Raw genomic sequence first — 57671 nt, forward strand, 5'->3', positions numbered from 1 at the left:
CAGTTCCAGTGTGGCTGATCATCCTCTCAGACCAGCTAGGGATCGTCGCCTTGGTGAGCCATTACCTCACCAACTAGCTAATCCCACCTAGGCGTATCCAATAGCGCAAGGCCCGAAGGTCCCCTGCTTTGCTCCAAAGAGAGTATGCGGTATTAGCCATCGTTTCCAATGGTTATCCCCCTCTACTGGGCAACTTCCTAGGCATTACTCACCCGTCCGCCGCTCGTCAGCAAAGAAAGCAAGCTTTCTTTCTGTTACCGCTCGACTTGCATGTGTTAGGCCTGCCGCCAGCGTTCAATCTGAGCCATGATCAAACTCTTCAATTTAAAGTTTTGATTCCCTTAAAAATAAGGGGAGGCTCAATGAATACTGAACATTACATAAGTAATGTTTGAATTGACTGTGCTCTTATTGGTTTCCACTTTTGAAAAAGTGAAACAAAACAGCTCAAGGCTGCTTCCCAATTCGAATGGTCACTTCGTTTCATTGAAACCATTTTACTTCCTAAGAAGTATGTTTTTGATTTTACTTTTTATAAAAAAGTGAAAACCAAAAGCTGATTATCATCAACGAGTGCCCACACAGATTGATAGGTTTATATTGTTAAAGAGCGTGCTTTGAAGTTCATCTCAAAGCGGACGGCCATTCTAGCGAGTTAAGTGTCAGTGTCAACCACTTTTTCAAAACTTTTTTAAGCACTTGGCTTAGCTAGGAGACCTTGCTAACTGGGCGCTTGGCTTGTTTGAAGCCATCCCGTGTCAGCGAGGGGCATTATAGAGATCGGCATGACGTTGGCAAGCATTAATTTAAATAAAATCGCAAATCATTTATCGTTCGTTCAAAATTAAAGCGAATCAGTGTTTAAATACACAAAAGGAGGCTTTAAAGCCTCCTTTTTCTCAAACTTAATTGAGTTTATTGTCTTGTCGCTATATGACCGTCATCGACAACTAGCTCTATCTCTTTCTCTGGATCTAAGTTACCAGCAAGTATTTCTTTAGCTAGCGGGTTCTCAACACTTTGTTGAATTGCACGCTTAAGAGGTCTCGCACCATAGACTGGATCAAATCCAACTTTGGCAATCAAATCCAAAGCCTCGTCCGAAACAGACATTTGATAACCACTTTCTTCCATTCGACTAGACAGACGTTTCAACTGAATAGCAGCGATAGCCTTAATATTCTCTTGAGCCAACGGATGGAAAACAACACTTTCATCAATGCGGTTTAAAAACTCTGGTCTGAAGTGTCGACTGACAATTTCCATTACTTGGGTTTTCATGCTGTCGTAGTCTAACGACATGAAGTTTTCTTGAATCGTTTCTGAGCCCAAGTTAGACGTCATAATCACAACCGTATTTCGGAAATCAACGGTGCGGCCTTGGCCATCGGTCAGACGTCCATCGTCTAATACTTGCAATAGAATATTGAAAACATCTGGGTGCGCTTTTTCAACTTCATCAAGCAAGATAACTGAATACGGCTTGCGACGGACTGCTTCTGTTAGATAACCACCTTCTTCATAACCAACGTAGCCAGGAGGAGCACCAACTAAACGAGCAACAGAGTGTTTCTCCATAAACTCAGACATATCGATACGAACCATTGCATCTTCACTATCAAACATAAAGCTCGCGAGTGTTTTACAAAGTTCTGTTTTACCGACACCCGTTGGACCTAAGAATAGGAATGAACCAATTGGTTTATTTGGATCAGCCAGCATCGCTCGGCTACGACGAATCGCGTCAGAAACAACTTCAACCGCTTCAGCTTGACCAATAACTCGGTCATGCATCACTTCTTCCATACGAAGGAGTTTTTCTTTCTCAGCTTCAAGCATTTTGGTAACGGGGATACCAGTTTGCTTTGAAAGGACTTCTGCTATTTCCGCGTCCGTCACTTTATTCTTAAGTAACGTCATTTCCTGCATTTCAGCTTGAGTCGCAAGATCAAGTTGCTTCTCTAGCTCAGGAATACGACCGTACTGAAGTTCTGACATACGGTTTAAGTCACCAGCACGACGTGCGATGTTTAAATCCATACGAGCATTTTCAAGTTCAGTCTTGATGTGTTGTGTGCCAGACAGTGCTGCTTTTTCGGTATTCCAAACTTCTTGCAGTTCAGCAAACTCTCTTTCTTTAGAAGAAAGCTCGTCGTTAAGAATATTTAAACGCTTCGCGCTGGCATCATCATGCTCGTTGATCAATGCCTGTTGCTCGATTTTCAACTGAATTATCTTACGCTCAAGCTTATCCAGAGACTCTGGCTTAGAGTCAATTTGCATACGAATGCTTGACGCTGCCTCATCAATCAAGTCGATCGCTTTATCTGGCAGTTGTCTATCTGATACATAACGATGCGAAAGACTTGCCGCTGCGACAATGGCAGGATCAGTAATTTCTACGTGGTGATGCAATTCGTAACGCTCTTTTAGACCACGTAAGATTGCAACTGTATCTTCAACTGATGGTTCATCTACAATCACTTTCTGGAAACGGCGTTCAAGTGCTGGATCTTTCTCAATATACTGGCGGTATTCATCTAAAGTGGTTGCGCCAACACAATGAAGTTCACCACGCGCTAGCGCAGGCTTCAACATGTTGCCAGCGTCCATTGAACCTTCACCTTTACCTGCACCAACCATAGTGTGGATCTCATCGATGAAGAGAATAATGTTACCTTCTTCTTTCGACAGCTCATTTAGAACAGACTTCAAACGCTCTTCAAACTCACCGCGGAATTTTGCACCTGCAACCAAAGCCCCCATATCTAAAGAGAGCACTCGGCGGCCACGGAGACCTTCCGGTACTTCGTTGTTGACGATACGTTGTGCAAGGCCTTCAACGATTGCAGTTTTACCTACCCCCGGCTCACCGATAATGACTGGGTTATTCTTAGTACGACGCTGCAAGACTTGGATAGTACGACGAATCTCGTCATCACGGCCAATAACAGGGTCAAGCTTGTCTTGCTCCGCGCGTTCAGTCAAATCTATGGTGAACTTTTCGAGTGCTTGGCGTAAATCTTCTGCATTGGGATCATTGACCGCCTGTCCACCACGAACTTGGTCAATAGCTCCAGAAACATTTTCTTCAGTGAGGCCAAGCTCTTTTAAAAGTTTACCTAGTGGGCCTTTATCTTGGAGTGAGGCTAACAAAAAGACTTCGGATGAAATGTAGCTGTCTTTACGTTTTTGCGCCACTTTATCGCAGAGATTAAATAGCGACCCCATAGCACTAGAAAGCTGCACGTCACCACCAATGCCTGTTACTTTTGGCATTGAATCTAGCATCTCTGCTAGCTTAGAACGTAGATGAGTTACATCGACGTCTAACATTGTCATTAAAGGGCGAATTGGGCTTCCATCTTGGTCAAGAAGTGACACCATAAGATGAGCGGGTTCTATATATTGATGGTCACGTCCTAATGCTAATGATTGAGCATCAGAAATAGCAATCTGAAACTTGCTGGTAAACCTATCGAGACGCATGAAAATCTCCTAGCGAATAAAGTTAAATCTGTTTACCGTGTAAGATGGGCACATAATACCCATTTTTCAAGTTATAAATGGTATCCTGTTTAGTTATCAATAGACGAAAAGTGATTAATTTATTAGCTAATCCAGATAAGGGTCGCTTGTCTTCCTGTCACGCCATCGCGACGATAAGAAAAGAATTTTGTTGGCTGTTTAAAGGTACATAAATTGCTGGAATAGACTTGCTCTACACCAACTGAGAGAAGCCTCTGGCTAGCTAACCATTGCATGTCGGCCAACCATTTACCTTGCTTACTCGTTGCAAAAAAGCCTTTGCTAGCGAAACTATCATGACTAAGAAATTGGTCTCGCACATCGTCGCCGACTTCAAAAGCATTAACACCAATAGCAGGCCCTAGCCAAGCTAAAAGATCTCCACTCATCTTTGTAACTGCATTTTCGAGAATGCCATCCACTAGCCCTCTCCAACCAGCATGAACTGCCGCTACCTGCGTTCCTTGAGTATTCGTTAACAAAACAGGCAGGCAATCTGCAGTCATCACCGAACAAACAACACCGCTTTGAAAAGTGATTGAACCGTCAGCGTCTAAGGTTTTATCTGTAGGTTCGTTTAAATCGACAATATGTGTTGAATGGGTTTGATTAAGCCATACTGGGGTAGCAGGTAAATCGGCAGCATCTACCAACCAGTTTCTATTCTTAGCTACGATATCAGGATCGTCACCAACATGTTGCCCCAAATTTAACCCTTGGTAAGGAGCATGAGAAAAGCCTCCTATACGAGTTGTAGACATAGCTTTAATGTTTTTTGGTGCAGGCCAGTTGGGAACAATCACATCCATTAATAATCTTCCGAATGGTTGAGTTTGGTGTCTTCACGTAAAGCTTCACTCATATTGACCATATCTTCAGGAACTGGTGCATGGAACTCCATTAGCTCGCCAGAAATAGGATGTTCAAACCTCAGCATTGCTGCATGTAAAGCTTGACGATCAAATTGACGAATTTTTTCTGCCAGCTCTTCCGATGCACCTTTAGGGATTCTTGCTCGACCACCATATGCTGTATCCCCCAATAAAGGAAGTTGAAGATAAGACATATGAACACGAATTTGGTGAGTCCGCCCTGTTTCTAAGCGTAAACGAATTCGTGTGTGCTCGCGAAAGTGTTCTGCGACACGGTAATGCGTTACCGCAGGTTTTCCCGTTGGAGTCACTGCCATCAAAGTGCGTTTGGTCGAATGCCTTCCTATTGGGTGCTCAACCTTTCCACCAGCAGTCATCTTACCGATTGCTATCGCTTCATATTCGCGAGTAATATTGCGTTTCTGTAGCGCGCGAACCAGTCTAGTCTGAGCTGGTACGGTTTTAGCAACCACCATCAGCCCAGTGGTGTCTTTATCTAGACGATGTACTATCCCTGCCCTTGGAACTTCAGCGATATCTGGATAGTGATGAAGCAAAGCATTAAGTACGGTGCCATCAGGCGTACCTGCTCCCGGATGAACAACAAAATCTCTAGGCTTATTGATAACCAAAATGTCATCATCTTCGTAGACAATATCCAGTGGGATATCTTGTGGCTCCCACCGCTCTTCGGCTTCAATTTCGGCAAAAACAGTAATTTCTTCACCACCCATAACTTTAAATCGGGGCTTGGTAACGACTTCACCATTTACCTGAACTTTGCCTTGTAAAAGCCATTCTTTGATTCGCGAGCGTGAAAAGTCGCTAAATAGCTCGGCGACAGCTTGATCTAATCTTTGACCTAACTGGCTGTCTTTTACGGTGTTTGTTAATTCAATCTGCTGGCTCATATAGAACTTTTTTAAAAACTGTGAGACTAATGCTCAACACTGTGGAAAAATAGGCTAATTCATCATTGTATCTGTTACTGATATGAAAGTAACGAGAGCTAACGAAATATTTAAATTCAAGGAATCGACCTAACACATGAAAAAGCGTTCTCTACTCGGTTTAGTTACATTGTTAACGTTGTTTGGCTGCTCGAGCAGCAAAGAAGTCGTTCCTGACTTACCACCAGCACAGCTCTATGCTCAAGCAAAAACAGCATTGCAGGAAGGATACCTATCTGGCGCGATTACTAAACTAGAAGCAATGGACTCTCGTTATCCATTTGGTCCTTATTCTGACCAAGTGCAATTAGATCTTATTTACGCTTACTATCGCAACGACCAATTGCCGCTAGCTCTTGCGTCTATCGATCGTTTCATGCGACTCAATCCGACCAGCTCTAAATTGGATTGGGTGCTTTATATGCGCGGGCTAACCCATATGGCTCAAGATACTAACTTCCTTCAAGAAGCGTTACATATTAATAGAAGTGATCGCGATCCAACCCCCGCAGCTGAAGCCTTTGCTGATTTTAAAAAGCTGTTAGAACGCTATCCAAATAGCCCATATGCTGCAGATGCTGAAAAACGTATGTACTCACTAAAAAACCGCTTAGCAGACTACGACCTTTCTATTGCGAAATTTTACATCAAGCGTAAAGCTTGGATTGCTGCGATCAACCGAGCTCAAGAGCTACAAAAACGATATCCAGATACAAAAGCAGCGAGAGAGTCTTTGCAAGTGGAACTCGAAGCCTACAAAGTGCTTGGTCTACAGGGGCCAATAGCGAATACAGAAACGTTGATTAAGTTAAATCCAGAAAACTAAACCTACTACCATCGTATAAAGCACAAAACCCTCATCTTTTAACAAGACTGAGGGTTTTGTTATATTTGCAATGACGGTAGCTGAAGCCTTAACTAACTATATAAAATCAGGTGCTTATAAAAATATTTCAAGCTGTAAAAGCGCCCCCAAAATAAGTCAATTTTAGCGTACAACCTTCCTCCAATGTAACGACTTCAATGAGAATAACAAGCACTTTTAGTCTCAAAAACGGGAGTATTTGCTAAAAATCACGTTTAATTCTCCCAAAATTTTTACGCTTATATTTATGTGATATAGATCACATTTTATTATTATTAGATCAGTAATCTGAAGTTAACCCAATCGGGTAGCAACAGAGGAAAATTCTATGAAAGTAAGTATCACAGGCAAAAACATCGACATCACCTCTGCAATCCGCTCACATATAGAAAGCAAATTCAAAAAGCTAGAAAAATGGCAAGTAGACATTATTTCCTGCCAAGCAGTATTTAGTGAAGAACCAAACAAGCAAAAGAAATTTGAAGCGGTAATAAAAGTACCTAAAGGTCAGTTAGTAGCATCATCAATGCATGAAGATTTATATGCAGCGATTAACGACGTTGAACATAAACTAGAAAGGCAATTAAATAAGCTACGTCACAAACCCGCTGCTCGTCGAGCTGAGAAATTCGAAGTTGAAGAAACCGAATAGTTCCCAAGCTTAATTATTAATAGCGCCTATGGCGCTATTTTTTTGCTCCACGCAAAGCAATATTCCTTGACGCTGTTAACTCGCTTGCTTATTGTGTTTGAGTGTTTAATCACTATCAACGACTTTATGCTACTTTCTCAACTGTTCTTTTTTGACTTATTTTTCCCGCATTAGCTCTGGAGGCTAAGTTGTTCGCGTAAATAAGTTAAAACGAACAGAAAGCCTCCCAACTGGGAGGTTTTTTTATAAGGACACTATCATGACCGACAAACAATATTCGCTCGAAGAAATTCGCTTACGTTTGAATGAACTCGATGACCAAATGCTCTCATTGCTTTCTGAGCGTCGTAAGTTGAGTATTGATGTGGCCAAAAGTAAGGTGGAGACATCTAAACCAGTTAGGGATGCAGATAGAGAGCAACAATTGCTGGTTAAATTAATCAACAATGGCAAAGAAAAATACGACTTAGATGCTCAATACATTACCAAACTATTTCATACAATCATCGAAGATTCCGTTTTATTGCAACAGTCTTACCTGCAAAGTCTCGCCAACCCTCAAAGCAGAAAACCTCTAACAAGAGTCGCATTTTTAGGTGCCAGAGGATCATACTCGCATCTAGCAAGCAGAGAGTACTTTAGCCGGAAAGACTCCGAACTGATCGAGTTAAATTGTGACCAGTTTAAAGAGATAGTAACTACCGTTGAATCTGGTCATGCAGATTACGGTGTACTACCAATTGAGAATACAAGTTCTGGGTCCATCAACGAAGTCTATGATTTATTGCAACATACGACACTATACATCGTTGGCGAACTAACCCTGCCGATTGAACATTGTTTGGTAGCAACTAAAGATATTCGACTAGAAGATATCAAAACGCTTTATTCCCACCCTCAACCACACCAACAATGCAGTGAGTTTTTAAACGGACTAAAAGGGGTCAATTTAGAAATCTGCGCGAGTACTGCTGACGCGATGAAGAAAGTAAAAGAGCTGAATCGCGAAGATATAGCCGCTATCGGTAACGCATCTAGTGGTAAACTCTATGGCTTGCAATCTATTCAAGGGAATATCGCAAACCAAACAGAAAACCACACTCGTTTTATTGTTGTGGCTCGCAAACCAGTTGAAGTGTCTACGCAAATCCCAGCTAAAACCACACTTATCATGTCGACTGCTCAAGAGGCTGGCTCTCTAGTGCAAACGCTTCTGGTCTTACAAAAATATGGAATTAACATGACCAAGTTGGAATCTCGGCCAATTATGGGCAATCCTTGGGAAGAGATGTTCTATGTTGATTTGCAAGCTCATCTCAAATCAGAAGAAATGCAGCAAGCTATCTCTGAGCTTACAAAAATGACCAAGTTCCTAAAAGTACTAGGGTGCTATTCCATTGAGAATATTTCACATACTCAGGTTAAACTAGATTAAAAAGCTTTTATATGAAAACTGTAATTATCACCTCATTAAATCCAGCAAAAATTCGTGCTGTAGAAAGCGCTTTTAAAGAGGTGTTTCCGACTCAAGAGTTTCACTTTGAAGGTATCAACGTTGCTAGCGAAGTCCCAGATCAACCCATGACAGACGCTGAGACGAAACAAGGTGCTTTAAACCGTGTTCGTAACGCTAAAAAAGTTGCGAAGTCTTCTGACTATTATGTTGGTATTGAAGCAGGTATTGATAAAGGGGTAACTTTCGCGTGGATGATCATAGAGTCAGAGTCAGTTCGCGGTGAATCGCGATCAGCCAGTTTAATGCTACCACCTATGGTGTTAAAAAAACTGGAGAGTGCTAATGAACTTGGCGAAGTGATGGACGAAGTGTTTGGTACAGATAATATTAAACAAAAAGGTGGCGCAATTAGCTTATTAACGAACAACCTACTCACCAGAAGTTCCGTTTACCATCAAGCCCTGATCTTAGCGTTAATCCCTTTCTCTAACTCAGAGCACTTCCCAGCTAATTTATAATCTAACCTGATATTTGTGCCAGTCAAACAGGCTGGTACAACTCCCTTTTAAGGTTTTAACAATAAATCCGCTATACGCAGTTTATCTTGTTCTGACTTAGCTTTAAGTTCATTTGAACCTCGAGTTATCGTAGCGATACCAACTCCTAGCTCTTGGCTCATCTGTCTCTGGGACAAATCTCCTTTCAGTAATTCTGTCAGGATGTTTGCTCGAGCGATGAGCGCATCCCTTTCATCAGCTGTTAACATGGTAGCTAACAACAATTCGTGGTCATTGTTTTTAATAGCGCGATTTAACAATTCAATAAATTGATCCCAATCGCTGTACTCTGGGAGAAATGACATAGTTTGTATAGCTTGCTGAAGTGTAGCTTCATTGTAATTCGTTATCTTTCTCGCGCAACCGAAAGATACATACACAAAGTTGTGCAAGCCACACGCTCTAGTATTTTGCCAGCTTCTCTCGCTTTGTGAGGAATTGACCATCTACCCCCATCAGATCTCTATAATACGTTTCAAACATCAGGATATTTTGCACATAACCGCGAGTTTCGTTAAAAGGAATACTCTCAATGAACGCGTATACATCTAAGTTCTCATTTGAGCGTGTTCGCCATTGCTTCACTCGATGAGGCCCTGCATTATAGGCTGCAAACGCTAAAATACGATTGTCATCAAATCTTTCAAGCAAGCCATTTAGATAACTGCTGCCAATCTCTATATTTTTTCCAACCGAGTATAAATCTCTAGCACCGTTATAAGGGATTCGATACTTTCTAGCAGTATATTGAGCAGTTCGAGGCATAATTTGCATAATGCCTCTTGCACCAACCGGAGAACGAGCATTAGCGTCCATCGCACTTTCTTGGCGGGCCAAAGACATTAAAGTAATCGGATCAATACCGTGTTTTTCGGCGTAGTGATCAAACCACCACTGATGAGCGATAGGGAAGCGAAGTTGGACATTGTCCCAGAGCTTAGCCGAGATAGAAGCTTTCACCGTCAGATGATGCCAGTTTTTATCCGCAGCATAAGCCGCCAGCATTTTTTTCTCTTCTATGTTCGCGTGACGGAGCAACCAATTCCATTCCGTTTTTGCCGAAGAAATTTTTGAACGATCAATTAGCTCCTGAATTCTATACAGAGCTTTTTTGTGAGGCTCAAGAACAGTTTGGTCTAAGTTGAGGGACGTGGTTGGATATACGACAGGCACACCAATAAAACCAGCGGCAGCAACGCTGTAAAAATTTCGTTTTCCTAGAAGTTTTTCCAATCGTGCTTTGCCTTGTTCATGCATACCAAGTGCAATTTCACTACGACCTAGCCAATACTGCCAACGTAATGACTCTCTGGATTTTGGAGTTAACTGGGCAATCCACCTTTGAGTTCCTTGCCAGTCTGCTTGCTGAATGGCTAAACGAGTCCTGCGTTCAATTAACTTATCTTCAATGGACATCTCAACCACGTCATCACGCCAATTAGCGAGTGCTTTTGAATCCGTATTCATTAGGCGAATTGCGATAAACTCAGCTAATTTCTGCTTTTCTTTATTACCAAATTGATTCTTGGCCATCACTTGAGAAAAAACGACCTGTGCTTTCTCAACATCTTTTCGAGCCAGTTTTTTCAGTGCTGAAGTAATGAGAAGTCGATAAAACTCATCGTTTTTATATTTACTAGCAAATTTAGCTACCATCTCTGGTCTACTGTATAGCTGCGCTAATTCTGCAGCTTTGCTCTTGGCTTGACTCGATTTAAGCTGCCCTTTTAGATATTTCATCAAGCCATTATTTCTTTCATCGAAAGCTAAAAGCATACGACGAAGAACGTCCTCATCAGTTTTCAATCCAGCTTTATCCCAGGCAACAATCAGGTCATCGCATTGCTTGGAAATGCTATCGCCTGATAGCCAGAGTTTATTCATGCCTTCAAAGGCTTGCTCTTTCTTGCCAACTTTGTACAGAGCCGTGTAGTAATAACATTGGTAGGTTTCTCCTACTGGCTCAGACTTCTGAAACTCTAGTAGTTGTTTCCACTTTCTTTGATGAGCTAAAGTCTCTAGATAAGGAGCGCGAACATTGGATGAAAACGGATAGGAATAGTTGTCATGGATAAAATTATCAACTTGATCGGGGCTCTTAGCCTTTAAATTGATTAAAAATGCTCGATAGTCAGTGTAGGGAGTCAACGGATATTCGGATATTTTTGAACGTATGGACTGGTATTGAGAAACTTGCCTTCTATCCAATAACTTTTGTGCTCGATCATAGAGTGCTCGCTGTTCTTGAATGTTTGAAACAGGGCTAGCGACACTACTCCCTACAAAGAGAAAAGCACATACACTTGAACAGCTTATGAGCTGATATAGCTTGTCAAAACTCTTACTTACCATATTCCTCACTTCCATGTCGTGCGGATTTAAAATGTTAACACCTTGTTAAGGTTAGGTCAAAAAAACAACAGTTAGTTCAATTTAACAAAGTATTCACAATTAATAAATTCATGAAGAGCCCTGAGCAACTTATTGCTTTTCATTTAATGTCAGCTTGATACACAGATCGATAAAAGCGGTCTACTCGTGTAACAAAAGTATCCCGATTGGTATAAAATGTGGCTTTACGTGTTTTCAATTAGGATCTATCGGCAATGGCTGAATATGTTTATACCATGTCGCGGGTGAGCAAAATCGTCCCGCCCAAACGTCAAATTCTCAAAGACATCTCTCTTAGCTTTTTCCCAGGAGCAAAAATAGGCGTATTGGGCTTAAATGGTGCAGGTAAATCGACACTATTAAGAATCATGGCGGGTATCGATACGGATATTGATGGTGAAGCGCGCCCACAACCAGGATTAAACGTGGGTTACCTACCTCAAGAACCACAATTAGACGAATCCAAAACGGTTCGCGAAGTCGTAGAGGAAGCAGTATCTGATGTGGCAGACGCATTGAAAAGACTAGATGCGGTTTATGCTGCCTATGCAGAAGAAGGTGCCGACTTCGATGCTCTAGCAAAAGAGCAAGGCGAACTTGAAGCACTCATCCAAGCAAAAGATGGGCATAACCTTGAAAATGCACTAGAGCGTGCTGCTGATGCACTTCGTTTACCTGAGTGGGATGCGAAAATCGAACACCTTTCCGGTGGTGAACGACGTCGTGTAGCGATATGTCGACTACTTCTTGAAAAACCAGACATGCTACTACTCGACGAACCAACCAACCACCTTGACGCTGAATCTGTCGGCTGGCTTGAGCGCTTCTTAGTCGATTACAACGGGACTGTTGTTGCGATTACCCACGACCGTTATTTCCTAGATAACGCAGCAGGTTGGATTTTAGAACTTGACCGTGGTGAAGGTATCCCTTGGGAAGGTAACTATACTTCTTGGCTAGAGCAAAAAGACGCTCGATTGAAGCAAGAAGCCTCTCAAGAGAAAGCACGCCAGAAAACCATCGAGAAAGAACTTGAATGGGTTCGCCAAAATCCAAAAGGTCGCCAAGCGAAATCCAAAGCGCGTATGGCTCGCTTTGAAGAGCTTAACAATAGCGATCATCAAAAACGTAATGAAACTAATGAGCTATTCATTCCGCCAGGTGAGCGTCTAGGAGACAAAGTTGTCGAAGTAAGTAATCTAACCAAATCTTTTGGTGATCGTGTACTTATCGATAACTTGTCTTTCAGCGTACCTAAAGGAGCGATTGTTGGCATCATTGGTGCGAACGGCGCGGGTAAATCAACGCTATTCAAAATGCTCAGTGGTACTGAGCAACCAGACTCCGGTACGGTTGAGCTCGGAGATACTGTAAAACTGGCTTCTGTCGATCAGTTCCGCGATAGCATGGATGATAGCAAGACTGTCTTCCAAGAAATCTCAGAAGGTGCTGATATCATTAAGATCAACAACTTTGAGATCCCAGCTCGCGCTTATTGCTCGCGCTTCAATTTTAAAGGTGTCGATCAACAAAAAGTCATCGGTGAGCTTTCTGGAGGCGAGCGCAACCGTGTTCACCTAGCGAAGCTTCTTAAAGCTGGTGGTAACGTATTGCTTCTCGACGAACCGACAAACGACCTAGATGTAGAAACGCTTCGAGCTCTGGAAGAGGCACTACTTGAGTTCCCAGGATGTGCCATGGTTATCTCGCACGACCGTTGGTTCTTGGACAGGATCGCCACACATATCTTAGATTACCGTGATGAAGGGCAGGTGAACTTCTACGAAGGCAACTATACTGAGTACAGTGAGTGGCTAAAACAGACGTTAGGTGCGCAAGCAGCCGAACCTCATCGTATAAAATACAAGCGTATAGCTAAGTAAAATACGACTAAAGCCGCATTTAATGCGGCTTTTTATTAACGGTAGACTTGCGCGTATACACGGATGTGTAAGCCACCAATAGGAAAAACTAAGGAAGACATTTTACTATGGTTGAAAGACGCCGATTTTCACGCATTATCTACCAAGCTCCTGCAACTATTCGTCAAGGGGGCACCTTAGTCGAAGCCAATATACAAGATCTATCTTTACATGGTTTATTGCTGAGTACCGATGGCAACAATGCTGAGCTAAATAATGATATACTCGCCGATATCGAATTTACTCTCCCTAGCAGCGATATCGTTATTAACCTCGTCGCTAACTTAATCAGAATTGAGAAGAACATTATTCACGCGAGTATCGACCATATAGATATCGAAAGCATCGCGCATATCAAGCGTTTGGTTGAGTTAAATGTTGGGAACGACGATTTACTGCATCGTGAACTAGAGCACTTATCAGATTTAGGCGAGCATCTGTCGGACATGGGTGAACAACTTTAGAACAAAATAGCTCGTGACTATCATTTAAGTTACGAGCTAATTTGTATACTGGCTATTCTCGGTGAATTGAGTCATTGGCCTGCTTAAGTAGGCTTTGACTTTCGTTCATAAACTGTTGTGAGTAGTCTCCAAACCACCCCCTAACCTGCTTAAAGTTTTCGATAAAGCCATGCTTATCATCTTGCTCTAATAGATCGACCGCATCTCCCAACCTATCGCGAAAACGCTTAATCATCTCAACATTTTCTTTGGACGAGAAAATAATGTCGCCGTACAAATTAGAGTCTTGCGCAAACAGCCGGCCTACCATCGCCAACTCTAACCGATAGATTGGAGAGCTTAATTTGAGCAAGCTGCTTAAATCGGGATTTTCTTTACTTAGATGAACGCCGTAGGCGAAGGTTGTAAAGTGACGCAATGCTTGAATAAGCGTCATCCCTTTATCATGTTCAGTTGCATCAATATCGCGTAGTGTGGCTCCCCAAATCGCAAATTGCTCTAGAAGCCATTGATATTGCTCTGCCCCACGGCCATTACTGTATGCAATCACTTGTTTGGCAAAGTTAGCAGTATCTGGCCCAAACATTGGGTGCAACCCTACCACTGGTCCTTCGTGCACCTCTAACATTGCTTGAAGTGGTGAAGACTTAATTGAAGTCAGATCACAGAGAATGCAATCTTTTGGCAGATTATTAAGCTTATTGATAACACCAATTGTCAAGTGAATTGGAACCGTCACTACAACAAGTCCAGCCGTCGATAAAACTTGGTCTGCTTTGTGCCAATCTTGGCTGCCGATGACGTCTACTTTGTAGCCAGATAGGCTAAACATACGACCAAATAAGCTTCCAAGCTGACCGTGCCCACCTATGATAACGACAGAGCCAAGATCTGGCTTTAAACACTTAAAGCCAGAGTCTTTTTCACTTGCATATGATTCTCGCATGGTACGACGCAAAATATCTTCAATAAGCTGAGGGGGAACGCCCTTTCTCTCTGCTTCAAGTCTTCTAGAAGCAAGCATTGCGGCTTCTCTATCTGGGGCATAGATAGGTAAACCGTGTTCGCTTTTCACCTCACCTACTTTCTCTACAAGGGCTAAACGTTGCGAAAGCAAGTCCAATATCTGCTTATCGACTTCATCTATTTGATCACGCAATTCACTCAGTTCAACAGCCATTACATTACCTTTTTATTTGTTTAGGCGATTTTCTAAAAACGGAACTAACTCTTTATGTGCATGACGTAATAATGCCTCAGTTGTTTCCCAATTAATACATGCATCAGTGATTGAAACGCCGTAATCTAACTTATCAAGTGGTAGGTCTGAAGACTGATTACCTTCGTTAATATGGCTTTCAATCATCACACCAATGATTGATTTATTGCCTTCACGAATTTGATGAAGAACATCTTCCGCAACAAGCGGTTGACGGCGATAATCTTTACGCGAGTTTGCATGGCTGCAGTCCACCATCAGAGAGGCTTCCAAGCCGTGGCCTTGCATTTCTTGCTCACATTCCGTTACCGACACTGAGTCATAGTTGGTTTGTTTACCACCACGCAGAATAACATGGCCATCTTGATTGCCTTGAGTAGTCAGAAGGGCAACTTGACCTTCACGGTTGATACCCATAAAGCGATGACTAGACGCAGCAGCTTGCATTGCATTAATTGCAGTAGATAAGCTTCCATCAGTACCATTTTTAAAGCCGATCGGCATGGAAAGACCACTTGCCATCTCACGGTGAGTTTGTGATTCAGTGGTTCTCGCACCAATAGCCGCCCAGCTAAAAGTATCCGCTAAGTACTGTGGACTGATAGGGTCGAGCGCTTCAGTCGCTAGAGGAATATTCATATCGGCGAGTTCAACTAGTAGCTGGCGACCTACATGCAAACCATGTTCAATATCGAATGAGCCATCTAGAGTAGGATCGTTGATTAACCCTTTCCAACCAACTGTAGTACGTGGTTTCTCAAAGTAGACTCTCATTACAATGTAAAGCTGGTCACTCAACTCTTCAGCAAGCTTTTTCAAACGTTTCGCGTAATCTTTTGCCGCTTCGACATCATGAATTGAACAAGGGCCACACACCACTAGCAAACGGTGATCTTTTTTGTGAATGATATCTGCAATCGTTTGACGTGACTGCTGAATAAACTGGCGAGATTGCTCGCTTAAAGGAAGTTTCTGCTTCAACTCTTCAGGAGTGATTAGAACCTGTTCATCACTGATATTTATATTGCTTAATTCACTTTTTAACATATTTAAACCGTAAAAATTTTATTACACTCTCTTGAGCGCTCTGTGAAACCCGATAAAGAATAAGTTAACAGAATAAACGGCCAATGCAAAGTGTAAACAATAAAAAACATTAGTTGTAAACTTGAATTTACACCACTTAAGCTTGCTATACTATTGGAATCAATTAGTATCTTAGTCAAAGATGCTATCAATGAATATGCAATCATGGATTTCGGCAATGGTAAGGTAGATGGATGGAATTAATTTTGTCTTTGTTACAGCAAATGAGCGTCTACCTCGTTTTAGCGTATATGCTGAGTAAAACGCCTATATTTCTCCCCCTATTGAGTATCTCTCATCAATTTACCCACAAGCTCAGTGTTTACGTTCTTTTTTCCTTATTTTGTATTATGGGCACCTATTTTGGATTAGCTATCAATGATGCAATAGCCAATACTAGAGCCATTGGTGCAGTAATGGGCGGGTTATTTGGTGGCCCTGTGGTGGGTTTTTTTGTGGGTTTGACAGGAGGCTTGCATAGATATTCTTTAGGTGGTTTTACCGATCTTGCCTGTGCGATTTCAACGACGGTAGAAGGGTTAATTGGTGGGCTGCTCCATTCCTACCTAGTATATAAGGGAAAAAAAGTTCAACTATTTAACCCTGTGGTTGTGTTTTCAGTCACTTTTGTCGCTGAGATTATCCAAATGCTCATTATATTGTTGGTCGCCCAACCTTATGAAGAAGCACTCGCACTTGTTTCAACCATTGCAGCACCTATGATCATTGCAAACTCTGTTGGCGCCGCACTATTTATGAGTATTTTGCAGGATAAAAAGACCATTTTCGAAAAGTATTCAGCGACCTATTCTCGCCGAGCACTGAATATTGCTGAACGCTCTGTAGGGATACTCGCCTCTGGGTTTAATAGTCAAAATGCGGAGAAGATTGCACGTATTGTTTACGAAGAAACTAACGTTGGTGCAGTATCAATTACAGACACCGAAAAAATACTCGCGTTTGTCGGAATTGGTGATGACCACCACAAGCCCAATAACGTCATTTCTTCCCCCTTCACTCTCAAAGCGATAGAAAATAATGTTATTGTCTATCTCGATGGCAAGGAGAACAGCTACCAGTGCTCTATTTCTTCAGACTGCAAACTTAACTCCGCACTTATAATCCCTATTCATGCTGGCGAGCAAGTGATTGGGACAATCAAGCTCTATGAACCCAAAAGAAAGCTATTCTCGACAATCAACATGTCTATGGCCGAGGGCATTGCTCAACTGCTCTCAAGCCAAATTTTGTATGGCGATTATCAACAAAAGCAAATATTACTTTCCCAGTCTGAGATTAAGTTGCTACACGCTCAGGTCAATCCTCACTTTCTATTTAATGCACTGAACACCATCAACGCTATCATCCGCAAAGATCCCGACAAAGCCAGAGAGCTGATACAACATCTTTCGCAATTTTTTAGAAGTAACCTTAAACAGAATGTAGAAACCGTCACTCTAAGAGAAGAGCTAGAACATGTGAACTCTTATCTAACAATAGAAAAAGCGCGCTTTAGCGACCGGTTGGAAGTCGAGGTTGATATAGAGCATGACATTTTAGACAAAACATTGCCGAGTTTTACTCTACAACCATTAGTAGAAAATGCTATCAAACACGGTATTTCAGAGTTGCTAGAATCAGGGAAAGTACGCATTTTTAGCCAGACAGTCGATAGCGGCCAAATGATTATCGTGGAAGATAACGCTGGCACATATGTTCCACCTAAGAGTAAACACTCAGGCCTAGGCATGAATATTGTTGATAAGAGACTGATCAATATGTTTGGTGAGAAAGCTTGTTTACATGTCGACGTGAAAGAAAATGATTACACCAGAATGAGCTTTATCATTCCAAGCTAGAGAGAGAAAAAGTTTGTCCAGTTTTACCGCACTTGTTATTGACGATGAGCAATTTGCTCGGGAAGAGTTAACTGAGTTACTTAATGAAACAGGCCATATCACTGTGTTAGGCGATGCGAGCAACGCTATTCACGGGCTAAAAATGATTAACCAGCTTAAACCCGATGTCGTGTTTCTCGATATACAAATGCCAAAAATCACAGGTATTGAACTTCTTACTATGCTTGACCCTGAAACAATGCCAAATATCGTCTTTGTCACCGCTTACGATCAATACGCCATTCAAGCGTTTGAAGAGAACGCCTTTGACTACTTATTGAAGCCCGTTGATGCCGATAGATTAAATAAAACCATTATCAAGTTACTTAAAAGCGATCGTTCCACCAGCAGTGATTTATCAAATATTGCTCCCCCCAACCTAGAGCAAATACCTTGTACTGGGCTAAACCGTATCGTAATTATCGCTACCAGAGATGTAGAATACGCCTATAGTGACATCAGTGGCGTTCACATCCAAACTGAAGAACAAACCGCCACTAGCCAATTAACGTTAAAAGTATTAGAAGCACGCACACCATTACTTCGCTGCCATCGCCAGTACCTTATCAATACCAAAGCGATCAAAGAAATTAAGCTACTTGAAAACGGCTTAGCCGAAATTATCACTCAAAGCGACAATGTGGTTCCTGTAAGCCGTCGTTACCTTAAAACTCTAAAGGAATCATTAGGTCTTGGATAGTGTAACCTCAAAAGGTCAACACGCTCTAGTCACACAATCGCGCCATTGCATCAGAAGCCAGTTTCCACTGCTTGGACAAACGCAAGTCCGCTAAATCTATTTCCTGTTTCTTTAGTAAATTTTCCGCTTTAGGGAATTCACTAATTGGTAATCCATCCAATACTTTTATTTGCGAGTCTCGATTATTACACATCAAAACCATATCACAGCCTGCCTCCAGAGCTTGTTGGCACCTCTCTGCAGGTCCTCCCATGATTGACGCTCCTTCCATATTTAGATCGTCGGAAAAAACAACACCTTGAAACCCGAGCTTTTCGCGCAATATTTGCTTTAACCAATATGGTGAGCCGCTTGCAGGGTTATCGTCGTAATGCGGATAAACTACATGGGCAGGCATCATCGCATCTAACAAGCCGTGATCTATATGGGAGCGAAAAATAGCCATGTCTTGAACAAAGATATCTTCTCTAGGATCGTAAGGCGTCTCGGCATGCGAGTCGACTTCAACCCCGCCATGTCCAGGAAAATGCTTACCTGTTGTGATCATCCCAAGCTCTTTCATTCCTCGCATATAGGCTTGGCTTAACCTCAAGACATCTTCGATGTTGTCTGCAAAAGCTCGATTACCGATAGCCTTACTTTGGTGGCCTTTATCTAACACTGGAGCAAAGCTGATATCGATATCATGAGCCAAGACTTCTGCAGCCATCAGCCATCCGCCTAGATAGGCAAGCTCTTCACTATTCTTGTGATTGTTATACTCTTGTGCAGCAGGAATTCTTGAAAAGCCATCTCGAAATCTTTGTACCCGACCACCTTCTTGATCAGTACCAATCAAAATCGGTCTTTTCGCGGCTCTTCGTATCGACTTGTTTAAGGCAATCAGCTGCTGGCTATCAAAATAGTTACGACTAAAAAGAATCACCCCTCCAACCGTTGGGTGCTGTAAAATTTCTTTATCTTCTGCTGTAAGCTCATGCCCAGCAACATCTAGCCACAATGGTCCCATACCGCTCCCCTACTTGCGTGATTCTAATAGCAAAAACAAACGTTTTCTCAACGAGATTCTTAAGATAAAACAATCACTATTGCCATTCAATTTAACTGTTGGAATAGTTGACTTATCCCTTGAAAAACATTGAGGTCTACGTGGACAACAAAGAACTTTATATTGGTGTCATGTCTGGCACGAGTCTAGATGGTATCGATATAGCGCTATGTGAAATTGACCAAGACAACACTCAGTTGGTTTCTCGACACTCTTATCCTATGCCAGCAAATATCAAACAAAAGGTCCTCGATATGTGCTTGGGCCAATCAACAACTTTGGTCGATATCGGCACAGTCGATCACCAGCTCGGCCATGTCTACGCCGACGCAATCATTGCTGCTCTCAAAGAGTCCAATGTATCCGCAAAGGACATTCGAGCCATCGGAAATCACGGTCAAACCGTTTTTCATCAGCCAACTGGCGAATCTCCATTTACCCTACAGCTTGGTGATGCCAACATTATTGCAAGCAAAACAAACATTGACACTGTCGCTGACTTTCGGCGCAAAGATATAGCATTAGGCGGACAAGGTGCCCCTCTCGTCCCTGCTTTCCACAGCACCATTTTTCACCCTTCAGACTCTACCGTCGTTGTGTTAAACATTGGCGGTATTTCTAATATTTCAGTACTAAGACCGGGTTCTCCTGTCATCGGGTATGATACTGGCCCTGGAAATGTCTTGATGGATATTTGGTGTCACGATCAACTAAAAGGCAGCTATGACCACAATGCAAAATTTGCTAAGTCCGGTAGAGTGCAATCAGAACTGCTGACTTGTTTCCTCAAAGAAGATTACTTTGTCCTTCCCAACCCTAAAAGCACTGGGCGCGAGCTCTTTAATCAACAGTGGCTAAAAAGAAAGCTGATGAGCCTAGATGCAAAACCAGAAGATATCCAGTGCACCTTGTGCGAGTTGACCGCAGTGTCTATTTGCGATGAAGTAGAAAAATTTTCACAAGGGCCAGCACCAGAATTACTGGTTTGTGGTGGGGGGGCTAAAAACCCACTATTAATGGAAAGGTTACAGACACTCTTACCTAACTGGAAGGTACAACCAACGGAAAATAAAGGCATTGATGGTGACTTTATGGAAGCTATTGCGTTTGCTTGGCTTGCACAGCGTCGAATACATGGCTTACCAAGTAATCTACCAGAAGTCACTGGAGCCAGTGAACAAGTCTCACTCGGTGTCATTTACCCCGCAAACTAAGCCTAATTGATAGATTAATTACTCTATAGACTATACTTTAGGGTCAGAAGATATAAGGAAATATCTATGGCCCTAGTACGACTTTGCCTTATTTACACTCTCGCGTTTCCACTCTTTGCTTCGGAAGAAATTCGCTTTTTGGTTGTACCGAAAACTCTGGATAATCCTTTCTTTGAAGAGACCCAAAAGGGCTGTATTAGAGCCGCCGAAGAATTAAGAGTTAAGTGTATTTTTGATGGGCCTAGTGAAGCCGTCGCCCGCGACCAGAATACAGTGATATTGAGCTACTTAGATGAAGACCGATCCATCGACGGACTAGCTTTATCCGTCATTCATTCTCAGTGGCTGTCAAAAAGAGCCATGACAGCTGCCCAAGAAAATGATATCCCCGTTATCACGTTTGACTCTGATTTCAGCCAAGATATTTTGCATAAGCAGCCAGAAATCCGCGAGAGCTATATCGGTACAGATAATTTTGCTTTTGGCCAGCAGCTAGCCAAAGCAATGATGAAACTGCGTCCACAAGGAGGAGTATATTGCGTCATCAGTGGGCATAAATCCGCTATAAACCTCACTAGGCGCTTAGAAGGTGTGAATAGTACACTGCAAAGCTCTGGAGACAAATGGGTGCCTCATCCAAGGTGTCCTTTGTTCACCGATGATGATCCCAATCGTGCACTTGCTGCACTTGAACGAATGATGAAGGAACATCAACACAGCCCTAATAAACTACAGATGATCGTTACCTTAGGAGGTTGGCCTCAAAATCTACAACAGGAATATAGAAATACTGTCTCGAAATATAAAAGATACTTAGACCAAAAACACCTGATGTTAATCTTTGCAGATACTTTACCAGGACAACTTGAATTACTATCAGAAGGCTTGGCCCACGCCAATATAGGTCAGTCACCTTTTGGCATGGGATACACTTCTATTTACAAACTATATGACTTACACAAAGGTAAAGCGATCGAGGGTGTTTACTATACACCCCTAGTTAATTGTTTTGCTGGTCAAAAGCCAATGTGTAAAGAAAGTAAGTCAGAGTGAGCAACTACATAGCTGAATTCTGATAAGCATTCCAACCACGCTGCCACTCCATTCGGAATTTTTGCCCTTGCTTCATACCATCGCACACACCCAAGTAGTCCTGCCCTGACAGACCTATTTGGTAAGCAAAATCTGGATTGCAATAATATTTGATCCCTTCATTGTATCCTTCATCATACTCAGTTTGCTGCGTAGCACTGATATGTCCTAGTTGACTATAAGACCGAGGATTAAACCCTCTAGCACCATCTTGATAACCTACTTGGTGCCAGTCATCACTTTTTGCATCGATACCAGATACACACCCAGATAATACTGTCAAAACTGCAACAATAATGACTGTTCTCATAATGCTCCTACTTTATCCAAATCACTTTGAGAGATACGTGAATATTTAATTATCAGTTAGTTGCCATATATTAGCGGGAATTTACCTAGAGAAAAGCGATAACACTTTCAAAGTGGCAACTTTAATATCGAATTTATACACAGCATTAGATTTTTCATTTCCTAGAACCGCTCACCGATTCTTTAATGCCACTTATTACAGAATACGACCACTGAAGGTGAAAGCGGATGTAATTGCCCCAGAGCTCCGTAATATCCCACCATTGAGATTATGCAGTTAAGAAAAGGACGAGATTTATGTTGTGGTTTTTAACCTGTGTCGCGGCACTGATTGGTGGATACTTTATCTACGGTGCCTTTATCGAAAAGATATTTGGTATTAACGAAAAAAGAAAAACACCTGCCCACACGAAAGCTGATGGTGTCGATTTTGTCCCAATGTCTACACGTAAAGTCTACTTGGTACAACTTTTGAACATTGCTGGAGTCGGCCCAATATTTGGCCCAATTATGGGGGCGCTTTATGGCCCAGCAGCAATGCTATGGATTGTTGTTGGCTGTATTTTTGCTGGTGCAGTTCATGATTATTTCTCTGGAATGCTATCCGTTCGAAATGGGGGAGCATCGGTCCCAAGTATCACAGGTCGATATCTAGGTAATGGCGCGAAACACTTTATGAACATTTTTGCCATAGTGCTATTACTTCTTGTTGGTGTTGTTTTTGTTTCTGCACCTGCAGGTATGATCACCACACTGATTAATGACCAAACCAGTTTGACGGTAAGCATGTCGACAATGGTCATGATTATTTTTGCCTACTACGTCATTGCAACTGTCGTCCCTGTCGACAAGGTCATTGGTCGTTTCTATCCGTTTTTTGGTGCACTGCTGATCTTTATGTCTGTTGGCCTAATTAGCGCAGTAGCTTTATCCAGTGATTACACTGTCATGGGCGATTTTAAAGTTGCCGATATGTTTTCCAACTTAAACCCGAATGATATGCCGCTTTGGCCTGCATTATTCATTACCATTGCATGTGGTGCAATTTCTGGCTTCCATGCGACTCAGTCTCCATTAATGGCTCGTTGCATGGAAAATGAAAAAAATGGCCGCTTTGTTTTTTACGGAGCAATGATTGGAGAGGGTGTTATTGCTCTAATCTGGTGTGCTATTGCCCTTTCTTTCTTTGGCAACTTAGACGGGCTTTCAAATGCAATCCAAAATGGTGGCCCAGGAAACGTTGTTTATAGCTCTTCATTTGGTCTATTAGGCGTATTTGGTGGTGTCATCGCTTTCCTCGGTGTCGTTATCTTGCCAATTACTTCTGGTGATACAGCATTTCGCTCAAGCCGCCTAATCTTGGCTGAATACTTCAACATGGAGCAAAAGAGCCTACAAAAACGCCTACTGATGGCTCTACCACTGTTTGTTGTTGGCGCTATTTTGACTCAGGTAGACTTTGGTATCATCTGGCGCTACTTCGGTTTTGCTAACCAAACAACTGCGGTCATGATGCTGTGGACTGCTTCCGCTTACCTGCTGCGACATAACAAGTTGCACTGGGTGACGACGATTCCAGCCTTCTTCATGACGTCAGTGTGTGTGACCTTTATCTTAAACAGTGAAACACTTGGTTTCGGAATGCCAATGTCTGTATCAACCGCTTTAGGTGTGGTTTTCTCTATCGCAGTAACCAGCTATGTCATCAAGTCCTCCAAAGGTAAAGGTGATGAAGCCATAGAATCAGAAACAAACAAAAAATCTGACTCCTTAACCAAGACAGCATAAGTTTAATAACGCTAGAAATGCAAAAGGGCTCGATTGAGCCCTTTTTGTTTGCGGATAAATAGATTAAACCTGAGTAATTTGAAGCTCTTTTGGCACCTCAAAGAACATGTTTTCTTCTCGGCCTAATACTTCCTCAACTGATTCTGCACCAAGAGATTTTATTCTGTCTAAAATTTGGTTAACTAACTCTTCAGGAGCTGATGCACCAGCAGTCACGCCCACTTTTAATTTGTCTTGTAGCCAGTCTGGTTGAATTTCTTCTGGGCAATCGGTCAAATAACCCGGTGTACCTAACTTTTCTGCTAACTCTTTTAGACGAGTGGAGTTGGAAGAGTTCTTCGAGCCAACCACAATTAATACATCAACTTCTTGAGCTAATTGTCTCACGGCATCCTGACGGTTTTGCGTTGCGTAGCAAATATCGTCTTTGCGTGGACCTTGGATATCTGGGAAAACGCTACGTAACTCATCAATCACATCTGCAGTTTCATCCACTGACAGAGTGGTTTGACTAACATAGTGTAAATGGGATGGATCTTTAACCAGCGTTTTTAACTGCGCCACATCTTCAGGCTTCTCAACCAAATACATTCCGCCTTCCATGCTAGCGTATTGTCCCATGGTGCCTTCTACCTCAGGGTGCCCAGCATGACCAATGAGAACCACTTCCATATTTTTACGACTTGCTCTGGCAACTTCCATATGAACCTTGGTAACCAAAGGACAGGTCGCATCAAAAACCGTCAGCTGTCTTTCTTTCGCTTCAGTTCGCACCGCTTGAGAAACGCCATGAGCAGAGAAAATAACAATGTTATCGTCTGGAACTTCACTCAGTTCTTCAACAAATATCGCGCCACGCTGCTTGAGCCCTTCAACAACAAAGCGATTGTGAACGACTTCATGACGAACATAGATAGGTGGCTGATACATCTCAAGTGCTCGCTCCACGATACTGATAGCTCGATCAACACCTGCGCAAAAGCCGCGTGGGTTAGCAAGTAGGATTTTCATTTTGTCGCTCATTTAAATCTCTTTAATTGGGAAGGTATTCTACATAAAGTCTGATATTGTGCAAAATGCACTTAATTTAAACTCAAAAGATCAACACGCCCTAGTCAACAGACAGGATTTCCACTTCAAACGTCACATCATGTCCTGTTAACGGATGATTGAAATCGACGGTGACTGAATCTCCTGCGATGTCAGTGATGATTCCCGGGATCTCCGCACCATCGGGGCCTGAAAAAGCCATAATCGTACCCACTTCAACTTCTGCGTCACCGACAAACTTGTTGCGATCCATATGATGAATGTTATCCGGGTTTGGCATACCAAAGGCATCTTGTGCAGACAGCTCGATGCTATTGTTCTGACCTGCTTGCATACCGATTAAATGCTTTTCAAAGTTGTCACTTAAGCTGCCATCGCCAATAATCAGTTGCGCAGGCTTACCCATGTTATGAGTACTATCAGCGACCGAACCATCTTTCATCTTAATCGTAAAATGTAGGGTCACTTTTGAGTCTTGTTGAATTACTTTCACGCTAAGTTTTTCCATTCGTTATTATTAATCGCAGAGTAAACAAAAAGCGTAGCTCTAACAAGAGACTACGCTTTTAAATTCAAATCAGGCTATTAACGCTGGTTTTAAGTGTCTTTTTTCTTTCTAAAACCATCCAGCACAATCATAATTGCGCCAACGCATATTGCTGAGTCAGCTAAGTTGAACGCTGGCCAATGATATTGATACCAATGGAAATCAAGATAGTCGACAACATAGCCGTGAACAAGGCGATCGAAAACATTACCAACTGCCCCACCTATGATAAATGCGTACGCGATATTGCTCCACTTTTCTGAAGCAGGAAGCTTACGCATCCAAACCATAAGCATAATGACCACAGCAATGGCTATCGCAGTAAATAACCAGCGTTGCCAACCACCTTGGCTACTTAAAAAGCTAAACGCCGCGCCGTAGTTGTGAACATACAGCAAGTTAAAAAATGGCAAAACCTCAATTCGGTTGTCCCAGCCATAACCCATGGTATGCATAACCACTAGTTTAATCGCGATATCAGCAATAAAAACGAGTAGCGCTAGCCCTAGCCAGCGTACTCCAGATTGTTTCAACGTCAGTGCTTGTTCAGACATTATGACCTTTACTTCGTTAGAATAAATGCCTACGGATTAAGCGAACTTACGAACTTCGCCTTCACCTTCAACATTAGAAACACATCGACCACAGATCTTCTCATGGCCTGCAATTGTGCCTACATCAGCAGTGTGGTGCCAGCAGCGGTCGCACTTCTCTGCTTCCGTCGCTTTCACTTCAACAAACAGGCCCTCAACTTCTGTTTCGTGTGCAGAAGCCGTTTTTTCGCTCATACCTTTGACTTCTGCTTTTGAAGTTAGTAGAACAAAACGCAGTTCATCTTCAAGCTTGTTTAGCTTAGCTGCTAACGCATCATCTGCGTACAAAGTGACTTCTGCTTGCAGTGAACCACCAATAGCTTTGTCGTTACGAGCCGCTTCAAGCAATTTGTTAACTGCGCCACGAACAGCCTGAATGTCAGACCAGAACTCATCGTTAAGCTCTTCACCTTCAGATAGACCAAATAAGCCATCAAACCATTCGCCACTGAAGACAAACTTATCACGCTCACCTGGCATTTGATTCCAGATTTCGTCAGCAGTAAATGACATGATTGGTGCCATCCAACGCACAAGTGCTTCTACGATGTAATAAAGCGCTGTTTGACAGCTACGCTGCGCATGGCCACCGCGCTTAGCTGTATATTGACGGTCTTTTATGACATCCAGATAAAACGAACCCATTTCAATTGAGCAGAACTGCATTAAACGCTGAACAACGGCGTGAGTGTTGTACTCATCGTAAGACTTAATGATTTCTTCTTGTGCAGCTAGCGCACGACCTACAGCCCAACGATCAAGTGCTACCATTTCTTCTACAGGAACGATATCAGTTTCAGGGTTGAAGCCACTTAAGTTCGCTAAGAAGAAACGCGATGTGTTACGAATGCGACGGTAAGCATCAGCAGAGCGCTTCAAGATTTCATCAGAAACCGCCACTTCACCTGTGTAGTCAGTAGACGCAACCCATAGACGCAGAATGTCTGCACCCAGCTTATTAGTCACATCTTTCGGTGAAACCACGTTGCCGATAGACTTCGACATCTTACGGCCTTGACCATCAACAACGAAACCATGGGTTAGCACTTGCTTGTATGGTGCTTCATCTTTCATCGCAATCGACGAAATTAGAGAAGATTGGAACCAACCACGATGTTGGTCAGAACCTTCTAGATAAAGGTTGGTTTTGTTACCGTTATATTCTTCGCGGCTATCCACTACTGAGTAGTGAGTGACACCAGAGTCAAACCACACATCAAGTGTATCAAGTACTTTTTCGTAGTTTGCTGCATCAGCGCCCAACAACTCTTCGATTTCAACATCCCACCAAGCCTGAATACCTTTTTGCTCAACTAATTGAGCCACTTTCTCAATTAATTCAGACGTGTTTGGATGAAGCTCAGCTGTTTCTTTGTGAACGAACAGAGCAATTGGCACACCCCAAGTACGCTGACGGGAGATACACCATTCAGGACGACCTTCAATCATTCCTTCAATACGGCTTTGGCCCCACTCAGGCATCCATTGAACGCCTTTGATAGCTTCTAATGCCTTCGAACGTAGTCCAGCTTGGTCCATAGAAACGAACCACTGAGGCGTTGCACGGAAGATGATTGGCGTCTTGTGGCGCCAGCAGTGTGGGTAGCTGTGCTCGTATGCGTGGTGGTGAAGCAGCGCACCTTTCTCTTTCAGCACTTCTAATACTGATTCGTTCGCTTTAAATACATGCTGACCAGCGAATAGTTCTGTATCAGGTAGGTAAACACCATTTGAGCCAACTGGGTTAGCGACTTCTAGATCATATTTTTGCCCAACCACAAAGTCATCTTGACCGTGGCCTGGAGCGGTGTGGACCACACCAGTACCAGATTCAGTCGTGACGTGATCGCCAAGTACTACTGGTACAGAGAAGTCATAGAATGGATGTTGGAATTGAGCTAACTCTAGATCACCACCTTTAGCAAAGCCAAGGTTGTGATAGTGCTCGATACCTGCTCTGTCGATAACGTCTTTTTCTAGCTCAGAAGCAACAATCAAACGCTGAGGGTTATCACCTTCCACTTGGATAAGCGCATACTCAAGGTCTTCACGTACACACAGTGCGCGGTTTGCAGGAAGCGTCCAAGGAGTCGTTGTCCAGATAACAATGGAAATATCGCCTTTGCCTTCATGACCTTCAGCTAAGTTAAACTTAGAAAGCACGGCAGCTTCGTCAACTGCTTTGAAGGTAACATCAATTGAAGGTGATACTTTGTCTTTATACTCTACTTCTGCTTCAGCCAATGCAGAACCACAGTCAGTACACCAGTGAACAGGTTTGAAGCCTTTTAGCAAGTGACCGTTATCGGCGATTTTGCCAAGTGCACGGATGATGTTTGCTTCGGTAGCGAAATCCATCGTGCGGTATGGCTTGTCCCATTCACCTAGGATACCTAGACGCTTAAAGCTTTCTTTTTGACCTTCAACTTGGCCAGCAGCGTAGTCACGGCATTTTTCACGGAACTCAGCAGGCGTGACTTTTTTGCCAGGTTTACCAACCTTTTTCTCCACCATAAGTTCGATTGGTAGCCCATGGCAATCCCAACCTGGAATGTATGGTGAGTCAAAGCCTGAGAGTGTTTTGGATTTAATAATAATGTCTTTAAGAATCTTGTTTAGTGCGTGGCCAATGTGAATGTCGCCATTCGCGTATGGAGGGCCATCATGTAATATGAAAGATTTTTTGCCTTTTTTGGCTTTACGGATTTCACCGTAAAGATCTTCTTTATACCAGCGCTTAAGCATTTCTGGCTCACGATTTGCCAGATTGCCACGCATGGGAAACCCTGTTTCAGGTAGGTTCAGGGTATCTTTATACTCACTCATCGATTCTTAATTCCGTCATATTGGGCGAAGTTAGACATTATGCTGACCAGTGGAATATTCTGGCTAGCTGTTAAGCTGAAGCAACCACACCCTCGCTGCTTCAGCATCCAATTCTATTTGTTTTTTCAAAGCATCAAACGAATCAAATTTTTTCTCGTCACGAAGCTTGTGAAGCAAAAATACTTCTAATTGTTTGCCATATAAATTGGCGCTAAAGTCAAACAAGTGCACTTCCAATTGTTGTCGAACACCATTTACTGTGGGTCTTCGGCCTATATTGGCAACACCTTGAACTGTTTGACCATTTTGGCAAAGCGCCTCGACAACATACACACCCGATACTGGTGAAACAGTTCGCTTAAGTGGCATGTTTGCCGTCGGGAAACCGATGGTTCTCCCAAGCTTTTGACCATGAGATACACGGCCACTAATACTGTAACGCCTGCCAAGCATATCTGCTGCGGTTGAAAGTTGGTCCTTAGCAAGAGCCTCACGAATAGCAGTGCTACTTACTCTTTGCTTCTGTAAACAGAAGCTTTTAGTGTTGACCACTTCAAAGCCATACTTTTTTCCAGCCTCTTGCAACATGGTGAAATCACCTTTTCGACCACGGCCAAAGCAGAAATCATCTCCCACCACCAGAAACTTAACACCCAATTTCGTCACCAACAAGTCACGAATAAACTCTTCAGCGGTTAAATCTGCAAAGTTCTGGTTAAACTGGACACAAAGCAAGCGTTCTATATTCAGTTTATCGAGCTGGACTAACTTATCTCTCAAACGCGTTAATCTTGCCGGAGCTTTCGCTTTGGCAAAAAACTCTAAAGGTTGTGGTTCAAATGTCATCACAACGGATGGTAACCCTAGCTGCTCAGACTTACTAACAAGTTGAGTCAGGACTTGCTGGTGTCCTAAATGCACACCATCAAAGTTTCCGATTGTTAACACACAGCCACTATGCTCGGGCTTTATATTGTGAATACCGCGGATAAGTTCCATTGAAATCTACTAATTATTGCTCTATCGAATACCTTGCCGTCGAATCGACGGATTATATACTAATCAGCATCACTCTGTCGCTGCTTTTAGATCTTTTAGACGAACACCTAAAATGAGTAGGCTAACTATATATACCACAGCGCCTAAGGCTATTAGCCCTGCCAACACCAACGAACGATGCACACTCGTCCATTGTAACCAGACTGACATATCATCAAGCTGCCACAATATAGCTGCAACCATCAATGCACCAGCGATAACATGCTTAGCGATGATAAATAAAGTTTTTCGAGTCACCCGGTACACTCCCTTGATGTGCAACCCACGATAAAGTAGCGCCATATTGACAAACGCCGATAGAGACGTCGCTATAGCAAGCCCCACAAAGCCATAAAACCAAGCGAATATAGCGTTAAAACCCATATTACTCACCATTGCGATCACACCATACTTCACTGGAGTTTTGGTATCTTGGCGAGAGTAGTAACCTGGAGCAAGCACTTTAATCATCATGAAATTCAGCAACCCACAGGCAAAGGCTATTAGAGACATTGAAGCTTGGTTCACATCGTGAAAAGAAAACTCACCGTGCATAAACAAAACCATGAGCATAGGCTTAGACAACACTATTAAACCTAGCATGGCGGGAACGCCTAACAAGGTAATCATGCGTACTCCCCAATCCATGGTATGAGAAAACGCTTCACCTTTTGCATCCACATGATTTCGTGAAAGAGCAGGCAATATCACTGTACCGATAGCAATTCCAAATAAACCAAGGGGAAACTCAAGCAAACGATCAGAGTAATACAACCAACTCAACGAACCTGTTGCTAGGAAACTAGCAATAATTGTGTCCAACAAAAGGTTAATCTGGCTCACCGAAACACCAAATAATGCAGGTAATATCAGTTTTCTTACTCTAGCGACACCAGGATCGTTCCAACCCCACCTTGGCCTAACAAAGGCTTTAACCTTTATTAAAAAAGGAATCTGGAACAAAAACTGAATCATACCGCCAAGGAAAACCCCTATCGCCAAACCAACTTCAGGCTCTTTTAAATGTGGCGATAGATACAATGCACAGGCAATTAAACTGATATTCAGGAAAACTGGTGTAAAAGAAGACACCGCAAATTTCCCCATGGTATTGAGTATCGCGCCAGACATGGCAACAAAAGTGATAAACCAAAGGTATGGGAAAGTGATTTTTAGAAGGAAACTGGCAAGCTCAAACTTGTCTGCTGCTGGGCCACCATGGAGCCAATCCATAAACCAGCCAGCACCAAATATAGCTGTCACGACGCCTGAGCCTATCACCCCCACCAACGTCACTATCGTTACTATGAATCCTAAAGTACCCGATGCACGCGCGATAAACTCGCGAGTCTTATCTAAATCGCCATTCGCATGATATTCAGTAAAAACAGGTACAAATGCTTGTGAGAACGCCCCTTCGGCAAAAAGTCGACGTAAGAAGTTAGGAATTTTATTGGCAAAAAAGAATACATCGGCGCTGGCTCCTGCTCCCATCAAATGGGCAACAACAATATCTCGCACAAGCCCTAACATGCGGGAAATAAACGTCATGGCGCTAACAATCATGCCTGACTTGAGAAGGCGTTTACTCACGATAACCTCAATAAAATTGAAAATACTGTATTATCAGCGTCAGTAGCTGAAAAACTGTCAAAATATAGCTAGTACCTGTAAAAACATTTCAGGTAAATAATCAAAAAATTAGCAAGAATATGGCATAAATAGAATGCATGCTCTTTTAGCTTACTAGTAACGATGAGCACTGCACATTAATTCTTCGAAAGTGTTCTGAGCGCGAGGATAAATATTAGCATTGGGATAAAATTACTGTTAGAATCCCCGCCATCTTAACCGCGAATATCCTAACATACCAAAAATAGTTTGGTTTTGACGGGTTTTTGCACAAATCATTTGACATTTAAGCACAAATGAGGGATATTCCTCGCCCTTAAATTGTCACAGAACTAAGTTTTTGGGAGTAAGACCCTTGGCAAACAGTAAATCTGCTAAGAAGCGTGCGATCCAAGCTGAGAAACGTCGTCAGCACAACGCTAGCCGTCGTTCAATGATGCGCACCTACATGAAAAGAACTATCGCTGCAATCGAAGCTGGCGACAAAGAAGCTGCAACTGCTGCATTCGCTGCAGTTACACCACTGATAGACCGCATGGCAACTAAAGGTCTTATTCACAAGAATAAGGCAGCTCGTCATAAGTCTCGCTACGCTGCTGCAATCAAAGCTCTATAATTAGAATTTTGACGCAACAGATAAAAAAACCGACTGTTAAGTCGGTTTTTTATTGCTCTTCATTTATTCAAGTCCACGACATCTACTCAAATAAACCACTAAAATCGGCATCACAGACTCGCTTAACCGCAGGGTGTTGAATCATTCTCTCGGCAAAAATGACATAGTACTCTTCTTTCATTTCTTCTACTCGGCCAACCTGCATAATTTGCTCATCATTGCCGACTTCATTTAAGTAGACAGATGGCGCTAGAAAGATTGCATCACGATGATAACTGGCAAATGCTTTCATCAGCGCTAAGTCATCAAACTCACCCAATATATTGGGACTAATACCTTGATGATCAAACCATTGCTGTACTTTTCGCCCCATCGCTGTTCGACTGCCAGGAACCAACAATTTTCGATTCTCGAGATCTTCTGGGAATTTAACTTTTCCAGTGTCAGATGAACTAAAAAACGCCATTTCACTTTCACCGAGCTTTTTGCTAAACAAGCCTGGGCTTTGCGTCGAATCGACGGGGCAATCTGACAAAATCATATCGAGCTTATGTTGTGATAATCGTTCTAGTAACATCTCATGCGTTGATTCAAAGCAGCGCAAATGAATACTGTTGTCAGAGGGAACCGTAGTTAATAAAATTTTACTTACCAACCTTTTTGACAAAGCGTCAGCAACTCCCACATCAAATAGTAAGTTTTCTTGCTGGCTATAATTGACGATATCCAGCATTTCATAACTCAAGCCAAACATTTTATCCGCGTATTGATAAATAAGTTGTCCGAGCTCTGTTGGCTCGATACTACGGCCGTTTCGTTTGGTCAACTTACCATCTAACCGAGATTCTAAAGCTTTGAGCTGACCTGTAACAGTTTGAGGGGTTAAGAATAGAGCTTCGGCAGCCTTGGTAACCGAACCTTTTTTGCATACCATCCAGAAATAATACAAGTGGTTGTAATTTAAATGTGACATATAAACTCTAGCGAAAACTGATCATAAAAAGGCGAAAGCATCAAAGTTCCGACTTTTAAACAATAACATAACTCTCCTTTTGTCATAAATTGTTACATTCTACATTAAAACTAAAACGCCTATGCCCTTTAGAAAAAGGGCAATTATAGCCTTATTAATCAGGTGGATAAGGACAGGTAAAAAGGCATAAACCTCTTACTTTATTCATAGTACTGATTTGAGACATTGGTATATCTTACTGTCATATTACCGTCACATAAACGAAATAGTATCGCCATCGAATTGCAACAATGATTTGAAAGTTCGAATCACTCAATGGAGATGATCATGCTTAATCCAGCTCGCCCTGCAACGGTATCGAAAGCGAATACCACTCATGTTTTGCGTTGGGCAAATTTATTCTTTATGTTGTACCTTTTGTTGCTGGCTGTCTCAATGGTAGGCAGTGGCTTTAAGTGGGCAACTGGCGATCAAGCAAAAGTATTATTTGAGTTTGCGTCACACCCGATTGCAGGTTTAATGATCGGACTAATCGCAACCAGCCTTATTCAGTCGTCCAGCACAGTGACATCCATTATAGTCGGTTTGGTTGCAGGTGGGCTTCCCGTTGAAGTCGCGATTCCAATGATTATGGGTGCAAATATTGGCACTACGATTACCAATACTTTGGTTAGCTTAGGTCATATCCGTAGTAAAGAAGAGTTCAAGCGTGCTTTCGCTAGTGCCACCATCCATGACTTCTTCAACGTGCTTGCTGTATTTATTTTTCTGCCACTCGAAATGATGTTTGGCATATTGCAGAAAATTTCGCATTGGCTCGTATCTCCCTTTATGGCGACGGGTGACATGAGCATCAAAAGCCTTAACTTTATCAAGCCAATCACTAGCCCAGTAGTAAACTCAACCAAAGGTGCCTTATCTGGCTTAGGAGACACGGTAGGCGGAATACTTCTGATCGCTCTGGGTATTGCTATTGTTTTCCTTTCCATCACAGTGATGGGCAAACTGATGAAAAGCTTGATGGTTGGCAGAGCGAGAACTATCTTAAAAAATGCGATTGGCCGCGGCCCTCTTCATGGGATTACGTCTGGATCTGTAGTCACAATCTTGGTTCAATCTTCATCAACAACGACAAGTTTGATGGTTCCTCTTGTGGGATCTGGCGTTTTAAAGGTGAAAGAAATTTATCCGTTTACGTTGGGTGCAAACATAGGAACGTGCATCACTGCGCTACTTGCCGCAACAGCGGTGTCTGGTGAATTTGCCGTGTTTGCCCTTCAAATTGCACTGGTACATCTTGCCTTTAATGTGCTTTCAACTGTCCTAATATATGGCGTACCTTTTTTACGCAACCTGCCTTTAAAAGGATCTGAGCTTTTATCTGAACTAGCCATCCGCAACAAAGGTTATGTTGCAGCATACTTGATGACGTTGTTTGTCATTCTTCCGGGATCGATACTGGCCGTTTCAGCGTAAAACTATCACGCTTACACATTAAAAAGGCAGCTTTCAAAGCTGCCTTTTGCAATCTAATTGTCATGTAATATCGTTAGACCGAAAACGGATACTGTATTGCTTCATGGCACTGATACCCTTCTACTGAAAAATCATCCAGTGTTACCCAAGTTTCTAGATCTTCCAATGACTTGATATCAGGGTTAATCTTAAAACTTGCAGCAGGTAATGGCTCTCGTTTTAACTGCACATCTCGCATCAATTCTAGCTGATCTTCATAGATGTGAGCATTCACAACCTTGTGGTATGCCACACCAGGTTTATGTCCAGTAATTTGCGCCATTAAAGCTAAAAATACATAGACTTGCACCATATTAAAGTTGAGCCCAAGAGGAACATCACACGAGCGTTGCGTGCTATTTAGGTACAGCGTATCACCCAATAAAGAAAAATGGTGGCTGTACATACAAGGACGCAAACACCCCATATGAAACTCACCTGGGTTGTAAAAGTTGAGAATTTCACCGCGATCATCTACACCATTTTTTAAATCATCGACAATTTTTTTCAGCTGATCGATATGCCCACCATCTGGCTTTGTCCACGCTCTACCTTGAACACCATAGACTCTCCCCATATCATCTTCGCCTTTACGATGAGGGTTATTGAGCCAAGATTCATTTAGGTTTGCATTAGCATCCCAAGTCTTTGTACCAAGCTTTCTAAAATCAGCCGCACTGTCATAACCACGAATATATCCAAGCAGTTCTGCGACGGCTGCTTTCCAAAAGCTTTTTCTGGTTGTTACTAGCGGGAATTGTCCATTGGCAACATCGTAAGTTAAATCGGCATTGATAACGGTCAGACAACGTTTACCTGTTCGCTTATTCTCTACCCATTCTCCGCTTTCAACAATACGTTTGCATAGGTCTAAATACTGACGCACAACTTCGTCTCCTTACTTTGCAGCCACTTTCTTATTGCCTTTAACTTTGTCCTTGTACAAGCCTCGCTTGTAAGCCCATATAAACATAATTGCACCAATCACAATCATTGGTGCAGACAAAATTTGTCCCATCGTGAAGTAGTGATCATAAAAACCAAGTTGCGGATCCGGTTGACGGAAAAACTCTACGAAGAACCTAAAGCAGCCATAGCAGAATAGGAACAATGCTGATACTGAACCAATTGGACGAGGTTTTTTGATAAACACATTGAGGATAATAAGTAGCAACACGCCTTCAAGTAGGAACTCGTAGAGCTGTGAAGGGTGGCGAGGCAAAGGCCCTGCTTGTGGGAATATCATCGCCCAGGGTACATCTGTAACTCGTCCCCAGAGCTCACCATTGATAAAGTTACCAAGTCTTCCCATCCCTAAACCGAATGGAACTAAAGGCGCAATAAAATCAGCAATACTGAAAAAGCTGCGTCCGTTTTTACGGCCATACCAAAGCATTGCGGTAATCACACCAAGCAATCCACCATGGAATGACATACCACCATCCCACACTTTAAACAGATACAGAGGATTCTGTAAGAACAAGTCGAAGTTATAAAAGATGACATAGCCGATACGTCCGCCGATAACTACGCCAAGAAAACCGGCAAATAGTAAGTCAGAAACCTGCTCTCGCGTCCAACCACTTCCTGATTTGTCTGCGCGCTTGTTGGCAAGCCACATTGCAAACGCAAAACCAATTAAGTACATAACGCCGTACCAGCGAATTGAGATAGGCCCTAATGAGACTATCACTGGATCAATGTGTGGAAACACCATATATCCGTGAGACATAACTTTACTCTTGTTAATTACAGTAATTATATTGAGATGAATTTACAGCAACATAGTTCCGGCCACAATCATCAAAAATATGGCAAATATTTTTTTCAGTGTTTTTGTTGGTAGTCCAACGGCTAAGCGAACGCCAATTTTGGTCGTAAATATAGACGTTATCGTTATGCTAATTAAAGCAGGCAAATACACGTAACCGAAACTCCACTTAGGTAGCCCTGCCACATGATAACCGTGCAAGGTAAAGCTCAGCATACCAGAAACAGCGATAGCAAAGGCACAAATAGAGGAAGTGCCCACCGCTTTTCGCATTTCCACACTGTGGCTATTTAGAAATGGAACCGTAAGAGAGCCACCGCCAACGCCTGCTAAACTGGCAACAGTCCCTATCCCAATACCACAAAATGCCGTTTTAAATGGTCCCAGCATTGGCCGAGTTGATTCTGAGCGAACCGAACGGAACATTTGTATTGCCATACCTAACACGATAACCCCAAAGACTTTTGGCAAATATTCAGTTGGGATCCAAGTAGCCAGCGTAACGCCAAGCACTCCTCCGCATACCACACCGGGTACAAGAGATCTCGCTGCATAAAAGTCGATATTTTTTAGCCGGATATTGTTGAAGACTGAAGAGCTTGTAGTAACAATAATACAAGCTAGAGAAGTCGCTAACGCGATGTGCATACCTACATGATCAGATACGCCAATAAATGGAAGCAAGTAATGCAGTGCTGGCACTACAACTAATCCACCACCAATGCCGAGCAACCCTGCCAATACACCGACGATTAAGCCAAGCAGTAGCAGTACGACAATTAACTCACCATTCAATGTAAAACCTATCTTTTGCCCGCTCGAATAAATCCAGCGATGCCTTTATACTCAAAGAAACGTTGCATCATAGTATATATGTTTTGCCCGTAGGGTTGAATTAAAGCTTTTGTTGCAAGTCGCTTCAACTCCCGGCTATTTGATTTCCTAAGAATATATTTTACTTTGGCAACGTTCGAGGTATTCATGCTGAGTGACGTATAACCTAACCCCACCATCAAAACAGCCCCGATGGGATCACCCGCTAATTCACCACAAATGCACACTGGTAAATCCAATTGGTCACATGTTTCTCGAATTTCTTTTAGAGCCATAATGACCGCTGGATGAGTCGTTTCATAGACGTCAGCAACCCGAGCATTGTTTCGGTCCACTGCCAGTAAGTACTGAGTCAAATCGTTTGTACCAACAGAAACAAAATCAATCTTATTAACGACAAGCGGTAGAAGATAAATCATTGCGGGGACTTCAACCAAAATCCCCACTTCTGGCTTTCTCACTCTAGAGTCGATAGCTAGCACCTCTTGATATGCCTGATCTATCAACTCCAAAGCAGCATCTAGCTCTTTTACTCCTGACACCATCGGTAGCAATATGCTTAAGTTCTGATGACGGCAACTCGCCTTCAGCATTGCGCGGATCTGCATCAAAAATATATCAGGGTGATCCAGTGTAAAGCGAATACCTCGCCAACCTAGAAAAGGGTTATCTTCGTCGATTGGTAAATAAGGTAGAGGTTTGTCACCACCAATGTCTAAAGTCCGCATAACAACGCGCTTGTTTGCGTAGGCAGTAAGCACCCTTTGATAGTGCTGCGTCTGCTCTTCCTCAGAAGGGAACCTGTGCTGCAATAAGAAAGAAAACTCAGTTCGATATAATCCAACACCATCGACACCTTGGTTGATAGCGATATTCGTATCGGCACTCAACCCTGCATTTAAAAAGATATCGACTTGAACGCCATCAAGAGTCATGGCAGGTTTTCTAGATTCTTTACTAACCTCGGCCGTCAGCTCTTGCTCTTCTTTAATTAATTGTTGGTATTCTGCCAGTAAATGTTGGTTGGGAGATATGAAAATTTCACCGCTATAACCGTCGACAATACCTATCTGGCCTATTGTGTCCTTGATATTGATATTTGCGCCCATTACCGCCGGAATACCTAATGCTCTAGACAAAATGGCTGCGTGAGAATTCGCAGCGCCTTCCATAGAAACGACTGCCAACAATTTATCTTTATCAATCGATGCTAAGATTGTCGCAGTTAGCTCTCGCACCACTAAAATAATAGGCTTATCTAAACGATAAGTTTCATTTTCTGTGTTGTGCAGAAAATACAAAAGCCTCTGACCAAGCTCTCGAATATCCTGAGCTCTTTCAGACATATAAGCGTCTGACATCTTCGAAAATCGTTCGGAATAGCTCTCAACGACTTGCCGAAGTGCCCAATCTGCACGATCGCCTTGTTGTATTTGCTGCTTGAGATCCTTTCTCAGCATGGGATCGTTCAGTAGGTGAGTGAATAAGTCAAAGATAGCAAGCGCTTCTTTATTAATCTCATTATCGAGTTTCTTGCGCATACGGCGAAAGTCATTCATTGCCGCTTCAATGGCGAGTGCTAATATTTCTTGTTCACGAACCCGGTTTAAGGTGGAAGCTGGACATACATCAGAAAGCTCAGGTTGGCTTTTGTCCCACCAGAATTCACCAATCGCAATGCCAGATGAAGCTCCGATACCGGTAAGCTGCAAGTGATTGCTAGTAAGAAGCCACTGTCCTTGAGTTTGCGAGTGAGCAATAATCACAGCAAGCTGTGCGGCAAGCGTGACAAGAAATGACTCTTCTATTTCATCAAATAATCGAGAGGATTTCTGTTGGACGACAAGTACTCCAAGCACTTGCTTCCGATGGATAATGGGGGTTCCCAAAAAGCTTTGGTATACTTCTTCACCAAGTTCAGAGAAATATTTGAAGTTAGGGTGTCTAGAAGCTTCAGCTATATTTAGGGGCTCAGCAGATCGTTTTACCAATCCGACTAAACCCTCATCAAAACGGATATGGATACTATCGCCTTTGAACTTCAGCCCTTGTGTAGCCATCAGTTCAAGGCGATCTTTCTCTTCATTGGCAAGATAAACAGTGCAACACTCTGTCCGCATAGCGCGACAAGTTTGCTTAACTAAGACAGCTAGCGCTTGATGAACATCTTCAATTTTTGAGACCTGTTCAACTATTTCTCTTAGTTGAGAAAGCATGTTTATCCTCTTCGTTTTTTACGCTTACCTTTCTTCTTTCTTTCCTTGAATGGCATAGCTAAAGAGGCAAACTCCTTCATCGCTCGACGATATACGTCGCGCTTAAACGAAACCACTTGTCTAACTGGGTACCAATAACTGACCCATCTCCATCCATCAAATTCTGGCGAGTGGCCTTGCTGCATATCGATTGCAGATTCATCGCAATCGAGTAGTAGCAGGAACCACTTTTGCTTTTGTCCGATACAAACAGGCTTTGAGTCCCACCGAACCAATCGCTTTGGTAACTTATACCTAAGCCAGTGGCGACTTGTGGCAACGACTTTTACATCTTTTTTCGTTAGCCCAACTTCCTCGTATAGTTCTCTAAACATGGCTTGTTCAGGAGTTTCTCCTTCATCGATTCCTCCTTGAGGAAACTGCCAAGAATGTTGTCCGTATCGTTTTGCCCAGAAGACTTGACCATGGCTGTTGCAGATTACTATTCCGACATTTAAGCGGTAGCCCTCGCCGTCTATCACTGGCCAACCTCAATTAAATTCATTTATTACAGTGATTTTTCCATATATCCCTAGTATGAGCAAATTTACAATTGTGTTTGCCGCACACTTTAAGACTTTGCAAACCAATATTGGATAACTTTCAGTCAATAACTAGGTTATCAACAAAAAATATTCTCGAATCGACTTTTATTCACCTTTTCTGTGAATAACTATGTGTAGAATCAAATAATAAATGATCATTTACATGAATAAATAATAGCAACGATTGAAAAAAAACCAACAGACAATAAAAAAACAAATAAATTACATACAGTTATAAATAGCAAAAACCTTACTATTTCAAGTAGGGCAATACATAAGTAAGCACATTACAAAATGGTCAAAGATCCATCACGTGAGACTTTATCCACAAATTCGTTCTCTCTTAACTGATAAATTACAAAAGGATTTGCTCACAAAGTAACGCAACATACTGTTTATCTATACAGATTAAAAACTTTCGTACGAAAAAATAAATTCCTGTGGATAAAGTTCAGTTGATGATCTTTAGCCTAAATAGCACTCACTGTCATCATATAGACTTGTATCTTCCTTCGTCGGCATGATTTGATAGAATAACGTTTTCTCAACCAATAACGTACCTATGAAGCCTGAACCTCAATCAGAGCAAGAGCTAATGGAAAGGGCGATGTCAATAGCAGGACTCAGCTTCCAAGCACTTGCAAAAGAAGCTAACAAACCCATTCCTAGCTCACTTCGAAAAGACAAAGGCTGGGTTGGCCAACTATTAGAATGGCACTTAGGCGCTCCTTCCGGAAGTAAACCACAACCAGATTTTGATAAGCTCGGCATTGAATTAAAAAGCATTCCTATTAGCTATGCTGGCACACCTCTGGAATCTACATTTGTCTGCGTCGCCTCTTTAGTTGGCATACACGGTGCAACTTGGGAAACAAGCCATGTACGCAGAAAGCTAGCTCGCGTATTGTGGGTACCCGTTGAGGGTGAAAGAGAGATTCCGTTGGCAGAACGAAAAGTAGGTACTCCTTTAATTTGGTCTCCATCTGAAGAAGAAGAGCATACTTTAAGACAAGATTGGGAAGAGTTAATTGAGATGATCGCGTTAGGTCAGGTAAACAAAATTTCAGCCAAAATGGGGGAGGCTTTGCAAATACGCCCTAAGGCCGCAAACAGTCGTGCACTTACAGAAGCCTATGGTACATCCGGCCAAATGATAAAAACTCTACCAAGAGGGTTCTACTTACGCACTCAGTTCACCGCGAGTATACTTGCGCGGCACTTTTTATAGTTGTCTCAACTATAAAGAGAGTTCGACATCACAATAGCGCTGACTATCACTAGCCCCACACTCATCATAAGCATTGTGTAGCCGCAAATACGCCCGATCGACACCTAAACGTAACAGCTCTTCTTTTACTCGCTCTATTGATTCATAGTGGATGGGTTCATCGCCAATCTTGATCGGCTCTAGTTGATGTTTATATTCAACCGCAAGTAAATATTGAGACAGCCCAGAACAACCTATCACATAAACTTTCGGTGGCTGATGATTGGTGTTCAAAGCACCATGAAACCATTTATTTAATTGTTCTTTATTCATTTTTAATCTCCCCCTAAATTAAAAGTCTAGTTAATTTATCGGCATTTACTAACTCAACTTAAGGTGTAATTTGCATGCAACTCAATAATAATTAATGAAATCCCACTTCCCTATCGCTTGTTGACGTCGGTCATTTCCCATATATTGGAGTAACAGAAGCAATAAGGAGATTCATATGGAATATACAAAGCTCCCCAACTCGACACTCGAAGTCAGTAAGCTGTGTTTAGGAACCATGACCTTTGGAGAGCAAAATAGTGAAGCGGAAGCATTTAGCCAGCTCGATTTTGCTTTGGAACGTGGGATTAACTTTATAGATACAGCCGAAATGTATCCCGTTCCCCCTATTGCAAAGACACAGGGCCTAACCGAGTCTTACATTGGTAACTGGCTGCAAAAATCAGGAAAACGAGAAAAAGTCGTACTAGCTACAAAAGTTTCTGGGCCAAGAAATTGCCCTCATATTCGAGAAAACACTTCTCTTGATCGACGAAATATCCACTTGGCAATTGACGATAGCCTTAAGCGGCTCAAAACGGATTACGTCGACCTCTATCAAATACACTGGCCACAACGGCAAACAAACTGCTTTGGGAAGCTAAATTACCCGTATCCAGACAAACAAGAAGATGTAACCTTAATTGAAACTTTAGAAGCGCTCAGTGAGCTAGTGAACGCTGGCAAAGTGCGCTACATCGGCTTATCAAATGAAACGCCATGGGGGTTAATGAGCTTTTTGCGACTAGCGGAAAAACATGAACTGCCAAAAGTGATTTCTATTCAAAATCCTTACAACTTACTCAATCGCAGTTTCGAAATTGGCTTATCTGAAATAAGTCATTATGAAGGCGTCAAATTATTAGCATACTCCCCATTGGCATTTGGATGCCTAACAGGTAAATACCTAAATGGAGCCAAGCCTGAGGGAGCGAGATGTACACTATTTGAGCGGTTTTCTCGTTACTTCACTCCACAAGGTGTTAAAGCGACCGAAGCGTATATCAATATTGCACAAAAATATGATTTAGACCCAGCTCAGATGGCACTAGCTTTTGTTAATCAACGACCTTTTGTTGGCTCAAATATTATTGGAGCAACAGACTTAGTACAGCTAGAAGCGAATATTGAAAGCCTCAACCTCCGATTAACTGATGAAATTTTGCAAGATATTCAGGAAGTGGGCGTTACTTTTCCGAACCCTTGCCCATAAGTTGTATCCCGTAAACCGATTACAGTGAAAGGGGCTAGCGAAAAAAATTCGCTAGCCCCTTAAGCTATGTAACAGCTCTCACTTCTAATGACTGACTAAGAAGACTCACTGTACGTTTTGCTTTAGCCTGAATTGGTAGACTAGTCACATCAGTACGACCCTCTGTGTCTAGACCGATATCTTTCAGCAAGTGCTGGTTGTGGTAAGGTACAAAGTAAGCCTCACGACGGATAGCTTTTCTATACTCACGCTCTTTACGACGTAGGTCAGCTTTAACAAGTAAAACGGCTAATTTTAAGTAGAATGAGTGACGCATAATATCTCTCCAGTTTGCAAAATGACTGGGGAACAGCGACAAAAAATGAGAAGACTGCATAGACACGCTCTTAATTTTCTGCTGTGTTCCCGCAGCCTAATTAAGAGGTCGCGGATTAATTACAGATCGGTAGTGGCAAAAGTGGGCATTACTGCTGAAGCAATAAAGTAACTTTGCATGAAGCTACGATCACTAGAAGCACATTGGTTATGTTTGAAATCATTCATAATGTGCCTCCTAGAAGTTGTAATTAATCCAATTGATATAAATGTTAAGTAAAATTCTTACTTACGACTAAATTGTAAGCTACTGATATTATTAAGCAACAAGAAATTACTGACTTAGCTAAAAACAAAGTTTTTACCTATTTTTAACAAAAACATACCAGCAAAGTTGAAAGAAATACCCAAAAATATATTTTTTATCGATATTTCTTTTCAACATAATAAGATTGAGCATGTACCTAGACAAGTTCTTCATTGATTAGGTTATGCTTGTTAAGCAAACGGTACATCGTGGCTCTCGATATGCCCAACTCTTTCGCGGCAATGGACACTTGGCCCTCATTAAACTCGAGTGCTAACCGCAGAGCCTCTTTTTCACTGCGTTCACGGATACCTTTTAGACTTCGAGCACTTTCACTCGAGGTTGGTAACTCAAAATCGCCTATTTGTAGCTCTGAGTTTTCAGACATCAAAACTGCACGCTTAACCTGATTAATTAACTCCCGAACATTTCCTGGCCAATAATGGTTACCTAGAGCATCAACCGCTTCGGCTGAAAGTGTACGAGGTTGAACATTAAACTCTTTAGAAAACTCTTGTAAGAAATGTCGAGCCAATATAGTTACGTCATTGGATCGCTCTTTTAAGCTAGGCACGTTAATACGAAGCACATTGATATAGTGGTAGAGCTCCTCGTTGAACTCACCATCAATGAGAGCTTTCTCCATGTCCGAAGAGTTTGCAGAAAGGATCCTTACATCAACATCAATACTGCCTTTTACCGAATCAACTCGCCCTTCTTGAAAAAATCTTAATAGATTTACTTGCTGAGACTTTGGTAATGTCAGAACATCATTCAACAGAATGGTGCCACCATCAGCACGTTCGAGCATGGAGATTTGAGTATCATCTTCTCGCTCAATGCCAAATAGATCGCACTCTAAGCGTCTTTCCGACATTGCCCGACAATTGACAGAAATAAACTCTTTGTGACTTCTTGCAGAGGTTTTATGTATAGCTGAAGCAACAAGCTCCTTCCCTACGCCATTTTCTCCGGAGATCAGAATACTTACATCGGTGGGCCCGATACGTTTAATTTGATCTCGCAAACGCTTTATCGGTGCAGACTCACCAATTAAGCCAATATTGTCGGTGGAATGGTAGTGAGGCCAAACTTTCCTCTCCAGTTTCAACATACCTAGTTGGTGGCCTATAGTGCTTAGTAGCTGGGCATCGGGGATCGGTGCAGTGAAAAAATCAATGCAGAAGTTAACAATAAACTGGCAAATCGTATCCGAGCCAAGTTGGGACTCACGGATAAATGCCAACCACCTAACTTGCTTATAACTGCTCACCAAGTTTGCGATGCCGTTGAGACTGAACTCATCATGACTCAAATCGACAACACCAATACATGGGCCTGTCTGAGCGAAAAGCTCGTTGGCCTGCCTTAAGTCGGAACATTGTGTACACTTCCAGCCCACTTTTTCCAATACAGCGAGCCAGGATTCATAAGAGCCTCCAACGTGGATCAGTGCTCCAGGCTTCGAATCCATACGAAACTGACTAGCCATTTAAACTCTCCTATGTTTAAGCCGTTTTGCAGTAATTTCTAGCTGATTTTTATTTTTTGAAAAGCGAGACAATAAGTTGTCATGCGACATTTATCTCATAATTAAGACTAGACTCAAATTTGAGACTTTTCCATATTTAGGCTGAGGTACTTAGCTAAATTTGGACATTTTTTAACCAAAAATCCCTAGGTAGAAATTTTGTTGATATGAGGAAAACAGGCAAGATTTTTTAAATCACGTCGTTAATCACTTCATGAAAAAGGTAATTTCTAGATAGAACTCAATATGAAAAGACGATAAAAGTATTTGGGATCAAAAAAGCCACTTCGAAAAGTGGCTTTTAAAACAGCGTGTAGTCGTAATTATCCTTGCGGGCGCATCGCCGGGAATAGAATCACGTCACGAATAGTGTGTGTATTGGTAAACAGCATTACGAGACGATCAATACCAATACCTTGACCAGCTGTCGGCGGTAGGCCGTGTTCTAGCGCAGTAATGTAGTCTGCATCGTAAAACATTGCTTCATCGTCACCAGACTCTTTTGCTTCAACCTGTGCTTTAAAGCGAGCATCTTGATCTTCTGCATCGTTAAGCTCTGAGAAGCCATTTGCTACTTCACGGCCACCGATGAAGAATTCAAAACGATCGGTGAAGAATGGGTTATCATCACTACGACGAGCAAGTGGAGAAATATCAGCAGGGTAACCAGTGATGAACGTTGGCTGCATTAGCTTAGGTTCTGCTGTTTCACCAAAGATTTCTTCTAGAAGCTGACCACATGTCCAGAAGCTTTCTACCTCAACGTGAACAGATTTCGCGATAGAAACCATCAAGTCACGGTCTTGAATATCTTCTTCAGTTAACGCTTGGATTTGTTCATGATCTGGGTTGTAATGTTTGATAGCCTCAAACATGCTCATGCGAGCGTAAGTGCCACCAAATTCAACTGTTTCTTCACCGTAAGGCATAGACGTAGAGCCTAGAACTTCTAAAGCGATAGAGCTTAATAGCTCTTCCGTTAGGTCCATAAGATCTTTGTAATCAGCGTACGCCATATAGAATTCCATCATAGTGAATTCTGGGTTGTGACGTGGAGAAAGGCCTTCGTTACGGAAGTTACGGTTAATTTCGAATACACGATCGAAACCACCAACTACTAGACGCTTCAGATATAACTCAGGAGCAATACGCAGATACATCGGCATGTCTAACGCATTGTGGTGCGTGATAAATGGACGTGCACTCGCACCACCAGGGATAACGTGCATCATTGGCGTTTCAACTTCCATGAACTGTTTAGAGATCATGAAATTACGGATAGCAGACATGACCTTAGAACGCACTACAAATGCTTGGCGAGAGTCTTCGTTAACGATTAAATCAACATAACGCTGACGATAACGCATCTCTTGATCTGTTAGCCCATGGAATTTCTCTGGAAGAGGACGAAGTGCTTTAGTTAGCAGCTCATATTCTTCCATATTCACGTAAAGATCACCTTTACCTGATTTATGCAGAGCCCCCTTCACACCGATGATGTCACCGATATCAAGACCTTGATATTTCTCTTTAAGCTCTTTTTGAACTGGTTTTGCAGCGTAAGCTTGAATGCGACCAGATGTTTCTTGAATTACCAAGAATGGGCCACGCTTTGCCATGATACGGCCAGCAACGGCGACAACATGGTTTAGCTCTTCAAGCTCTTCTTTGCTCTTTTCACCGAACTCTTTTTGTAAGTCACCTGCTAGATTTTCACGACGAAAGTCATTTGGGTGGCCATTTGCCTTACAGCCCTTACGAATTTCGTCTAGCTTGGCACGACGTTCCGCAATGAGTTTATTTTCTTCTTGTAAGTTGTCAGTTTGAATAGCATCTGTCATTTTTCGATGTACCCTATTTGGTCGGTAAAAAGCTTAAAGGCCTGATTTCAGGCTGGCTTCGATAAATTTGTCTAAATCACCGTCGAGAACCGCTTGAGTATTACGGTTTTCTACGCCAGTGCGTAAATCTTTAATTCGTGCATCATCTAATACGTAAGAGCGAATTTGGCTGCCCCAACCGATATCAGATTTCGCATCTTCGTTCGCTTGTTTTTCTGCATTTTGTTTTTGAATTTCTAGCTCAAACAATTTTGCACGTAGCTGCTTCATTGCTTGGTCTTTATTCTTATGCTGCGAACGGTCGTTTTGACATTGAACCACAGTATTGGTCGGCAAGTGAGTAATACGTACCGCTGACTCAGTCGTGTTTACGTGCTGACCACCAGCACCCGAAGCGCGGTAAACATCGATACGTAAATCGGCTGGGTTAATATCAATTTCAATATTGTCATCAATCTCAGGATAAATAAATGCTGATGCAAATGAAGTATGTCTGCGGCCGCTTGAATCAAATGGAGACTTACGAACCAAACGATGTACGCCAGTTTCAGTACGAAGCCAACCATAAGCGTACTCACCAGAGATACGTACTGTTGCCCCTTTCAAACCGGCAACTTCACCCTCTGACACTTCAATCACTTCTGTTTTAAAGCCTTTTGCTTCGGCCCAACGCAAATACATGCGAAGTAGCATAGAAGTCCAGTCTTGCGCTTCCGTACCACCAGAGCCTGACTGCAAATCAATGTAGCAATCTGATGCGTCGTGATCGCCAGAGAACATACGACGAAACTCTAACTTTGCTAATTTAGCTTCAAGCTCAGCCAACTCTGGCTCAATTTCATCAAACGTTTCTTGATCTTCTTCTTCAACAGCGAGTTCAAGCAAACCGTCAACATCTTCGACACCTTGGTCAAGTAAATCGATGGTTTCAACAACAGCTTCTAACGAAGAACGCTCTTTACCAAGCGCTTGTGCTCGCTCTGGCTCGTTCCAGACATCAGGCTGTTCAAGTTCAGCATTTACCTCTTCTAGACGCTCTTTCTTCGCGTCATAGTCAAAGATACCCCCTCAGGATATTTGTGCGCTCAGACACATCCTGTAAGCGGTTTTTAATTGGATTGATTTCAAACATTTTTGTTTTGCATTTATGTGTAGAATTTAACCGAAGGATTCTACTTAAAAATGTGACGAATATACAGGGAAATTTATAATAGACAGGGCGAGATGACTGGATTCTAAAAAGAAAAATGCCGCCACTCAATTAATTCATTGAATTAGCGGCATTCTACGTTGGAAATACAATTACGGCATGCTGTCGAACTCAGCGCCTTCTTTTTCCACTTGAGGAGGCATTAAGTGTTCTTTGGTGATACCTAATCGCAACGCTAATGCCGAAGCGACATAAATTGATGAGTATGTACCAACAGTGATACCTAATAGCAACGCAGTAGCAAAACCGTGAATCATTGCTCCGCCTTTCAAGAACAACGCAATAACCACAAACAACGTTGTACCTGATGTAATCAAAGTACGGCTTAGCGTTTGGGTTATGGAGCTATTGATTATCTCACTTGGCTTACCTTTACGAACCTTGCGGAAGTTTTCACGAATACGGTCAAACACAACAATGGTATCGTTCAGCGAGTAACCCACAACCGTCAATAGCGCCGCAACAATAGTTAGGTCAACCTCAATTTGAAGCAATGAGAACACGCCCAAGGTAATGATGACATCGTGCGCGAGAGCTAACACAGCACCAGCCGCCAAACGCCATTCAAAACGCACCGAGACATACATCAAGATACAAATCAGCGAGATTAAAATCGCTAGGCCACCCGCTTCTGCCAGCTCACCACCAACGTTCGGGCCAACAAACTCGATCCGGCGCATTTCGACAGATTCGCCCGTACCAGATTTAACGATAGATAAGATTTGATTACCTAAGGTTTCACCTGCAACGCCTTCTCTTGGCCGTAATCGAACCATTACATCTTGTGATGAACCAAAGTTCTGAACTATCGCATCACCAAAGCCTTCCTTCTCGAGCGCTTGACGTATTTGTGGGAGATCAGCAGGTTGCTCAAAGCCAATCTCAATCAACGTACCACCAGTGAAATCTAGTCCCCAGTTAAGCCATTTTGTGGACAAAACAAATATCGAAGCTCCTACCATCAAAATGGACAGCATAAAGGCGTATTTAGAGCGACTCATGAAGTCGATCGTGTTACCTGCTTTTAGAATCTGAAACATAATTATTCCCAGCCTTAGATCGACAGTTTAGAGACGCGCTTGCCGCCATAAATTAGGTTCACGATACAGCGTGTCCCAATAATGGCAGTAAACATGGAGGTGATAATACCGATAGATAAGGTCACCGCGAACCCTTTGATTGCGCCAGTCCCCACCGCAAACAAAATAATCGCAGTAATAAGCGTCGTAATGTTCGCATCAGCAATGGTACTAAAGGCGTTAGCGTACCCTTGGTGAATAGCTTGCTGAGGGTTTCGTCCCTCTCGAAGCTCTTCCCGTATTCGCTCGAATATCAGCACGTTAGCATCCACTGCCATACCTACGGTTAGAACGATACCGGCAATACCAGGCAAGGTCATTGTTGCCCCCGGAATCATCGACATCACGCCAATGATCAGCACTAAGTTAGCCATCAGTGCGCAGTTGGCGATAAGTCCAAAACCACGATAATAAATCATGGTAAACAGCATCACGGCAACCATACCCCAGATACAAGCGGCTACACCCTTATCGATATTTTGCTGCCCCATTGAAGGACCAATAGTGCGCTCCTCAACGATAGAGATAGGCGCAATCAATGCGCCTGCACGCAACAGCAACGCTAAGTTATGCGCTTCTGCAGCCGAATCAATGCCAGTGATTCTGAAACTACGTCCCAAAGCAGACTGGATGGTGGCTTGATTAATCACTTCTTCATGTTTAGAAAGAATGACTTTGCCTTCTGGTGTGCGTTTACCGCTGTCTTTGTATTCAGCAAACACAGTCGCCATCAGCTTGCCGATGTTCTGTTTTGAGAATGCCGCCATTTTCGCTCCCCCTTCACTATCAAGGGAGATATTCACTTGTGGGCGACCATATTCATCCGCACTTGAAGAGGCATCGGTAATGCTTGAACCACCAAGAATCACACGCTTTTTCAGCACAACTGGGCGGCCATCTCTGTCAGGAACAATTTCACTTCCCGGTGGCGCATAGCCTTTCGCCGCAGCTGTTCTGTCGGCACCTTCGTCCACCGCATGGAATTCAAGCGTCGCCGTTGCGCCCAAGATCTCTTTTGCGCGCGCGGTATCTTGTACACCCGGCAATTCAACAACAATACGGTTTGCTCCTTGACGCTGAACTAAAGGCTCCGCGACACCAAGTTCATTCACACGATTACGCAAAATCGTGATATTTTGGTTCACTGCGTAGTTTTGTACTTCCTTGATTCGCGCATCAGTGAAGCGCGCTTTGAGGGCAAACTTGCCATCGCTAGTCACTTCAGTGAACACCATATCTGGGTGTTTTTTCTCTAGCAGCACTTTAGCTTGTTCGAGCTGAGCTTCATTGCGCAAAACAACTTCTGCCATCTCTTTGTCAAATGGACGAATAGAGCGATAACGAATACTTGCTTCTCTGAGCTCAATACGGAAAGACTCAATTTGCTGGCCAATCAGTTTTTCCAGTGCTGCGTCCATATCCACTTCCATCAAGAAGTGAACACCACCACGTAAGTCGAGGCCAAGTTTCATTGGTGCGCCACCAATATCAGCCAACCAAGTAGGGGTGGCTGGAGCAAGGTTCAACGCGACAATCAATTGATTTCCAAGAGCTTGAGAAATGGCATCACGTGCTTTGATTTGAGTATCGGTATTTGAAAAACGTACCAGAACTGAACCGTTTTCAAGTGCAATGGATTTATAAGAAAGGTTATCTTTTTTTAAGATATTGGTGACAGTGTCCAACGTTGACAAATCGACAGAAGCGCCACGCGTTCCTGTCACTTGTATAGCTGGATCTTCACCGTAGATATTTGGAAGGGCATACAACGCGCCAATGACGATAATCAACATTACCATCAAATACTTCCATAGGGGGTAACGGTTTAACACAGCAAGATCCTTTAGCTGTTGTGCTCAAGTGACCTGTCGGTGAAGAGTTTAGGTCACTTGAGTAGATTGAATTTTATAGAGACTTAATTGTGCCTTTTGGTAGTACGGCTGTTACGAAGTCTCGCTTGATAACGACTTCATTGCTTGCGTTTAGCTCGATTGAAATGTAATCGTTGCCTTCTGCAATTTTAGTGATTTTACCAACTAAGCCACCGCTTGTTAGCACTTCATCACCTTTGCTCATTGAAGCCATCAAATTTTTATGCTCTTTAGCACGCTTGGCTTGCGGACGGTAAATCATGAAGTAAAAAATCACTGCGAACATCGCTAACATGATTAGCATTTCGAAGCCGCCGCCTTGCTGAGCTGTACCCATAATAAAAATTTCCTCTTAATTGGTATTAATTTCTAGCCTTAAACTACCCTATTTACCGGGTTATGCCTATTGGCCGCGTGCCAATAATGATAACTCGGATACGGTAAGTGTCTCTATTTTGCCAATGGTGGCACTTCTCTGTTTCGACGAGCATAGAACTCGCTCACAAATTCGTCGAAGCGATCTTCATCAATAGCTTTACGGATGCTTTCCATTAGACGCTGATAGTAACGCAAATTATGGATCGTATTTAAACGGGCTCCTAATATTTCGTTACAACGATCTAGGTGATGCAAGTAAGATTTAGAGTAATTCTTACATGTGTAGCAATCACATTCTGGATCTAGCGGTGTTGTGTCTGTCTTGTGCTTCGCATTACGGATCTTAATCACTCCACCTGTCACGAACAAGTGACCATTACGAGCATTTCGCGTCGGCATTACGCAATCGAACATATCGATACCACGACGTACACCTTCCACCAAATCCTCTGGCTTACCCACACCCATGAGGTAGCGTGGTTTGTCTTCAGGCAACTGAGGGCAAGTGTGCTCAAGAACACGGTGCATATCTTCCTTTGGCTCACCAACAGCTAAACCGCCAACCGCATAACCATCGAAACCAATATCGGTTAAGCCTTTGACAGAAACATCACGAAGATCTTCGTAAACCCCACCTTGCACGATACCGAATAGTGAGTTTTGGTTTTCGAGCTTATCGAAATGATCGCGTGAACGCTGTGCCCAACGCAGGGACATTTCCATCGATTTCTTTGCTTCATCGTGCGTTGCTGGATATGGCGTACACTCATCAAAGATCATCACGACGTCAGAGCCGAGGTCTTTTTGGATCTCCATCGACTTTTCTGCATCCATGAAAATTTTGTCGCCATTTACAGGATTACGGAAGTGAACACCTTCTTCGGTGATCTTACGGATATCACCAAGACTGAATACTTGGAAACCACCTGAATCAGTCAAGATAGGACCTTGCCAGTTCATAAAGTCGTGCAAATCACCATGCATTTTCATCACTTCTTGACCTGGACGAAGCCATAGGTGGAACGTATTGCCAAGCAAGATCTCAGCGCCTGTACCTTTCACCTCTTCAGGGGTCATGCCTTTTACTGTGCCGTATGTACCGACAGGCATAAATGCAGGGGTTTGAACGGTGCCACGCTCAAAGGTTAGTTGACCACGGCGAGCGTTGCCGTTTGTCTTTTTCAGTTCATATTGTACTTTCACAAAGCCTCCAATGTGCCAGAGAAACAATCTGACACCAATGACCCTCACGCCAACAAGCATTAGCTTGCCGCGTCCAAATTATTTTGTCTTTTTGCTAATGAACATCGCATCGCCATAACTAAAGAAACGATACTTCTGCTCAACCGCATGTTTATAAGCGTTCATCACGTTGTCAAAGCCTGCAAAAGCGCTGACCAACATGATAAGTGTTGATTCTGGTAGGTGGAAATTCGTTACTAAGCAATCCACCAACAAGTATTCATAACCTGGGTAGATAAAGATTTCTGTATCACCAAAGAACGGAACCAGTTCAGTGCCCTTCGCTTTTGCTGATTGTGCAGCACTTTCGAGCGATCGAACCGACGTCGTGCCGACAGCAATGATTCGTCCGCCACGCTGTTTCGTTGCATGAATCGCACTCACTACCTCTTCCGGCACTTCGACATATTCAGCGTGCATGTGGTGCTCAAGAACATTGTCCACTTTCACTGGCTGGAATGTACCCGCGCCGACGTGCAAAGTAACAAAAGCGAGTTCCACGCCTTTAGCTTTAATCTTCTCTAAAAGCTCATCGTCAAAGTGAAGACCAGCCGTAGGAGCAGCAACTGCACCCGGTTTTTCGTTATAAACCGTTTGATAGCGTTCTTTATCGCTATCTTCATCTGGTCTATCGATATACGGTGGCAGAGGCATGTGGCCGATTTCATTTAAAATCTCTAGAACCGCTTTATCTGACGTGAATTTCAGTTCAAATAATGAGTCATGTCTGGCAACCATTTCTGCTTGATATTCGTCATTCTCACCAATAAAAATAAAGCTGCCTGCTTTCGGTGATTTGGAGCAGCGAACGTGAGCAAGAATGGTATGCTCATCAAGCATTCTTTCCACTAACACTTCTAGCTTTCCGCCAGAAGCTTTACGACCAAACATGCGCGCAGGAATAACTCGGGTATTATTAAATACCATCAAATCGCCGGGTTGAACTTGATCGAGCAGATCTTTAAATGTGCTGTCGGTAACCTCGCCACTATTTCCGTCTAACTGCAATAGGCGGCTAGCACTGCGCTCAGGCTGCGGGTAACGAGCAATAAGCTCATCTGGAAGGTCGAAGTGAAAATCTGAAACTTGCATTTTACTGGTCTTGCGTAGTGAACAAAATCTAAAGCGAACATTTTCGCAGCGGACTAGTATATGCCTAGAGCGCGCAATAGCAAGTAGATATGCATAACGAAGGTAAATGGGAGTATAAAGTCATCGAGGAGAACAATCGCACAAACCAAATGCGATTGAGCTTCTACTCTCGATATTTAAGTAACTTTTCGACTTTCAGAATGAAAGCAAAGCTCTCCCCCTCAACAATCGATATACTTTCAAAGTGTGGCAAAAAGTTGGCTGGCTCATCACGTAGCCTAATATTTAGCTTAGTAGCCAAGAACATTCATACTTATATGATTGGTTTGTGGAACTACTTTCGTCTTTACTGTCATTTTACCGTTACTTCCAGTAATTATTATCGTGTAAAGTTTAAACTTAGGCTCTGTTGGACCACCTTGTACATAAATGGTTTGAACAACTGAAAAAGTAGGACTTTCACCTACCATCTTAGTCACTTGCTCTTGCTTAGATAACCAACTTTCTGCTTTAGATAAGTCTTTATCTGTAGAGTCTAAATACAGATTGATCGCAACCGACACTATTATAACGAAAGCAATAAATACTAATTTCGACGTATTTACTTTTTTTAACCATTCCATCGTATGTTTTCTTTCCCTTGAATCTTAACAATCCCACCACATTTCAAAGTTACTCTATAAGCAATAACTAATACCTGCTGTGAATTATTAAATCGTAGCCTTAGTTATTAGCAAAGCTGATACTAACCGTTATCGCGCTTATGTTTTGGCACGTAGTTTAGAATTGAGACTGGCACTTCTTTTTTTGGTGTGAACCCTTCTACTTCTCGGCGCTCAATTAAATGGCCTAAACGGCTTTCAATCATGCACAGGTTTTTAAAGTTATCGCGGGATACGAAAGAGATTGCCTCTCCTTTTGCGCTTGCGCGACCTGTACGGCCAATACGGTGAACGTATTCATCCGCAGGGAACGGTAAGTCGTAATTGAGTACACGAGTCAGGTTTTCAATATCAATTCCACGTGCGGCAACACCGGTTGCCACTAGAAATTTGATACGACCATTTTTAAAGTCGTTCAGCAGTTTAGAACGCACTTCTTGGCTTCGGCCACTGTGAAATGATTCTGCTGCAATACCACGCTTTTCTAGTTGAGAAACTAGCTTCGCCGCACCTTTTTTGGTTTCAATAAAGATTAGCGCTTGGTCCCAGTTATTTTCTTGAATCAAATGGCTTAGCAAGGCCGATTTCTTATCTTTATCAACTGTGATCAGCCATTGCTCAATGTTAGCTTTAGATGCGCTGTGCTTGGCAATGGAAATCTCAGCTGGCTGGTCAATCGCTGATTTCGCCAAGTCACGGACAGGGTTCGACAGTGTTGCAGAGAAGAGTAAGTTTTGAATGTCTTGTGGCAAACGAGCAATAATTTTATTGATGTCTTCAATAAAGCCCATGTCGAGCATTCTATCTGCTTCATCAAGAACAAGGGTTTCGACTTCTTCAAAGTAAACCGCGTGCTGGCCGTATAGATCCAATAACCTACCTGGAGTGGCAACAAGAATATCAATGCCATCAATTAGCTGTTGCTTCTGCGGCTTTTCGCTCACACCACCGTATACTGCCGTCGATGTTAAGTTGAGGTGCTTACCATATTCTCCAATACTGTTATTCACCTGAATCGCCAGCTCTCTTGTCGGCGTTAAGACGAGTGCTCGAATACGCTTTTTACGCTTCGTTTCACCTTTGCTCAACATATCCAAAATCGGTAATACAAAACTGGCGGTTTTACCTGTCCCCGTTTGAGCCGCTGCAATCAGGTTCTGCCCTGAAAGAACGAGCGGAATTGCCTTTTCTTGAATCTCAGTTGGTTTGTCATAACCCAGTTCAGTGATGGCTTGAAGAAGGGGCTTGCTTAGTCCTAATTTGGAGAATGGCATAGGTTATCTCGATATGGGTCAGGTAGTCGAATGCGGTGGCGCATTCTAACATGCGCACATTGCTTTCCAAGTAATTTCCAGATTGTTCTTCATTGCATAGCAATACGCCGGCTATCGCAAAATATCATTACAAAAATTATGGTTTAGTCGCTAAAAAACGGAACCACCTCCCAATTCACCCTACTAGAATTTTCTATAGTAAAGTCATGCAATCAGGAAGCCGGAGGCCCGCATGATTAAAGTAGAAGATATGATGACGCGTAGCCCACATACTTTATTACGCTCTGACAGACTTTTAGATGCAAAAGAGGCAATGAAAAAGTTCGATATTCGCCATATCCCAATCGTCGACTCAGAAAATAAATTGTACGGAATCGTGACTCAAAGAGATGTTCTCGCCGCGCAGGAGTCTAGCTTACACAAGATATCTGATGATCAGTCCTACACACTGAACACCCCTTTAAATGAAGTCATGCATACCGAGCTCATGACAGCCGATCCAAGTGCGGGGCTCAAAGAAAGTGCGAAATATATGCAAAAGCATAAAGTGGGTAGCCTTCCCGTGGTTGAAGACGGTAAGTTAGTTGGCATCATAACAGACAGTGATTTTGTTGCTATCGCAATAAACCTACTTGAGTTACAAGAAGATACAGAGCCAGAAGAGTACAGCACATTTAGTTAATATAATATTTTATTAGTGCCTATCCGTCATACCAAAAAAGAGCGGCTTACGCCGCTCAAAATGGACAATACTTCTGGATTACTTGTTAGAATTGATCTTCTTCAGTTGAGCCTGTCAGGGCTGTAACTGAAGAGTTTCCGCCTTGAATAGTGTTAGTCACTTTGTCAAAGTAGCCTGTACCCACTTCTTGTTGGTGAGCCACAAATGTATAGCCTTTTTCTGCTGCTTCAAACTCAGGACGTTGAACTTTTTCAACATAGTGGCGCATGCCTTCACCTTTCGCATAATCATGCGCAAGCTCAAACATGTTGAACCACATATTGTGGATACCCGCTAGAGTGATGAACTGGTACTTGTAACCCATGTTGGCCAGCTCTTGCTGGAACTTAGCGATAGTTTCAGCATCCAAGTTTTTCTCCCAGTTGAATGATGGAGAACAGTTGTATGCTAGAAGCTGATCTGGGTATTGCTTGTGAATAGCTTCAGCGAATTTACGTGCTTCATCCAAGCATGGCTTAGCCGTTTCACACCAAATTAAATCTGCATATGGCGCATACGCAAGGCCACGTGAAATCGCTTGGTCGATGCCAGCTTTCACTCTAAAGAACCCTTCTGGAGTGCGATCCCCTTCAATGAAGTCTCTATCATACGGATCGCAATCTGATGTCATTAGGTCTGCAGCATTCGCATCGGTACGCGCGATAACCAATGTAGTAGTGCCAGCAACGTCAGCAGCAAGGCGAGCAGCCACTAGCTTTTGCACAGCTTCTTGAGTTGGCACAAGAACTTTACCACCCATATGCCCACATTTCTTAACCGACGCTAGTTGGTCTTCAAAGTGAACACCAGACGCACCAGCTTCAATCATGTTCTTCATGAGTTCATAAGCATTTAGAACACCACCAAAACCCGCTTCCGCGTCAGCAACGATAGGCAGAAAATAATCAATACCACCTTCATCTTCTGGAGTTTTGCCCGATGACCATTGGATTTGGTCTGCGCGGCGGAATGAGTTATTAATTCGTTTCACCACTGCAGGGACGGAGTCAACAGGATAGAGAGATTGATCAGGATACATGGTCGATGCAGTATTGTTATCTGCTGCAACTTGCCAGCCAGATAAGTAAATTGCTTCAATACCTGCTTTCGCTTGCTGAACTGCTTGTCCACCTGTCAGCGCACCTAGGCAGTTCACATAGCCTTTTTTCGCGCTACCGTTGACCAAAGACCA

Annotated in this window: 50 protein-coding genes, 1 rRNA gene and 1 other annotated feature (1 of these 52 running past the window's edge); of the genes, 16 read left to right on the top strand and 35 right to left on the bottom strand. The window is 42.7% G+C overall.

The window, feature by feature from the left end:
- The 4 genes from ACM2FC_RS14515 to rluD all read right to left on the bottom strand — a co-directional run.
- Positions 1–326: ribosomal RNA gene (locus tag ACM2FC_RS14515) — 16S ribosomal RNA — on the bottom strand; the annotation flags it as partial.
- A 589-nt stretch (positions 327–915) separates the two neighbouring features.
- Positions 916–3489 (bottom strand): ATP-dependent chaperone ClpB, encoded by a 2574-nt coding sequence (clpB, locus tag ACM2FC_RS14520; RefSeq protein WP_498481680.1) that lies wholly within the window; start codon positions 3487–3489, stop codon positions 916–918.
- A 122-nt stretch (positions 3490–3611) separates the two neighbouring features.
- Positions 3612–4337: a peptidoglycan editing factor PgeF gene (pgeF, locus tag ACM2FC_RS14525; protein WP_498481681.1), complete on the bottom strand. Its 726-nt coding sequence runs from the start codon at positions 4335–4337 to the stop codon at positions 3612–3614.
- Positions 4337–5311: a 23S rRNA pseudouridine(1911/1915/1917) synthase RluD gene (gene rluD, locus ACM2FC_RS14530; protein WP_498481682.1), complete on the bottom strand. Its 975-nt coding sequence runs from the start codon at positions 5309–5311 to the stop codon at positions 4337–4339. Before rluD ends, pgeF begins: the two co-directional genes overlap by 1 nt.
- A gap of 136 nt (positions 5312–5447) precedes the next feature.
- Between rluD and bamD the strand changes: the two genes are divergently transcribed.
- From bamD to yjjX, 4 genes are all read left to right on the top strand, one after another.
- Positions 5448–6176 carry an outer membrane protein assembly factor BamD gene (gene bamD, locus ACM2FC_RS14535; RefSeq protein ID WP_498481683.1) on the top strand — a complete coding sequence of 243 codons (729 nt, stop codon included), beginning with the start codon at positions 5448–5450 and terminating at the stop codon, positions 6174–6176.
- A gap of 367 nt (positions 6177–6543) precedes the next feature.
- On the top strand, positions 6544–6867 hold the full coding sequence (gene hpf / locus ACM2FC_RS14540) for a ribosome hibernation-promoting factor, HPF/YfiA family (protein ID WP_498481684.1): 324 nt from the start codon (positions 6544–6546) through the stop codon (positions 6865–6867).
- Positions 6868–6995: 128 nt separating this feature from the next.
- Positions 6996–7115 (top strand) — a sequence feature (Phe leader region).
- 11 nt (positions 7116–7126) lie between these two features.
- Positions 7127–8302, top strand: a complete 1176-nt coding sequence (gene pheA, locus ACM2FC_RS14545) for a prephenate dehydratase (RefSeq protein ID WP_498481685.1) — start codon at positions 7127–7129, stop codon at positions 8300–8302.
- An 11-nt stretch (positions 8303–8313) separates the two neighbouring features.
- Positions 8314–8841 carry an inosine/xanthosine triphosphatase gene (gene yjjX, locus ACM2FC_RS14550; protein WP_498481686.1) on the top strand — a complete coding sequence of 176 codons (528 nt, stop codon included), beginning with the start codon at positions 8314–8316 and terminating at the stop codon, positions 8839–8841.
- 47 nt (positions 8842–8888) lie between these two features.
- On the opposite strand, the gene trpR is transcribed toward yjjX, so the two are convergent.
- Entirely contained in the window at positions 8889–9185 is a 297-nt protein-coding gene (trpR, locus tag ACM2FC_RS14555; protein WP_498481687.1) for a trp operon repressor, read from the bottom strand.
- A gap of 97 nt (positions 9186–9282) precedes the next feature.
- Complete coding sequence (locus ACM2FC_RS14560) at positions 9283–11232, bottom strand: transglycosylase SLT domain-containing protein (RefSeq protein ID WP_498481688.1); 1950 nt, start codon at positions 11230–11232, stop codon at positions 9283–9285.
- 254 nt (positions 11233–11486) lie between these two features.
- On the opposite strand from ACM2FC_RS14560, the gene ettA reads away from it, so the two are divergent.
- Complete coding sequence (ettA, locus tag ACM2FC_RS14565) at positions 11487–13154, top strand: energy-dependent translational throttle protein EttA (RefSeq protein ID WP_498481689.1); 1668 nt, start codon at positions 11487–11489, stop codon at positions 13152–13154.
- Between the two features lie 107 nt (positions 13155–13261).
- Positions 13262–13657, top strand: coding sequence for a PilZ domain-containing protein (locus ACM2FC_RS14570; RefSeq protein WP_498481690.1), 396 nt, complete (start codon positions 13262–13264; stop codon positions 13655–13657).
- Between the two features lie 52 nt (positions 13658–13709).
- Here ACM2FC_RS14570 and tyrA read toward each other — a convergent pair whose 3' ends face one another.
- On the bottom strand, positions 13710–14837 hold the full coding sequence (gene tyrA, locus ACM2FC_RS14575) for a bifunctional chorismate mutase/prephenate dehydrogenase (protein ID WP_498481691.1): 1128 nt from the start codon (positions 14835–14837) through the stop codon (positions 13710–13712).
- Positions 14838–14849: 12 nt separating this feature from the next.
- Positions 14850–15923, bottom strand: coding sequence for a 3-deoxy-7-phosphoheptulonate synthase (locus ACM2FC_RS14580; protein ID WP_498481692.1), 1074 nt, complete (start codon positions 15921–15923; stop codon positions 14850–14852).
- 233 nt (positions 15924–16156) lie between these two features.
- On the opposite strand from ACM2FC_RS14580, the gene ACM2FC_RS14585 reads away from it, so the two are divergent.
- Positions 16157–17821: a LytS/YhcK type 5TM receptor domain-containing protein gene (locus tag ACM2FC_RS14585; protein ID WP_498481693.1), complete on the top strand. Its 1665-nt coding sequence runs from the start codon at positions 16157–16159 to the stop codon at positions 17819–17821.
- 13 nt (positions 17822–17834) lie between these two features.
- The gene (gene btsR, locus ACM2FC_RS14590) at positions 17835–18560 is read left to right on the top strand and encodes a two-component system response regulator BtsR (protein WP_498481695.1); all 726 of its coding nucleotides are present in this window, start codon (positions 17835–17837) and stop codon (positions 18558–18560) included.
- A gap of 25 nt (positions 18561–18585) precedes the next feature.
- On the opposite strand, the gene nagZ is transcribed toward btsR, so the two are convergent.
- Positions 18586–19569, bottom strand: coding sequence for a beta-N-acetylhexosaminidase (gene nagZ / locus ACM2FC_RS14595; RefSeq protein WP_498481696.1), 984 nt, complete (start codon positions 19567–19569; stop codon positions 18586–18588).
- A gap of 140 nt (positions 19570–19709) precedes the next feature.
- Here nagZ and ACM2FC_RS14600 point away from each other — a divergent pair, with 140 nt between their 5' ends.
- Positions 19710–20822, top strand: a complete 1113-nt coding sequence (locus tag ACM2FC_RS14600; protein WP_498481697.1) for an anhydro-N-acetylmuramic acid kinase — start codon at positions 19710–19712, stop codon at positions 20820–20822.
- Positions 20823–20888: 66 nt separating this feature from the next.
- A complete protein-coding gene (locus ACM2FC_RS14605) occupies positions 20889–21875 on the top strand; it encodes a substrate-binding domain-containing protein (protein ID WP_498481698.1) in 987 nt (328 codons plus the stop codon).
- A gap of 4 nt (positions 21876–21879) precedes the next feature.
- Here the strand turns inward: ACM2FC_RS14605 and ACM2FC_RS14610 are convergent, their stop codons facing one another.
- Complete coding sequence (locus ACM2FC_RS14610) at positions 21880–22224, bottom strand: DUF2799 domain-containing protein (RefSeq protein WP_498481699.1); 345 nt, start codon at positions 22222–22224, stop codon at positions 21880–21882.
- A gap of 296 nt (positions 22225–22520) precedes the next feature.
- Between ACM2FC_RS14610 and ACM2FC_RS14615 the strand changes: the two genes are divergently transcribed.
- Complete coding sequence (locus ACM2FC_RS14615; protein ID WP_498481700.1) at positions 22521–24011, top strand: carbon starvation CstA family protein; 1491 nt, start codon at positions 22521–22523, stop codon at positions 24009–24011.
- A gap of 63 nt (positions 24012–24074) precedes the next feature.
- Here ACM2FC_RS14615 and ispH read toward each other — a convergent pair whose 3' ends face one another.
- The 6 genes from ispH to murJ all read right to left on the bottom strand — a co-directional run bounded on the left by ispH (position 24075) and on the right by murJ (position 31658).
- Positions 24075–25034: a 4-hydroxy-3-methylbut-2-enyl diphosphate reductase gene (gene ispH / locus ACM2FC_RS14620; RefSeq protein ID WP_498481701.1), complete on the bottom strand. Its 960-nt coding sequence runs from the start codon at positions 25032–25034 to the stop codon at positions 24075–24077.
- A gap of 88 nt (positions 25035–25122) precedes the next feature.
- Positions 25123–25554, bottom strand: a complete 432-nt coding sequence (fkpB, locus tag ACM2FC_RS14625) for an FKBP-type peptidyl-prolyl cis-trans isomerase (RefSeq protein ID WP_498481702.1) — start codon at positions 25552–25554, stop codon at positions 25123–25125.
- A gap of 104 nt (positions 25555–25658) precedes the next feature.
- Positions 25659–26162 (bottom strand): signal peptidase II, encoded by a 504-nt coding sequence (gene lspA / locus ACM2FC_RS14630; protein WP_498481703.1) that lies wholly within the window; start codon positions 26160–26162, stop codon positions 25659–25661.
- A 36-nt stretch (positions 26163–26198) separates the two neighbouring features.
- Entirely contained in the window at positions 26199–29027 is a 2829-nt protein-coding gene (gene ileS, locus ACM2FC_RS14635) for an isoleucine--tRNA ligase (protein ID WP_498481704.1), read from the bottom strand.
- Positions 29028–29090: 63 nt separating this feature from the next.
- Positions 29091–30026 carry a bifunctional riboflavin kinase/FAD synthetase gene (ribF, locus tag ACM2FC_RS14640; protein ID WP_498481705.1) on the bottom strand — a complete coding sequence of 312 codons (936 nt, stop codon included), beginning with the start codon at positions 30024–30026 and terminating at the stop codon, positions 29091–29093.
- A 69-nt stretch (positions 30027–30095) separates the two neighbouring features.
- Positions 30096–31658 carry a murein biosynthesis integral membrane protein MurJ gene (murJ, locus tag ACM2FC_RS14645; RefSeq protein ID WP_498481706.1) on the bottom strand — a complete coding sequence of 521 codons (1563 nt, stop codon included), beginning with the start codon at positions 31656–31658 and terminating at the stop codon, positions 30096–30098.
- Positions 31659–32052: 394 nt separating this feature from the next.
- Here murJ and rpsT point away from each other — a divergent pair, with 394 nt between their 5' ends.
- On the top strand, positions 32053–32313 hold the full coding sequence (gene rpsT, locus ACM2FC_RS14650; protein WP_237362862.1) for a 30S ribosomal protein S20: 261 nt from the start codon (positions 32053–32055) through the stop codon (positions 32311–32313).
- Between the two features lie 82 nt (positions 32314–32395).
- Here the strand turns inward: rpsT and nhaR are convergent, their stop codons facing one another.
- Positions 32396–33286, bottom strand: a complete 891-nt coding sequence (nhaR, locus tag ACM2FC_RS14655) for a transcriptional activator NhaR (RefSeq protein WP_498481707.1) — start codon at positions 33284–33286, stop codon at positions 32396–32398.
- 327 nt (positions 33287–33613) lie between these two features.
- Between nhaR and ACM2FC_RS14660 the strand changes: the two genes are divergently transcribed.
- Positions 33614–34762, top strand: a complete 1149-nt coding sequence (locus ACM2FC_RS14660; RefSeq protein ID WP_498481708.1) for a Na/Pi symporter — start codon at positions 33614–33616, stop codon at positions 34760–34762.
- Between the two features lie 73 nt (positions 34763–34835).
- Here ACM2FC_RS14660 and ACM2FC_RS14665 read toward each other — a convergent pair whose 3' ends face one another.
- From ACM2FC_RS14665 to rppH, 5 genes are read right to left on the bottom strand one after another with little or no spacing between them, the layout of a single operon-like run.
- Positions 34836–35687 carry a thymidylate synthase gene (locus ACM2FC_RS14665; protein ID WP_498481709.1) on the bottom strand — a complete coding sequence of 284 codons (852 nt, stop codon included), beginning with the start codon at positions 35685–35687 and terminating at the stop codon, positions 34836–34838.
- A 12-nt stretch (positions 35688–35699) separates the two neighbouring features.
- Entirely contained in the window at positions 35700–36533 is an 834-nt protein-coding gene (gene lgt / locus ACM2FC_RS14670; protein WP_498481710.1) for a prolipoprotein diacylglyceryl transferase, read from the bottom strand.
- A 42-nt stretch (positions 36534–36575) separates the two neighbouring features.
- Positions 36576–37367 (bottom strand): sulfite exporter TauE/SafE family protein, encoded by a 792-nt coding sequence (locus ACM2FC_RS14675; protein WP_498481711.1) that lies wholly within the window; start codon positions 37365–37367, stop codon positions 36576–36578.
- An 8-nt stretch (positions 37368–37375) separates the two neighbouring features.
- Positions 37376–39622, bottom strand: a complete 2247-nt coding sequence (gene ptsP, locus ACM2FC_RS14680; RefSeq protein WP_498481712.1) for a phosphoenolpyruvate--protein phosphotransferase — start codon at positions 39620–39622, stop codon at positions 37376–37378.
- Between the two features lie 2 nt (positions 39623–39624).
- The gene (gene rppH / locus ACM2FC_RS14685; RefSeq protein WP_498481713.1) at positions 39625–40143 is read right to left on the bottom strand and encodes an RNA pyrophosphohydrolase; all 519 of its coding nucleotides are present in this window, start codon (positions 40141–40143) and stop codon (positions 39625–39627) included.
- A gap of 625 nt (positions 40144–40768) precedes the next feature.
- Here rppH and mutH point away from each other — a divergent pair.
- Positions 40769–41434, top strand: coding sequence for a DNA mismatch repair endonuclease MutH (mutH, locus tag ACM2FC_RS14690; protein WP_498481714.1), 666 nt, complete (start codon positions 40769–40771; stop codon positions 41432–41434).
- Positions 41435–41443: 9 nt separating this feature from the next.
- On the opposite strand, the gene ACM2FC_RS14695 is transcribed toward mutH, so the two are convergent.
- Entirely contained in the window at positions 41444–41746 is a 303-nt protein-coding gene (locus ACM2FC_RS14695; protein WP_498481715.1) for a DUF6482 family protein, read from the bottom strand.
- A 175-nt stretch (positions 41747–41921) separates the two neighbouring features.
- On the opposite strand from ACM2FC_RS14695, the gene ACM2FC_RS14700 reads away from it, so the two are divergent.
- Entirely contained in the window at positions 41922–42956 is a 1035-nt protein-coding gene (locus ACM2FC_RS14700; RefSeq protein ID WP_498481716.1) for an NADP(H)-dependent aldo-keto reductase, read from the top strand.
- 64 nt (positions 42957–43020) lie between these two features.
- Here ACM2FC_RS14700 and ACM2FC_RS14705 read toward each other — a convergent pair whose 3' ends face one another.
- The 11 genes from ACM2FC_RS14705 to ACM2FC_RS14755 all read right to left on the bottom strand — a co-directional run bounded on the left by ACM2FC_RS14705 (position 43021) and on the right by ACM2FC_RS14755 (position 55758).
- Positions 43021–43272: a DUF1127 domain-containing protein gene (locus ACM2FC_RS14705; protein ID WP_498481872.1), complete on the bottom strand. Its 252-nt coding sequence runs from the start codon at positions 43270–43272 to the stop codon at positions 43021–43023.
- Between the two features lie 463 nt (positions 43273–43735).
- Positions 43736–45070, bottom strand: a complete 1335-nt coding sequence (locus tag ACM2FC_RS14710; RefSeq protein ID WP_498481717.1) for a sigma-54-dependent transcriptional regulator — start codon at positions 45068–45070, stop codon at positions 43736–43738.
- Positions 45071–45432: 362 nt separating this feature from the next.
- Positions 45433–46950: a lysine--tRNA ligase gene (gene lysS, locus ACM2FC_RS14715; protein WP_498481718.1), complete on the bottom strand. Its 1518-nt coding sequence runs from the start codon at positions 46948–46950 to the stop codon at positions 45433–45435.
- Positions 46951–46983: 33 nt separating this feature from the next.
- Positions 46984–48082 (bottom strand): peptide chain release factor 2 gene (gene prfB, locus ACM2FC_RS14720; protein ID WP_237362875.1). Its coding sequence is split into 2 segments (ribosomal slippage): positions 46984–48006 and positions 48008–48082, totalling 1098 coding nucleotides; the frame shifts between segments, so codons are not numbered across the junction.
- Between the two features lie 170 nt (positions 48083–48252).
- Positions 48253–49200: a protein translocase subunit SecF gene (gene secF / locus ACM2FC_RS14725; protein WP_498481719.1), complete on the bottom strand. Its 948-nt coding sequence runs from the start codon at positions 49198–49200 to the stop codon at positions 48253–48255.
- Positions 49201–49214: 14 nt separating this feature from the next.
- Positions 49215–51071 (bottom strand): protein translocase subunit SecD, encoded by a 1857-nt coding sequence (gene secD, locus ACM2FC_RS14730; RefSeq protein WP_498481720.1) that lies wholly within the window; start codon positions 51069–51071, stop codon positions 49215–49217.
- Between the two features lie 73 nt (positions 51072–51144).
- Positions 51145–51447: a preprotein translocase subunit YajC gene (yajC, locus tag ACM2FC_RS14735; RefSeq protein WP_498481721.1), complete on the bottom strand. Its 303-nt coding sequence runs from the start codon at positions 51445–51447 to the stop codon at positions 51145–51147.
- Between the two features lie 113 nt (positions 51448–51560).
- The gene (gene tgt, locus ACM2FC_RS14740) at positions 51561–52691 is read right to left on the bottom strand and encodes a tRNA guanosine(34) transglycosylase Tgt (RefSeq protein WP_498481722.1); all 1131 of its coding nucleotides are present in this window, start codon (positions 52689–52691) and stop codon (positions 51561–51563) included.
- Between the two features lie 78 nt (positions 52692–52769).
- Positions 52770–53822 carry a tRNA preQ1(34) S-adenosylmethionine ribosyltransferase-isomerase QueA gene (gene queA, locus ACM2FC_RS14745; protein ID WP_498481723.1) on the bottom strand — a complete coding sequence of 351 codons (1053 nt, stop codon included), beginning with the start codon at positions 53820–53822 and terminating at the stop codon, positions 52770–52772.
- 290 nt (positions 53823–54112) lie between these two features.
- Entirely contained in the window at positions 54113–54445 is a 333-nt protein-coding gene (locus tag ACM2FC_RS14750) for a hypothetical protein (protein WP_498481724.1), read from the bottom strand.
- A 122-nt stretch (positions 54446–54567) separates the two neighbouring features.
- On the bottom strand, positions 54568–55758 hold the full coding sequence (locus ACM2FC_RS14755) for a DEAD/DEAH box helicase (protein ID WP_498481725.1): 1191 nt from the start codon (positions 55756–55758) through the stop codon (positions 54568–54570).
- Between the two features lie 232 nt (positions 55759–55990).
- Between ACM2FC_RS14755 and ACM2FC_RS14760 the strand changes: the two genes are divergently transcribed.
- Positions 55991–56440 (top strand): CBS domain-containing protein, encoded by a 450-nt coding sequence (locus ACM2FC_RS14760; protein ID WP_498481726.1) that lies wholly within the window; start codon positions 55991–55993, stop codon positions 56438–56440.
- A gap of 85 nt (positions 56441–56525) precedes the next feature.
- Here the strand turns inward: ACM2FC_RS14760 and aceA are convergent, their stop codons facing one another.
- A protein-coding gene (gene aceA, locus ACM2FC_RS14765) for an isocitrate lyase (protein ID WP_498481727.1) crosses the window boundary here: on the bottom strand, positions 56526–57671 show its 3' portion. Its footprint extends 165 nt past the window's final position; only the last 1146 of its 1311 coding nucleotides appear in the window; its start codon lies beyond the right edge, outside the window; it ends in the stop codon at positions 56526–56528.

The sequence above is a fragment of the Vibrio sp. A37 genome (assembly GCF_059777565.1).

What these genes read in the sequence shown, in the direction of transcription:
- clpB (WP_498481680.1), bottom strand. Translation starts at nt 3,489, where the DNA reads ATGCGTCTCGATAGGTTTACCAGCAAGTTTCAGATTGCTATTTCTGAT.
- pgeF (WP_498481681.1), bottom strand. Translation starts at nt 4,337, where the DNA reads ATGGATGTGATTGTTCCCAACTGGCCTGCACCAAAAAACATTAAAGCT.
- rluD (WP_498481682.1), bottom strand. Translation starts at nt 5,311, where the DNA reads ATGAGCCAGCAGATTGAATTAACAAACACCGTAAAAGACAGCCAGTTA.
- bamD (WP_498481683.1), top strand. Translation starts at nt 5,448, where the DNA reads ATGAAAAAGCGTTCTCTACTCGGTTTAGTTACATTGTTAACGTTGTTT.
- hpf (WP_498481684.1), top strand. Translation starts at nt 6,544, where the DNA reads ATGAAAGTAAGTATCACAGGCAAAAACATCGACATCACCTCTGCAATC.
- pheA (WP_498481685.1), top strand. Translation starts at nt 7,127, where the DNA reads ATGACCGACAAACAATATTCGCTCGAAGAAATTCGCTTACGTTTGAAT.
- yjjX (WP_498481686.1), top strand. Translation starts at nt 8,314, where the DNA reads ATGAAAACTGTAATTATCACCTCATTAAATCCAGCAAAAATTCGTGCT.
- trpR (WP_498481687.1), bottom strand. Translation starts at nt 9,185, where the DNA reads ATGTCATTTCTCCCAGAGTACAGCGATTGGGATCAATTTATTGAATTG.
- ACM2FC_RS14560 (WP_498481688.1), bottom strand. Translation starts at nt 11,232, where the DNA reads ATGGTAAGTAAGAGTTTTGACAAGCTATATCAGCTCATAAGCTGTTCA.
- ettA (WP_498481689.1), top strand. Translation starts at nt 11,487, where the DNA reads ATGGCTGAATATGTTTATACCATGTCGCGGGTGAGCAAAATCGTCCCG.
- ACM2FC_RS14570 (WP_498481690.1), top strand. Translation starts at nt 13,262, where the DNA reads ATGGTTGAAAGACGCCGATTTTCACGCATTATCTACCAAGCTCCTGCA.
- tyrA (WP_498481691.1), bottom strand. Translation starts at nt 14,837, where the DNA reads ATGGCTGTTGAACTGAGTGAATTGCGTGATCAAATAGATGAAGTCGAT.
- ACM2FC_RS14580 (WP_498481692.1), bottom strand. Translation starts at nt 15,923, where the DNA reads ATGTTAAAAAGTGAATTAAGCAATATAAATATCAGTGATGAACAGGTT.
- ACM2FC_RS14585 (WP_498481693.1), top strand. Translation starts at nt 16,157, where the DNA reads ATGGAATTAATTTTGTCTTTGTTACAGCAAATGAGCGTCTACCTCGTT.
- nagZ (WP_498481696.1), bottom strand. Translation starts at nt 19,569, where the DNA reads ATGGGACCATTGTGGCTAGATGTTGCTGGGCATGAGCTTACAGCAGAA.
- ACM2FC_RS14605 (WP_498481698.1), top strand. Translation starts at nt 20,889, where the DNA reads ATGGCCCTAGTACGACTTTGCCTTATTTACACTCTCGCGTTTCCACTC.
- ACM2FC_RS14610 (WP_498481699.1), bottom strand. Translation starts at nt 22,224, where the DNA reads ATGAGAACAGTCATTATTGTTGCAGTTTTGACAGTATTATCTGGGTGT.
- ACM2FC_RS14615 (WP_498481700.1), top strand. Translation starts at nt 22,521, where the DNA reads ATGTTGTGGTTTTTAACCTGTGTCGCGGCACTGATTGGTGGATACTTT.
- ispH (WP_498481701.1), bottom strand. Translation starts at nt 25,034, where the DNA reads ATGAGCGACAAAATGAAAATCCTACTTGCTAACCCACGCGGCTTTTGC.
- lspA (WP_498481703.1), bottom strand. Translation starts at nt 26,162, where the DNA reads ATGTCTGAACAAGCACTGACGTTGAAACAATCTGGAGTACGCTGGCTA.
- ileS (WP_498481704.1), bottom strand. Translation starts at nt 29,027, where the DNA reads ATGAGTGAGTATAAAGATACCCTGAACCTACCTGAAACAGGGTTTCCC.
- ribF (WP_498481705.1), bottom strand. Translation starts at nt 30,026, where the DNA reads ATGGAACTTATCCGCGGTATTCACAATATAAAGCCCGAGCATAGTGGC.
- nhaR (WP_498481707.1), bottom strand. Translation starts at nt 33,286, where the DNA reads ATGTCACATTTAAATTACAACCACTTGTATTATTTCTGGATGGTATGC.
- ACM2FC_RS14660 (WP_498481708.1), top strand. Translation starts at nt 33,614, where the DNA reads ATGCTTAATCCAGCTCGCCCTGCAACGGTATCGAAAGCGAATACCACT.
- lgt (WP_498481710.1), bottom strand. Translation starts at nt 36,533, where the DNA reads ATGTCTCACGGATATATGGTGTTTCCACACATTGATCCAGTGATAGTC.
- ptsP (WP_498481712.1), bottom strand. Translation starts at nt 39,622, where the DNA reads ATGCTTTCTCAACTAAGAGAAATAGTTGAACAGGTCTCAAAAATTGAA.
- mutH (WP_498481714.1), top strand. Translation starts at nt 40,769, where the DNA reads ATGAAGCCTGAACCTCAATCAGAGCAAGAGCTAATGGAAAGGGCGATG.
- ACM2FC_RS14695 (WP_498481715.1), bottom strand. Translation starts at nt 41,746, where the DNA reads ATGAATAAAGAACAATTAAATAAATGGTTTCATGGTGCTTTGAACACC.
- ACM2FC_RS14700 (WP_498481716.1), top strand. Translation starts at nt 41,922, where the DNA reads ATGGAATATACAAAGCTCCCCAACTCGACACTCGAAGTCAGTAAGCTG.
- ACM2FC_RS14705 (WP_498481872.1), bottom strand. Translation starts at nt 43,272, where the DNA reads ATGCGTCACTCATTCTACTTAAAATTAGCCGTTTTACTTGTTAAAGCT.
- ACM2FC_RS14710 (WP_498481717.1), bottom strand. Translation starts at nt 45,070, where the DNA reads ATGGCTAGTCAGTTTCGTATGGATTCGAAGCCTGGAGCACTGATCCAC.
- lysS (WP_498481718.1), bottom strand. Translation starts at nt 46,950, where the DNA reads ATGACAGATGCTATTCAAACTGACAACTTACAAGAAGAAAATAAACTC.
- secF (WP_498481719.1), bottom strand. Translation starts at nt 49,200, where the DNA reads ATGTTTCAGATTCTAAAAGCAGGTAACACGATCGACTTCATGAGTCGC.
- yajC (WP_498481721.1), bottom strand. Translation starts at nt 51,447, where the DNA reads ATGGGTACAGCTCAGCAAGGCGGCGGCTTCGAAATGCTAATCATGTTA.
- queA (WP_498481723.1), bottom strand. Translation starts at nt 53,822, where the DNA reads ATGCAAGTTTCAGATTTTCACTTCGACCTTCCAGATGAGCTTATTGCT.
- ACM2FC_RS14750 (WP_498481724.1), bottom strand. Translation starts at nt 54,445, where the DNA reads ATGGAATGGTTAAAAAAAGTAAATACGTCGAAATTAGTATTTATTGCT.
- ACM2FC_RS14755 (WP_498481725.1), bottom strand. Translation starts at nt 55,758, where the DNA reads ATGCCATTCTCCAAATTAGGACTAAGCAAGCCCCTTCTTCAAGCCATC.
- ACM2FC_RS14760 (WP_498481726.1), top strand. Translation starts at nt 55,991, where the DNA reads ATGATTAAAGTAGAAGATATGATGACGCGTAGCCCACATACTTTATTA.